The following is a 49654-nucleotide window of genomic DNA, read 5'->3' as shown; positions in this document are numbered from 1 at the left end:
GGGTTGTCCGCCGGCCGTTCGACCTCGGCCGTCAGCTTGGCACGCAGATCCGCTTCCAGCCGCGCCTGCCGATCAGCGTCGCCGGTATGCAGCGCATCGGCATAGAACGACACGAATTCCTCATACGCACCAATCGAATTCAGCGCCCGATCCCGCTCCGCCCACGAACCCTGCACCTGCTCCTGATTGGCCTCCGCGATCTCCTGCATGATCTGCGCGTAGCGTTCGCGAGCGGTTTCCAGCAGGCGCACGGGCATCTTGCCCTTCGCGATCCGCCGGCTCGCCTCCGCATCCAAGCCCTCCGACGCCGACCGCTCGCCCTCCTGCGCCTCGTACTGCGGCGGGGCACCGGTGTCGCCGTCGTTGACCGGCAACGGCGCCTTCTCCGGCGTGGCGGTCGGGTTCGACGTGCTCGGCGCGGACTGGGGCGCCAGGATGCTGGCGATCTCGTCCGCGAGGTCGCTGCGGTTCTCGGATTGCGTTGCCCCGGACGACGTCTGCTGTGTGCTGGACGATGAGCCCGTAGCAGCGTTCTGCTCGGACGAGCCGCGGGAACCGCCTGGCAAGCCCGAGCCTCGCTTCACGGCCAGGGCAGCGCGCAGCTGTGCTTGCAGCGACTCCTGCACCGCCCTGTCGCCGGCATCGAGTGCCCGGGCGTAGGCCTCCCGGAAATTCGCGTACACCCCAACGGAATTCAGTGCTACATCGGCATACGAGACACCCGGAAGGTTCCGCACCTCCGCCTTGAGCATGTCGTAGACCTGCTCCGCCGCCGCCAACGCCTCTCGCGACGGCGGGTTGGCCGCATCGTTCCCGCCCTGTTCCAGGCGCGCCCGCTTGGCGGCGCCCGGGTCACCACCGTCGCCGTTGTTCTGCCGCTGCGGCGGCAATTCCTCGTAGGTGAGGCGAGTGATCGGCCGGCCGTCCACGCCGCGCTGGCCGGTCGTCTCCACCGAGACCAGGCGGAACCTGGTTCCCCAGGCGAATCCGACCAGGACCGAGCCACCCTGCCGGTTCCCCACCGTGTGGGCCGCCGACGCCTGGCCGCGCAGCGGGATGTAGACGATCTCCTCGTTGGCCGGCCGGAGATCCGCGTTGTGCTCCGCCGTTTCGGCGAACACGAACTCCGCTCCCGTGGTGATCGAGCCCGGCTGCGGGTGCTCCTGCCGCGCGGTGCGCCACGCGCGGAGCGGTGCTTCGCCCTGGTAGCCGGCGAAACTGCGCAACCCGAAGTCGACCACGGCCGCGATGATCGCGGCCTGGTGGCGCTGCGTGGCCGTGCCCGTGGTGAGGTTCGGCGGGCTCATCCGGCCGGTCGCCACCTGGTCCACCGTCACCATCATGTCGACGACGTGCGGCGGGAGGTTCGGTTTGTTCGCGGCGACCTGATCGCGGCGCGCGTGGACCGCCATCGATGGCCAGTGGTTCCTGGCCAGCGTGGTGTCCATCGAGTGGATCTGCAGGGTGCCCTCGGCGAACTGCCGCGGGTCCAGCGTCGCCGGCCGGGCGGCCTTCCACTGCTGGTAGTTGCGCAGGACTTCCGCGAGCTGCTGGACGTCGGGCAGGGGCGGCAGCGGCCGCAGCATGAAGTTGGCCATGTCGAGCAGGTCCGCCGTGCCGAAGCCGGTGCCCCGCAGCTGCTCTCCCCGGATGGCGAGGGCGAGCGGCCGGAAGCGGGTGGTGGCGGCCAACTCGTGGAACTGCTCAACGGTGATGCCCAGCGGGCGCCGGCGCGCCTCGGCCCACTCCAGCAGGACGTCCTGCGGCGTCCGGCCCTCCCGCTGCGCGCGGGCGAAGAACCCCGCGGCGTTGTTCGCCCACGGTTCGGGAACGTTGCGCTGCTCGCTTAGGAACGCCATCAGCAGTGGCCGGTGCTGGACGCTCAGGCCGTGGCCGTCGAGCAGATCCAGGAACTCCGCCAACCGGAGCGGATTCCCGAGCACATCGGTGTAGCCCTGGACGAGTTCGTCGAGGCCGAGCCGCAGCCCGAGCCGGTTCATCCGCCACTCGCGGATCACTCGTGCGGTCTCGTCCGGGCGCTGGTTGTGGATGTCCACCAGCGTCTTGCCGCTGGTCTGCAGGTGCGCGCTCAGCTCGCGGAGGTCGCTCAACCGCAACCCGTTCGCACGCAGCTGGTCGATCAGCCTGTTCAGCTGCGGACCGTTGGCCACGAACGGGCCCGGCAGTCCGGATCGCAGCAACTGCGTCTGGACGTCCCGGATCCAGACCTCGATCGGGCGGGCCTGCTGGACGAGTTCGGTCAGTTCTTGCTCGAAGAACGGTAGCTGGAGGACGTCGACCAGCAGGCCCGAAGCGGCGTTGAACAGCACCGCCCCGTCGCCCGCCGGGACCCCGACCGCGTCGGCGAGGCCGAGCAGCGCGGCCGGAATCCGCCGATTGGCCTGGACGTAGCCGAACAGCGCGTGGGACGTGTGCTGGCCCAGCCGCTCCTGCAGCCGCACCAGCTGTTCGAGCGCCTGATCCCAGGGCAGCCCGATGAGCCCGATGTTGAGCTCCCGCGCGCCCAGGTGCTCGATGGCGAGCCGTTGCAGCTCGTTGCGGAACTCGGCGGCGGTCGCCGGATCGTTCGCGTACGGCGAGTCGCCGGCGACGTCCTGCACTTCGCCGAGGGACTCGATGTTCTCGAGGTGCTCCTGGCGCTGGACCCGGTCCGCCCAGTCGAGTTCGCCGTACATGCCGTCGAACTCGGCGACCGGCCGGGACAGCAGGGAGTTGATCACCCGCAGCGGCGTCCGCCTGCCTTCGCCGGGCGCGGTGGCCGCCTCGATGATCCCGAACAGGATCGCCCGGCGCTCGGCGGTGACCGCACCGAGCGCGAGCGTGATCGCCTGCAGGTCGATGGCCATCCGCGATGTGGCAGCGGCGTCCGCGTCGGCCAACGCCGGCAGGAACGCCGTCAGCTGCCGCGGGTCGACACCCACCGCGGTGGCCAGCGCGTGGAGGTTCTCGTGGTTCGGGACGGGTTCCAGGTCGAAGTCGGGCACCCGCCGGTCCGAGCCGGATTCGTGGTACGCGGGCGGCGCGGTATCGGTCGTCGCGGACTGCTCGTCGGGGACGAACTCCGAGGCGAGCACCAGCCGGTCCAGGCCGGACGTCCGGTACGCGGGCGGTGCGGGCTGCTCGTCGGGGCCGGACTCCGGTCGCGGACGGGGCGCGCGCAGGGTCTGTTCCGGCGGCGAGATCTCGAACCAGCTCCGGACGCGTTCCGCGGCGTCCTCGGGGGAGAGCTCGTCGAGGTCGTGGATGTCGCGCTCGGCCAGCTCGGTGTAGAAGCCGTCGAGGTGCTCGCCCAGCGAATCGCCCGCCACCCGGCCCATCTGGCCGAAGATGATCTGCACGGTCTGCCGCAGGCTCGCGGGCCCGGCCAGCACCTCCGGGATCGAGCTGTCGAAGTGGGTCAGCAGCGCGTGCAACCGGTGCAGCACGACCCGTCCCGGAATCGGGCGGCCCAGGTCCACGTCCTTCAGGAACGAGCTCACCGCCGCCCAGTCGGCTGGGCGGAGCAGGCCCGTCGTGCTGCCCAACGCGTTCACGTCGGCGGCGAAGTGGTCGATCAGCAGTGGTAGTGCGTCGTGCTTCCCGGTGGACAACTTGTCGATCCACTGGAGATCGGTGCCGAACAGGCCGGCCAGCCGGACCGGTTCCATGTTCAGGGCTGCCGCGCTGCGCACCAGAGCCTCGGGGCTGATGCCCAGGTTCTGGGACAGCGGCAGGATCTCGACCGGAACCCGCTGCAGCGTCCTGGTCAGCGAGACCAGGGCGCCGCGCTGCCGGTCTTCCGCGTTGTTCACGCCGGAGCCGGCGCGCAGCTCCGCGGGCTCCATGCTCAGGGCGCCGCGCTGGGCGGGCATGGCCGACACCAGCATGCCAAGCCGCCGCACGTCCCGTCCTTCGCGGAACCAGGCCGTGTCGTTGAAGTGCGCACCCCAGAGCTCGGCGGGTAGCGGCTGCATCCGGGTCGCCGCCCAGGCCGAGACCAGCGAGCTCCGCTGGTCGGCGGGGCCGGTCCGCAGCTGGTCCGGGGTCATGCCGCGGATTTCGAGGTAGTGGCGGAACGAGACCAGGTCGCCGGGGTCCAGGTTGCCAACGCCGCGGAACCAGCTCAGGTCGCGCAGGTGCATGCCCAGCGGTGTCAGCCAGGCGGCGATGCGGCGCTGGTGGGCCTCCCGCAACGGCTCGTCGGTCAGGGACGTGGCGATCTGGCGCAGCTGATCCCAGTCGTAGTCGAGTGCGTAGAGGTCGGCGGCGGTGAGGAAGCCGCGTACGGCGGCTTCGTCGCCCCTCGTGGCCAGCAGTGCGCCGAACTCCTCTTGGAGGCTGAAGTTCGAGTTCCGCTTCGCCTCGACCAGTTGCTCCAGCAGCTCGAAGTCGATGCCCACCCGGCCGGCGAGCCGCGCCGGTTCCACCGGGGTTCCGGTGAATTCGTGCAGCGCGACCGACAGGTTCAGCAGCCGGACCGGGTCGATCTGCTTGGCGAGCGCCACGTGCGTGATCTCGGTGGGAACCCGCTCCAGCGCCGCGGCGAGCACCTCGAGCTTCTGCGCGGGCAGCCCGGAGGCGATCAGCCACGCCATCCGGATTTCGTGCTGCTGCTCGGCCGGCAGCTGGCGCAGCGGCTGGCTCGACCACTCCTCGACGAGCTGCTGCCGCAGCCGCGGGACGCCGCGCAGCTCATCGACGGTGTGGCCGCGGCTGTCCAGGAGCGCCCGGAAGTCGGCCACGTCGGTGGCCGTCAGGTCGTCGACGCCGTGGAACCAGCCGAGGTCCTCCGGCCGCATGTCCAGCGGCTGCAACCACAGGTCGAAGTGGTTATCGGTCGCGTCGCCGACCCGGTCCGGCGCCAGGTTCGCGGCCAGGGTGCCGATGCCGTTCCAGTTGGCCGGTCCCAGCCCGTGCAGGTCCTCGCCGCCCTGCTCGTGCCACTGCTCCACGGTGATCTCGCCGCGGGCCAGCGCCGCCAGCTCCGGGGCGAACTCGGCGACCAGCAGGGCCGGTTCCACCCCCAACTCGTTGGCCGCGTTCAGCAGGGTGGCGGCGCCGAAGTCCTGCCCGGCGACGAGATCCGGGATCTCCACCGGCACGCGGCCCAGCGTCCTGCTCAGCGAAGCCACTTGCTCCGGCGGCAGGCCGTGCGCGTTGAGCAGCCAGTCGAGGCGCCGCACCTGGCGGGCGAGGGAGCGCCTGAAGACGAGGGGAAGGTCCCTCGCCACGCCGAACGGCAGCTCGGAGTCCCGGTACTGCTGCCACTGCTGCACGAGCGACCGGCGCAGGTCGGCGTTGGTGCGCAGGTCGGCGACCGAAACACCGGCGGTGGCGCGGAAGTTCTGGAAATCCGCCAGCTCGGTCGGATCGACGATGCCGGTGCCTTCGAACCAGGACAGGTCGGCGAAGTCCAGGCCCAGCGCGGTGGCCGAGGCGGCGATGTGGTCGGCGACGACGCTGTCCGGGTTTTCCGAGAGGCTTCCGGCGAGCCACGACAGGTCCAGCCCGACGCCGCCGGCGAGCCAGGAGGGCGTTACCGCGCCCGTGGGGTCGGTCTGCAGGCTCAGGCGCAGCGCCAGCTGCGGGGTGACGTGCCACTGCTCGGCGCGCTGCCTGACGACCTCCATCCAGTCGGGCCGGTCGTTCCACGCCCATTCGGCGTGCCCGCGATCGTCCGGTTCGAGGCCGAGTTCGTGCATGGCCTCGGCGAGTGCGACGACGTCCGGGACGGAGATCTCGTCGTGCGGGGCGAGGTTGAGGCGCCACCGGGCCACGAGTTCGCGCAGCGGCGGGGCGTCGTCCAGGTCCTGCACCCTCAGGTCGTGCTCGTGGAGGTAGGTGATGAACGTGCCGAGCTCGCCGGACATCAACGCCAGCGACTCGTCCAGATCGCTCCCGTCGAACCAGTCCCCGATGTTGAGCAGCAGCCCCTGGTCGCGGAGCCGGGCAACGACCCCGGCGAGCGCGTCGCCCGGCTGCTCGTTGGCCCAGTTGCGGAGCGCCTCGTCCCCGATCGAGTCGGCGAAGTTCATCCCGTGCCTGCGCAGGATGTCGACGAACGCGCCGCGATCCGCCGGGCTCATCCGGTCCCAAGCGCCCTGCAGCGACTTCAGCGCATCCCCGGCCTGCTGCGGGTCCATCAACGGCCACAGCTCTTGCACGATCAGGTCGTACCGGCCCAAGAGCTCGACGAACGCGCCGATCTCGCCGACGTGCAAGCCCGACACCAGACCGCGGAAGGCCGCCAGGTCGGAAGGCACCATGACGAGGGCGTCCAGCACTCCCCGGACCAGGTGCGCCTGCGGCTCGATCGCGAGCACACCGAGATCGTCGGCGTCCACGCCGAGGTGTTCGGCGGCCCCCGCCCGCCAGTACCGCGTGACGAACGGCTGCCGGTCCGCCTCGGACAGGGCGCTCCAGGCCAGACCCGGTGCGTCGCCGGCGCCCTGGTCGGCCATCTCCAGGTAGTGCTCGGCGATCGCCTGGCGCTGCCCGGCCATTTCCCGGTACGCACCGGACAGGCCGGGATGCTTCTCGGCCAGCGCGAGGTAGTGGTTGGCCGCCGCCTGGTGCTGGTCGGCGAGCATCCGGTACCCGGCGGAGAGGTCCTCCCCGGCGAGGAACTCGCCGAACGCCTGCCAGTCCGGGCGTTCGATCCCGTGCTGCCGGACGGCGTCCAGGTAACCGGCCAGCCCGTGCGCGGGGTTCGGAACGCCGATCCTCCCCAGCTCGCCGGACAGTGAGTTCAGCACGGCGTCCTGGTTCTCGTGCAGCTCCCGCAGCTCCGGCACGAACGGCTGCAGCTGCTCCGGCCGGATGCTCGGCCAGGCGCTCAGGACCGCGACATGGCGACGCGAGACCTGCCACTGCTCGGAGAGTTCGGCGATGTTGCGGGGCACGTGCTCGATCGCGGAGAACCACTGGAGCAGCATTCCCGCTTCTTCGGTGGGCACCTGGAGGGTCTGCGCGGTGAGCTCCCGCAGCACGTTCAGGGCGGCCGACTGGTCGAACCAGGTGTTGCCCGGCGGCACGTGGGTCTGCCAGCCCGGACCGAAGATCACCTCGCGCAGGTGCTGCGGGCCCGGGTTCTGCACGCCGCGAACCAGGTCGATCGCGGTGGGCAACCAGGTGTTACCCAGATCGGCCGGACGCACGCCCACGGCGGCCAGCAACGGCAGGTCGTGCAGCTGGAAACCCGCGTTCGTCAACGCCGACGGCAATCCGGGCCCGGCCGTCTGGAACCAGGTCGCGTCGAGCAGCCCCAGCTGCTCCGGGCGCAGCCCTAGCTCGCGCAACCGCAGCGAGATCGAAAGGCTGGCGGTGCTGGCGGTTTCGCGGCTTCCGTCGCTCATCCGCGCGATCGCCGAGCCGGCCCCGGTCAACGCGGACACCGGTGCCGGCAGCAACATGGCGACCTTCAGCAGATCCCGCTGCGGCAGAGCGGTTTCCGCGGCGACACCGACCAGGTCGCCGGAGAGCCGGTCGACCGGGCCGAAGTTCCGGAGGTACTTCGCCAGCGCCCGCACGTCGGTGTCGGCGAGTTCCAGCTGCTGCGCCAGCGCGAACACGGCCTCCGCCGTGCTCCCCGATGCGACCAGCGCACCGAAGTCCACTTCGGACATTCCCAGCCGCCAGCGCGCGACGGCGTCTCGCGCGGCGGCGGTCCCGCGTTCGCGCAGCTGCTCCGGCGAGATGCCCGCCTCGTGCAGCCAATCGGCGAAGCCCATCAGGTCCCGCGCGCTGAGCGGGTTTCCGAGGCCGGTGAACCAAGCCAGATCGGCCGCTCGCAGACCGGCGCCGGCCAACCGGTACTCGATCGCGATCCGCCGGGCCTGGTCCGCGTCGCGGCCCTGCTCGCGCAGCTGGGCGATGTGCTGCTCCAGCGCGCCGTCGGTGGCGACGAGCGAAAGCAGCTCGGCCCCAGCGGTGCTCTGATCGGCGTTCGGGGCGTACTCGATCCTCGCGACCAGATGACCCGTCGCGGCGGCGTGGGCCGCGCTGATCACATGCGAGTCGACCAGGTAGATGCTGCGCGCGCCGGCTTCCGGATCGCTGATGCGGACCAGCATGCCATCGGCGCTGACGTGCATGATGCTGCCGTCCGGGGTGTTCAGCCGCTGCCAGAACTCCCAGTCCGCCCAGCGCGAATCGCCCGTGGCGACCTGCTGCGCGGCCCCGTCGTCCAGCAGGACCTCGAAACCGCCGTCGCGCGAGATCAGCTGGATCAGGCTGCCGTCCGCGCTGAACCGGGCGGTGCGGCCATCGGGGAACTCGAACGGCGGCTGCCAGGGCACCTGCTGGACCCACGAGTTGTCGCCCGCCTCGCCGCGGAGAACCGCGCCGATCCCGTCGGTGAACCGCACTTCCCCGGTCCGGTAGTCCAGCCGCAGCGCCCCGAACCGCTCGCCGCCCGCGTTCACCAGGCCATGCAGCCGCTGGACGAGGTGTCCGGTGTTCAGGTCGAACTGCCGGAAGTCTCCGGTCTGCTGGTCGACCAGCCGGAACTCGGAACCGGAGACCTCGACGAAGCGCTGCCCGTCCAAGTCGGCGGTGGTCAGGCCGAAATCCGCCAGCCGGTGGCCCAGCGCGGCGGCCCATTCCGGGTTCGCCCCGATGGCGACCAGCGCGTCGTGCTGAGCGGTCCACGCCGACGATGCCCAGTTCGGATTCCCGCCGGACGCCCGCACCTGCTCGTGGGGCGGCAGCTCTTCGAACCGCTGCTGGCGCGGGCCGCTGGGCGTCCCCAGCCCCGCCTTCAGCTCGTCGACCAGCTGCGCCTTCGCGGCTTCGCCCTCGGCGTCCGCGAACTTCGCGAGGAACTCCTTCTTCTGGACGTCGAAGATGCCCAGGCCGAGCTCGCCGGACTCCCGCAACGCGGCCAGGACCTTGGAGTACGCCGCCTCGGCGGGAGAGACCTCCGCCGCGGCCGGGCTCTCGGCCAGGAGCACGTCGCGCAGCTTGGCGCGTAGCGCCGGGACCGGGCTCGCAGAACCGGTGGCCCGCGCCCGACCGACCTTGAGCTTGCCGAGTGCTTCCTGGAACGCGCCGTTGAACCGCGCCAACCGGTCTGCTTCGCCGGTGTCCACGACCTGCTGGTGGTGCTCGTAGAACAGCGCGCGCAGTTCGGCGATCGCCGCCTCGTTCTGCAGAGCGTCGGGGTGACGGGCCAACAGGTCGTCGAACGGCCCACGAACTGGCTGCACCGGACGCTTGCCCAGCGCCTTCTCGCTCGGCTCGGTCGGGCCGTCCTGCTCGGGCGTCTCCGGAATCCCGGTGTCGGACTCCTCGTCCACCTCGACGATCGTGGGAAGCTCGTGCGAGGTGATCGAAAGCTGCTGCTGGGTGCTCTGGTGCAGCAGGTCCGCCGACACGGGCAGCCCGAGTTCCAGTGCTTCTTCCAGGCTGAACGTCAGCGTGATGCCCGCCGGGCGCTTCGCGGTCTGCTCGTGCGGCAGCTTCGCGCCGCTGCCGCGCTCGATGGCCGTGACCTTCGAGGTGTAGAAGACGTCGAAGGCGAACACGACGAGTTTCTTGGGGCCGTCGTCGGTCCGGCTCTGCAGGTCGAGGCCGTCGAGGGTGTCCGTGGTGGCCGTCTCGCTGCTGGACAGGCCGTTGTCGGCGCTGAAGTAGGCGAATTCCTCCGGGTTGTCGCCGCTGAGCAGCGTCGTGTCGCCCAGTCCGAACTGGCGGCCGTTGGTGCGTTCCACGACCGATTCCGACGTGCCGGTGAGGTACCCCTGCATCCGCTCGTTGCGGGCCGTGTCGATCGTCCCGCGGAACTTCGCGTTGTACAGCCCGGCCTTCAGCCCGATGTCGAAGTTGGTGGCGAGGAACTTCTCCCCGTTGGCCCGCTTGAACCCGGTGAAGTCCGACAGGAAGTCCTTGATGTTCGGGCGGAGCAACTGGTCGGAGGTCAGCGTGTCCAGCTCGATCCACAGCGGGCCGAGCTTCCGGCCGAAGCGCTTGGCGATCCGCTGGTCGTGGTTGGTGTTCTCCCCGTCCCGCTCGATGGTTCCGCCGGGGCCGACGGTGATGCTCGCGAGGGACTGCACGATGTTGCCGGCCAGGAAGTCGGCCAGGCCGTCGCGAAGCACCTCGACCGCCACCACCGTCGAGGATTCGAGCACCTTGGCGGTGTGGTCGACGTCCTCGGACGTGGGTTTCACGCCGAACTCCAGGCCGCCGGCACCGACGGGCCGGGACGAGATGCCGAGCAGCTCCTCCGGCATCCGCAGCTTCACCGGCACGTCGAGCTTGCTCAGCTCGTCGGCCAGCTCGACCAGCCCCGCGTCGGGGTCGCGGAACGTCCTGGCCGGCCACGCCCCGTCGCTGATCGTGGTGAAGAAGTACGGGGGCTTGCGGTAGGACAGCACCTCGAACTTCAGCCGCAGGTTCATCGACACCCGGACGTTCGCGGCGTCGAGCTCGCGCCGGTCGCCGCGCTGCACCGCCGTGGACGACGACAGTTCGCTGCCCCGGGTCCGGCCGCTGAAGCCGATGGAGCCCTGCGGACCGGAGGTGGCGTTGTCGCTGCTCGTCTTCAGGAGCATGTTGTAGCTGAGGCCGACGCCCACCGACTTCGTCGAGCCGTACTGCAGCTCGGAGCCGGACGACGCGGAGTGTTCGGCGAAGAAGCGGCGGCCGCCGATCTCTTCGACCCACGCCTTCTGATCCCACTTCGCCGAACCGCCGTCCTGGCCGTGGTTCTCGCCGATGGCCTCCTCGACCGAGATGCGGATGGCGCCGACGCGGTCGCCGAACTTGAGGTTGTGCCCGAACGGGATGATCAGGCCGCCATTGAGGATCTCCCGCTGCACCGCCTTGTGGGACAGGTCGAAGGCGAGCTGCAGGGTCGGCTTCGTGGTGCCCGGCTCGCGGACCGGGGTGCCGCTGGGCAGCACGTCCGGCGCCACGGCGGCGAGGACCTTGAGCACGTGCTCGGTCAGCGCCTTCGAATCGAGTTTCTCCAGGCCGATGTCGGCGTTCAGCGACTCGCCGATGTTCGCCAGCGCCGGCACCGGGCGGAGCTCGCCCTTCGGCTGCGCGTCAAGGGTGTGCAGGCCGCTCTTGAACGCGTCGTAGTCGGCCTGCGACATCACGCCGAGGACGCTGCCGCGCTGCAGGACCAGCTTGGTCTCCGTCGCGCCGCCGACCTGGTAGGGGGCGAGGAACTTGTTGCGCTGCGCGCTCCCCTGGTGGAGCTGGTGGCTGTGCACCGTGATCTTGACGAGCGCGTCGGCGCGCACGTAGACCTGCTCGGTGTCCTCGCTGCCGTAGGTCGCCTTGTGGCCACCGCTGAGGAATCCCTGCTCGCCGGCGTCCCGCCGCGCGGAGAATTCCAGGCTGCCCTCGATGTTGAACAGGCCGCCCTGGAATCCGCCGCCGCCTTCGAGCCCCTTGCCGCCGCCGGCCTGCATGCCCCGGTTGACCGAGGTGCTGTGCTCGAACCGCACCGGGTTGCCGGGATCGACCTTGCCGACCTTCTCGGGGTTGTGCGTCGTGATGTCCACGGTCACGGTGTTCTCCCTGTTGTAGAACAGGAAGCTGCCGCGCTTGATGCCGTTGGCGACCAGTTGGTGGGGCTTCGCGAAGGCCGCCTGGAGCGTGGTGTTCAGCCGCTGGTCGTCGAGGTCGGCCACGAACTTGGGCAGGTGATCGCCCCGCACGTTCTCGACGATCCACCGGTCCAGGCGCGACTTGGCCCCGAGCGAGGCCTGCTGCTGCATCTGGGGCGAGAACTCCCGCAGGAGATCGGCGATCTGCTTGGTGTCGCCCTGCAGGACGTGGATCTGGTCCGGGTCGACCGGGTCGCCGAGGTCCTGCAGCGATTCGCTGTTCGGCGAGAGGATCTCGGTGGTGCCGGGCTGGATGGCCGCGACCAGCCCGGGGTCGGCCAGGGACTTCGGGATGTCGTACTGGGCGACGGTCTCGATGGTCGTGTCGCGGCTGCGCAGCACCTTGCCCTTGCGGCTGATCTCGACCTCGACGTCCAGGTCGAACTGCTGCAGGAGGCGCGTGCCGGGCCCCTTGTAGCCGATCTTCTTGATGTCGGAGTACTCCGCCGAGGCGGTGCTGGAGACGTGGCCGATGCCCTTGGCCTTCTCCGTGAAGTTGAAGCTCGCCCACAGGTTGCCGCCGAGCTTCGAGAAGTCCAGGAACGACTGGAAGCGAACCCGGAGGGTGAGCGCCTCGCTGATGGCGCCCTCGTACTTGGACTTGGTGCCCAGCCCCGCGGTGCTGCGGTGCGTGCCCGCCAGCCGGGCATCGACGTCCTCGGTGCGCAGCACGTCCCCGTGCTTGCCGGTGACGACGACCGAGATCTTGTAGCCGTCGACGAGCTCACCGGACACCCGGTAGGCGGTCTTCGCCTTGTTCCCAGCCCGCTGGCCCGCGCTCTCCTGCAGCTTCTTGAAGATTGCTTCGCCGTCCTCCGGGGAAAGGACGGAGCCGGTGTCGCGCTCGTACATCGCAGCGAACTCCTGCAGCGCCACCAGGGGCTTCTTGTCGCTGTGGAACGCGAACTCCCGGCCGCCGACCTCGAAGGTGGTCGAGATCGGGTTCGATTCGATCTTCGCGAATTCCAGCAACAGCTTGGCCGGGCCGAGCTTGCGCACGAAGTCCTGCAGCTTCTGCAGACCTTCGGCGCGTTGCGCGTCGGACAGCCTGGTGTCGCTCAGCAGGGCCGACGTGCCGGCGCGGAGCACGTGATCGGCGACGTGATGCGAATCGATCAGCTTCGCCATGTCCGACAGCGGCCCGCTGCGAGCCAGCACCGCGAGGTTCTGGAGGTGCTGCTTCTGCTCGGCGCTCGGCGACGGATCGGGCAGCGGGGCCAGCGGCTTCGACGGCACGCCCTGGAAGGCGTCCACCACGATCTGCTTGAAGTCCGGGATGTCGTTCTCGCGCACCGCCAGGACCAGCATGAGCGGGGCGTTGCGCTTGAACTGCTCGACGTCGGCCCCGCGGTTGGTGCTGGTCGACATCGAGAAGCCCATGTCCAGGGTCACGACGAACAGCCCGTGCGGTGCGCCGCTCTGGGCCTTGAGCTTCCAGGCGTTCTGGTACAGCCCGCGCCGGGCCAGCTCGTGGCCCCACTGGGCCTTCACGACCCCCCGCCCGCCGACCTGGACCGGCAGGACCTCCATCAGCATGCTCACCTTGCGCAGGGCGTGGGAGTCGATGCCGATGGCGAAGCCCGAGGTCGCGCTGTCGCTGAAGAAGAGCGCGGCCCCGTCGCGGTGGGTGGTGCCCGAGTGGGTGTAGTCGGTGATGGCGATCTGCTCGACGGCCAGCATCCGCGGCCGGAACTCGACCTTGGCGTCGACCCGCATCGTGTTCGGCAGCAGTGTGTTCCGCAGCAACCGCAGGGCCGGGTCCACCGGCTTCAGCGACTTGGGCAGCACCGGGCTGTTCTGGTCGACCGGCACCACCGCCGGGACGTGGATCTGGTTGTACGGGGAGAACAGGGAGAGGTAGAAGTCCAGCAGGCCATCGCTGGACAGGCGGGCGCCGATCTCGTCGATCAGCTGCTCGGCGTGCGGGAACAGGTCGGCGAGGTGTTCGAGCACGGGCACCCGAAGGTTTCCGCTGCCGCTGACGGCCACGATCCGGGCGGTCAGGTTCTGCAGCTCGAGCGGGATGACCGGCGGCCGCACGCCCGGAGCCGCCTCGAGCACCCAAGGGGCGTCCGTCTGGGTACCGAGCGCTTGCTCCGGGAAACCGAACTCGATGCTCAGCGGCTTGGCGATCCCGGCCGAATCCTCACCTTCCGGGACCGGCACGGTCAGCGTCTCGACGAACTCCGCGCTCGTGGCGCCCTTCTCCGTGACGGTGGCGTGCAGCTCGAATTCGGTCGCGAAGAACTCCGTGATCTTGCCGAGCTTGCGCTCGTGCACCACGCTTTGCGAGCTGGCCACGCCCCTGGTGTTGTTCCCGGTGTGGGTCAGCTGCGCGGTGAACGACACGAGTTCCTGGCCCGGCGCGGCGGCGCTGAGCTCGCCGGCGCTGATCCCGACCGACTGGGTGTGGCTCGTGCTGATGGAGCTCTTGCTGCTCGGGTTGCTCTCGAAGCTGGCGCCCTGCACCGAGACGGCGCCCTCGTAGAGGTTGCCGACCCGGCTGAAGCTGCCCTCCACCGGCCGCAGGGTCAGCCACAGCTTCCGGCCCCCGGACAGCGACACCAGCAGCTTGTCGGTGTGCGAGCCGTCGGTGTGGGAGCGCAGGAATCCGATCACCCCGGTCTTGCGCATGACGCGCGTGAGCGTCTGCGCGATCGCCTCGCCGTCCGCTTCACCGTTGAGGCGGGCGGCCGCACCGGGCAGCGGGGCGTTGAGCAGCTCACTGCCGCGCAGCTTCTCGACGATCGACTTGACCAGCAGGTCCTGGGCGCTCTCGCTGTGCTTCGCGTCGACCGGGAAGTCGCCGACCTTGGTCACGTTCGCCGCTGAGGAGATGAGCTGGTACTTCCTGAACTCGACCGGCTCCGGGGTGCGCTCCTCCTCCGAGGCCGTCTCGGTGTTCTCGGTGTTCGCGACCTCCGATGCCGAGATCTCTCCCTGCGACCCGGAATTGTTCGTCGCCGGTTCGTGCTCGGTGACGGTCGCGGCAGTCTGCTCGGAGTTCTCCGGCATCTCGGAGTTCGCGTCGGTCAGCGGCGCCTGGAGCTGCATCGGACGCTCGCCCGGCGCCTTCTCGCTCGGCTCGCCCGGATTCGGCGGCAGTGGCTTGTTCAGGTCCGGCTCGCCCGGCTTCGGCGGCAACGCCTTGTCCAGGTCGGCGAACAGGTGGGCATCGCGCATGGGCACGTCGAAGAGGTCGCTGCCCTGGTAGAACCAGCTCCGCTGGTAGGGCCCGCTGAACTCCCGCTGCCCGCGCATCCGGTGCCGGACCTGGACGTCCCACTTGGCGTCCGCCAGGAACTCGGCCCACTCGGACTTGGAGATGCCCTCGCCGGCATCCATCTTGACCTTGAACTGGCCGCCGTCCCGCGCGGTCTCCTTCAGGTACAGCAGGTTGGTGCCGGCGATCGAGGCCATCTGCCCGCCCTGCGACGCGTTGCCCAGGCCGGCCTGGAAGCCCAGGCCGTCGATCTCGGCGACGTCCTCGGTCAGGTTCCGCTGCTGCTTGAACTGCGCGCGCGGCACGTCCCAGGACAGCTGGAACTTCGGGCCGAGCAGGTGCTTCTTCAGCCGGATCTCGTACTCCACGGCCCGGCCGCGCCCGTCGGGGACGGTGATGTGGAAGACGTAGCCCCGGCCCAGGAACGACTTCGCCTTGCCCAGCAAGGAGGTCGGGGACACGGCGGTGGTCACCGTGTGCCAGCTCATGCTGCCTTCGCCGACCCAGCGTTGCGTCGGGACGTGGATCCCGTCGCCGTGGGAGAGCGCGCCCTGCATGGTTTCCACGATCTTGTGCGCGATGTCGTTGGGCAGCGCCTTGGCCAGCTGGAACGACGCCAGGTCGTGCGCCAGCTGCGTGACGTCGCGGCCCTCGGGTTCGGTGTTCGCCTGACCGAGCACGACCTCCTGCCCCGCAACGGGCCCGCCGGACTTGCTGTTGCGCAGCGCGGTCGGGAACTCGAAGGTCGCCGTGCCGCCGAGCGTCTCGGTGACCGCCACCTTCCGCGACGGGACGTCCCAGAACGTCTTCGGCAGCAGCTTCTTGAGCAGCTTGGGCCCGTCGTCGAACGTCGAGGTCAGCGCGATCGGCAACGCGGACATCTCGTGGAGCTCCAGCACCACCCGAACGCCCTTGCGCACGGCGGTGTTGGCCCCCGGGCGGGTGCGGTGCTGGGTGACGTCGGAGGTGCCGGTGGTGACTTCGTTGCCGCTGGCGGAGTTCACGCCGAAGGACAGCGTCTGCCGAACGGTGTTCCCGTTGGCGTCCACGGGCAACGCCGGGTTGGGGTTGAACCCGGCGAACGCCTTGGTCTGGTGGGTGCTCTGCTCGTCCTTGGCGGACCCGCCGGAGAGCTCCACCGACCCTCCGGACTTGCCGGACATCTCGACGACCTGGCCGGCCGGGTCCTCCTCAATCTTGAGGGTGACCGAGCGGTACTTGTTGTTGAACCAGCCGGACCGCGGGAACTCCCACCGGTACCCGCCGTTGGCGGCTTCCCGGAGGACACCGAGGTTGTTCGCCTTTTCGAGCTGCTGGACCGCCGGGAACGGCGGTGCTGACCGCCGTTGCGCCGTCGGCTGCCAGTGCGGGACCAGGTCGGGGAACTTCTTCCCCACCTGCTCGATCACCCAGTCCGAGACCTGCTTCCCGGACTCCGGCTCGAAGTCGATGAGCTTGACGTCCTTGTGCAGCGGCGACTTGCCGATGTCGCTGAGCACCGGGATGGGTTCGTGGACCGGGGTCTCGTGGATCCCGTCGGTGTCCGGCACGAGCCAGAGCGCGCTCTGCGGGAACAGAACGGTCTGGCCGGCGTGCCCGGCCCTCGGGTCGTACGGGTCGAACGCGTCGCCCTTGACGTTCGGCTGGCCGAACAGGTGCCGGTACGAGTCGTACTCGGTGCTGCTGACCAGGTCCACCACGTACACCTTGTACCGGGTGTGGATGTCGGGAGCCGTCGACTTCGAGTTGCTGGTCTGCGTGGTCTTGCCGCCGAGCTCGCCCTGGTGGCCGTAGCTGCCGCCCAGCGTGCCGACCCCGACCAGGGCGGTGGCCGCGATCTCCCCGGTGCCGGTACCGGACTTGCCGGAGTGCACCGACTGTTCCGCGGTGGTGGTCGACGTGCTGGTGATCGTGTCGATGGTCTTCACGTAGCGGGCGTTGACCGCCTGGTACCGGCCGGATGCGATCTCGATCTTGTCGTACGCCGCGCCGCGGTTGACCTCGATCAATTCCCGCTGCGTGCCCTTGAACTTGGAATTCGCCGCCAGGTGGTGGAACTCGGGGCTCAACGTCGACGCGTTCTGCGGCGCCTTCGGCGTCCGCCCGAGGCGCTTGAGGAACCGCGCCCCAGACTCGCCGATCACCTTGGCCTGCAACTTCCCGAAGGCCTTGTTCTCCTGCGCGTAGGTGTCGACCGATGCGAGCAGCATGCCCTTCGGCGCCGGTTCCAGCGCGCCCGGGTTCTCCTGCACGTAGGTCTGCACCGCCTCCGCGCCGATCACCGGGTCGCCCGGCTGCATCTGCTGGTAGGCGTCGACCAGCGCCTCCGGCACCGCGTAGTCGGCGCGCGCCTTGACCTGGACCTCGCCGAGGTCGGTCGAAGGCCGCAGGTCGGAGGGCCGGACGGCGGCCTTGATGCGCTGGCCGAGGGACCGGTGCCTGATCTCGGTGACGTCCGCGAAGAAGGTGACTTCGCGCCGCACCTTGGTGGCCGGCCCCTTGATCTGGACCTTGGTCTCGGCCCCGGCCCCGGACAGGTCTCCGCTGATCGCGTTGGCGCTGTAGCCGCCCTGGACCCCGACCGCCGCGCCGCCGTGCATCGTCTTCGGGTAGCCGTCGCCCAGCTTGACGCGGAGGAGCGCAGCCATGGAGAAGGCACCGCCGAGGGTGTTCTTGAGCCTGCGGCGCTGGCTCGTTCCCTCCGACAGGGTCCCGGAGATGATCGACTTGTCGCTCCGCTGCTCGGACACCACCTTGCCGAGCACGGCGTGGACGTCGACCTTGTAGGCCACGCCGTCGGCGACCTCGATGGTCACCGCGTAGGGCTTCTTCGGGGGCTCGCCTTCGCGGTGGGCCATGTTGCCGAACTGCAGCGCCAGGTTCGACCAGTCGAGCTCGCCGAGCTGCCGGTCGATCTTGCGCAGGGTCGCGGCCGTGGGCTCCCCCGGCAGCCGTTTCACGATCGCGTCGCGAACACCGGTGATGAGCCCGTCGGTGTCCTTCAACGAAATCAGGCCGGACAGCAGCCCGTTGCCGGCCACCGCCTTCTCCAGGGCGTTCAACCGGTCCGGGCTGGGCGGCTGGGCCACTTCCGGCGTCTGCTCCGGGCGCGGCACGCGGTCGCGCGCGCTCTGGAGCGCCTGCTCGAACGCCTCGACGTTCTCCTTCGCGACGGCGACGAATTCGGTGCCGTCGACCGACTCCAGGGTCAGCTCGGTGAGGCGCTTGGCGCCGAGCTCGTGGGCCTCCAGGTCGACGATCCGGCGGACGTCGAGCTGGTAGATCGCGAGCTCGGTGTCGATCTCGGCCTTGCTCTTCTCGCCCCACGACGCCTTGTCGGTGATGATCTCGTTGCGCTTGGAGCCGACGGTGATGGCGCTGTCGGGACCGATCTCGCCGCCCAGCGGCATCCCGTCGATGGTCTGCGGGGCGCGAACGCGCAGCCCGCCCTCGGCACTGCTGCCGATGCTGCTCTCGTGCATGGATTCGAACAGCCGCCGGACGTTCACCCCGGCCGGCAGCTTGACCGTGCCGAGGGACTTCCAGCCGAGCACCTCGTTCTTGACGTGCAGCTTGACCGAGGGCGGCTCGGTGGCCGGCCGCAGCGGATTGCGCGGGAGGATCTGCCCGTGCGTGGCGTGGTGGGTGATGGTGCGGCCGTGCACCAGGCCCTTGACGGAGCTGTCCAGGAACGTGGCTTCGGAGAGGCTGTACTCCAGCGCCGCCCGCAGCCGCTTGTTCTCCTTCACCCAGGACGGCAGCTCCGGGCTGGTGAAGACCGTCTTCTGCAGATCGCCGAGCTCGATGCTGAAGATCCCGGTGATCAGCCCCGACAACTCGGTCGGCATCGGCACCGGGTCGCCGGTGCGGGTGTTCGCGGTATCGCCCAGGTCCGCCAGCTGCACGTCCATGAGGAACGCGTCCGAGTACACCGCCCGGAAGGTCCCGAGGTGCTCCGAACCCTTGAAGCCCTGATCGTCCTCCCAGGTCAGATCGGTGCGGACGTCGACGTACTTCTTGGGGGAGCCGAACTTCAGCGTGTTGGCCAGGAATTCGGCGAACCGCTCGCCGTACTTGTGGACGCGGTCCGCACCGAACTTGAACACCGGCAGGATGTGCGCGACGTGGGACGCGATGGACAGTCCCACGCCGACGACGAATCCGGTCGGTGCCTGACGGCCGATCTCGCGGCTGTTCTCGTTCTGGTAGCTCTCCTCCTGCGCGGACTTCTGCGGATCGGTGTCGGGGAGGACCGCGTTGGCGGGTACCTCCAGGACCTCGGTGCGCACCATCTTCAGGTGCAGCCCGCGCCGATCCGCGACGAAGCCGTCCTCGGTCGGGCGCACGGTGTCGAGTTCGAAGTGCCAGCCCTGCGAAAGCCGTTCCAGCACGCCCTTCTCGCCCAGGTTGAAGGCCGCATCCTTCAGCTGCTGGCGCAGCGAATCACGCGCGGTGTCCTCGCCGAGCGGAACCTTCTGCACGATCGTGTCCACGAACTGCTCCACGACCTGCGCTCGGTCGTGCGTGTTCGACGGTCCGGCCGGGACGCCGAAGACGGAGACCAACCGGGAGAACTTCGAAACGATCCCGCGCGTGGCCAGGTCGAACGGCACCTTCGCCGCCGGCTTCGGCTCCGGCGGCAACGGCTTCGTCAGGCGATGGGGTTCCTGGCCTCGCTTCTCGGCGATCTTGTCCACGAGTTCCTGGACGTTCGCGGATTCCTTGGCCTGCTTGACCAACCGGTCCAGCGGGGACAACTCATCCCCCTGCGGCGAGACCTGCACCGGCTTGTGACTGCCGGTGAGATCGCCCGATTTCCCGGCTTCCTCGACCTTCTTCACCAACCGGTCCAGCGGGGACAACTCATCTTCCGGCCGCAGCGAAACCTTCACCGCCGGTTTGGTGGGAGTGGTGACGATCTCGCGCGATTCCGGCTGGGCCGCGTGCCACGGCATCTTCGCCGGCCGGGTGTACTCGGTGAGTTGGTGGGTCCACGGCCCGTCGCCGATCTCCAGGTGGCTCCACGCCTGCGGTGGCAGGTTCACCTGGTACGCGACGTACCCCATCTCGCTGTTCTCGTCCGCCACCGTGAAGACATCCGTGACGGTGTCGACCATCTCCGCCAGTTCGCGACGAGACGCGAGGAAGCCGAGCGCGGCGGTCCAGATGACGTCCGGCTGCTCGTGTTTGGCGACCGCCTCTTCCACCAGCGTCAGGTGCAGGTTGCCCGGCCTGTTGTGCAGCTCGCGCACCAGCGTCTGGACGACCTGGATGGTCAGCTCGACGGTTTTCGCTTCGTCCTGCAGGCCGATCGCCGGCGCCGACCACACCGCGTCGTTCCAGGAGAACCCGGATTCCATGCCGCTGCGGGGGGTCTTGGGGAACTCCGCCCAGTCCTTCAAGCCGATCGCGTCCGCCGCGGCGGGAAGCAGTCCTGCGGGGCCGGTCCGGAACATCACCGACTTCCGATGGGCAAACAGGTTCCCGTCGCCGAAGTACGGATCGGCATCTTGTCCCAGCTTGTCGAAGGAGTACGCCGACTCCATCAAATCCGGCTGTGTCTTGTCGTAGTTCTTGCCGAGCAGATCCAGCCACACGTCCGCGAACGGGTGATCCTTGGGCAGCACGAACTGGTCGTTGCCCGCGGACTTCTTGCTCTCCACGTGCACGCCGTAGGCCTGCGCCGTTTTGAGCAAGTCGACGGCTCCCTCGATGAAGTCCGTGCCAGTCAGGTACTCGCCGTCGCTGTAAACCCCGCCGAAGCGCTTGAGCAGCTCGATCCGCAGGATGTCGCTGGCGGCGGCGTAACCCGCCTTGATCCCCTTCGACAGCTCGACCAGGAACGGCGTCTGCAGCCGCATCGGCGATTGGCTGTTGAACACCTCGTGGACGTTCACCAGGACGATGCCGTGCTGCTTGGCCCAGGCCACCATCTGCTGCGCGGCCGGATCGTCGAGCTCGCTCCGCGACACGTCCGTCCACAGCACGACCCGGCCGCCACGCTCGTTGAGCTCCGCGGCCGACGCCTGGAGGTTCTCCATCATCTGCGCCTGGCCCTCCGAGTCCGCGACGAGCGGACCTCCGAACCAGATCGAATTCCGGACCAAGGGCAATTCGAGCTTGTCCGGCAGCGGGGGCAGTCCGCCGCCGGGCGTCTTGTTGGCCGCCGGGGCCTCCTGATCCGCGGCGTTCTCGTCGGCACCCTTACCGGCAGCCCTGGTCCATGCCGACGGGTCGGCGGGCTCGTGCACCGCCACCTTGACGGAGTTGTCGCCGACGCTGTCGACGATCGCCTGCGGCGTGAAGTTCTCGCTGGTCAGCTCAACGGGCGGGTTGGCCAGATCCAGCATCTCCAGCAGCCGGATCCCCGCCGCAGCGCTCAATTCCGAGTAGTCGTGGCCGGCCATGAAACCGGGGGGCGGCTTGGGCAGCCACGACCCGAAGTAATCCCATTCCGCAACGAAAGCCGAACGCATGGGAACTGGCAGCGTCGCGGCGTTCAACTTCGAAAGCAACCGCTGCGCCTCGGCCTCGACGTCAACCTGCTCGGTGGGAGTGGTGTCGAGCTGATCGGCCTGCTGGGAGCCGAGTTCATCGGTCTCCAGCGGAGATGTTTGATCGACCGCCTCCGGCTCGGCGGCTTCGCTCGTCTCTGTCGTGTTGTCCGGGGCGCGCCGCAGGTTGGCGGCCAGGTCCGTGGCGGTCTGCCCCCGCGGCGGCGCGGGCATCGTCGCCGGCCGGGAGATCGCGCCGTCCGACCACGTCGGCGTCGCGTTGTGGTCGATGTTCAGGTAGCGCAGCGCCTGCTTGGGCAGATGGACCGGGCTCGCGGGGTTCGGCTGCGCATCCGGCTTCCGGAACTCCTTGCGCGGCGGCGGCGTCGTGGTGAGGTCGGTGACCTGCCGCACCAGGCCGCTCAGCTCGGGCCGGACGTGGAGGTAGCCCAGCGCGGCGGCCAAGACGGCGTCGGATTGCCGGTGCCTGGCGACGAGTTCGCGAACGCCCGCCAGATTGAGGTCGCCGCCCCGGTCGTGGAGGTCACGGACCAGCGACTCCACGACCTGCTTGGTGAGTTCGACCGACGCTTCCCAGTTCTCGTGCCCGATGGTCGAAGACTCGGAGGTGGCACGGGCATCGCGGTTCCCGAACAGGCCGAGGTGCGCGGACGGATCGTCCACCGTGTCCGAGCCGAGCTCGGCCAGCAGCAGGTGCGCCAACGCTTCGGTGGCGTGGCCGCCCCCGACCTCCGAGGTGAGGAGCCGCCCACCTGACGTCTCCGGATTCGCCAGCGCGTGGTTGACACCGAGCTGCTCGGCCAGCAGGCCGATCTGGAAGAGGTGCCGCGACTTGAAGCCGTACCGCGTCGTCGGCGGCGAGATGCCCATGATGTCGTCGAGGTCGTGCTGGACGCGATTGAGGTCGCCATCGGCGTTGAACACCGGGGGAGCGATGTCGGTGTGGGAGTACCGGTACTCGTCCACCAGGCCCACCGCGTGCAGGATCTCGTGGACGAAATTCCAGTGGACGTCGCCCTCCGCCACCTCTTCCAGAACCCAGGTGCCCTGGTCGGTGCCCCTGTTGCGCTCCTGCGCCTCCTTCGCCGTGAGCAGGTCGACTTCGTTGTGGGCCTTGGTGGGATCGTCGACGAATTCCACCCTCAGGTGGAACTGCTCGCGCGTGTGCATGCGGTGGCCGGGGTCGTTGACGAGCTGGTTCAGCAGCTTCGTCGTCTGCGCCTGCACGCCGGCTTCCCGACCGGAGCCGCCCTTGAGGTAGATCTTGTGCGTGAACTCCAGGACGGTGCGGTCCGGCTCGCCGTCCTTGCCGGCCACCGTGATCCGCCGCGCGTCGTAGCCGATCTTGCCCACCACGCCCTGCTGCGACTTGAGGTGACCGATCAGCTGCTTCTTCAGCTCGGACTGACGCTCCTCGACCTTCTGCAGCCAGTCCGGCCGGGCCTTCCCGTCCGCGCCCTTCGGGAAGTTCCCGTGCTGGTCCCGCGGAATGCCGAACTTCGGCAGCGGGTGCTTGGTGTACTGCTTCCTGTTGTCGGGCAACACCTTGACGTCGTGCTGAACATCGCGGGCCAGGTGGGCCACGGTCACGTGAGGCGCCGAGTTCCGCTGGTCCGCCCAGTCTTCCGGCTTCAGCGGAGTCCCGTACGGCTCCATCCACTTTCCGTCGGGGTCGCTCAGCGCCGTGCCGTGCCGGCGGCCCAGCTCCTGGTCGAGGCCCTGCTTCTTCGTCTTCGCGTCGAAGTCTCCGGAGTCGTTCGGCGCCCGGCGGTGTTGGGACTCGTCCGGGTATCCGGCGTCCGGGTACAGGTCGCGCAGCAGGCTCCGGGCCTCCGGAGGCAGCTGGTCGAACCCGGTCTTCGGGGCGTTGATCGTGGTCTTCGGCGGCAGCGTCTCGTGGAAGAGTTCCAGAGCGGCCGTCCACGCCGCGGCTCGGTGCTCGACCGGAAGCTTGTCGATGGTGCGCGCCGCCGCCGGCAGGTGCAGGTAGTTGCCTCGGTTGGGCAACTCGCGGTGCAGCGTGATGACGGCCTTGCGGACGGCGGCGACGACTTCCTGCGGCCCGGTCTGGACAGGTTGCGGCTTGCCGGCGGACTCGTCGTGCTCCGACGGGTTCTTCTCCAGCCAGCTGTGCTCAGTCCCGACATCGATGACGTCGGCGTTGACCGCCGGGAAGTTCAGCCACGCATCGTCGCCGTTGTAGTCGGACAGGCCCAACGCGAGCGCTAGCTGGTTGAAGGTGTACGTGTTCGGGCCGGTGCGGCAGATCGTCTCCTTCTTGACGTAATCTTCCGCGGCGTAGTCACCATTCCCCCAGTCGCCCACCTGCCATAGATCGCGCCGGGCGTCGGCGTCGAGGGCTACCGCGGCCTTGAAATAGGACGCGCTCCCGTTCTCCATGGCGAAGATTTCGTGGAGATCCCTGGCGTAGTTGTCGCCGAGGATCTTCAGGTACTCGCTGGTGGCCTGGGTGCCCGCGGCGGCGATCATCGCCGAGTTGTTCAGCGTCTTGCCCGACCTGTGGTCCGTCGACAGCATGAAGCCGAACTTGTGCTTGGCCGCCGCTTCGACAGCCCCGGCGAGGTCGCCCTGCAGCGTGTTGTCACCGTCGTTGTAGACGCCACCGACGCGGTCGAGGATTTCCACGCGGATCATGTCGCTGGCCGACGCGTACGCAGCCCCGGTTCCGCGCGCCCGCTCGGTCCGCACCTCGGCGTCCAGCGTCATCGGGTTGTGCGCGTTGAACAGCTCGTCGACGTTGATCAGCATCACGCCGTTGGCCTGGGCCCAGTCCAGCATCTGCTTGATCTGCGCATCTGCGCCCTGCGGCGACTCCGAGCCCGCGACGCGCTCGAATTCCGAGCGGGGAACATCGGTCCACAGCACGAAACCGAAGTTGGCGAACCGCTTGCCGTCCTTCGCCGCCGCGCCGACCTTGGCCATGAAGTCCGCGCGCGATCCGCCGTCGTCGTGCAGCGGCCCGCCCAGCCAGATGCTGTGCACCAGGTTCGGGATCTTCCGCTGCTTCAGCCCCAGCCCACTGGCGCGCGTCGTGATCGACCCGGTCGTGACCGAATCCGGCCGCGACGCGAGGTTCTCCGGCTGAAGCGAATCCCAGCTCAGCAGCTGACCACCGCCGGCGGCCATGTTCAGCGCCTCGAAGAACGCCGACCGCTTGTCCGCGTGCAGCTTGCCGAAGTCGTAGCCCTTGCCGTCCTGCTGGAGGAAGGACGGTCCAGGAGGAGCCTGACGAACACCGAACGGGTCCAGCCCAAGCTGGTGCGCAACCTTGGAATCGCCCTGGACCTGCGGCCCAGGCAGGATCTCCGGGCGCAGCGCATCCTTGATGCCGTTCGCATCGATCGGCGCGGCGTATCCGTGCACGGGGTCGTCTTCGTCCGGGCCCTGCGGCGCCCGGCGGTACTGAACCTCGTCGTCGGCACCGTCACCATCGAGCTGCGTCATTTCCGGAGTGTGCGTTGCGTCGCCACCGGTCTCGGTCGGCACCGGAGCGGATTCGGTCGTGTACTTGTTGTAATCCTCGAGGGAAACCTTCGGGTCGTCGAGCGCGGACCAGTTCAGTCCAGGGTCGTACCGGCCGTTGGTGAAGTCGCCGCCGGTGGTCTGGACTGGCGTCGGGGGTTCCTGGCCGCCCGTGGCCACCTGCTGCGTCTCAACGGGCTGGGCAACACGGTTCGCGTCAACGCTGGTTCCGGTTGTGGCGCCGGTCTCGGTCTGGATCTGCGTGGGCTGCTGCGCCGACGGGGATTCCGGTTGCGTCGTCTGAGATTCTGGCGGCGCCGTCTGAGACTCGGTGCTCGTGGGGATTTTCGGCGCCGCCTCGGTGACCTGCGAGACCGGGTTCTGCTGACCGGTGTTCCGCTGGCCGGGATTCGGTTGTGCGCCGGGGTTCTGGGGGTTCGCCGGGGTGCTGGTCGACGTCACCGCGGGCGTCGGGCCCGTGCTCGTCGTCATCGAGCTTGGCGAGGTAACGGCGCCACCAGGCGAGAACGCGACCTGGTGGTCGTCGTTCGAGCCGCGCTCGGACAGCTGCTCGCCGGTCACCGGATCGAGATCCGTATCCAGGTCGATCAGGTCCACGTCGTCGAAGTGGGATTCGCCGTAGTCCGAACCGGTGTCCGACATCCAGTCGCCGTAGTCGCCGGTGGCGGGCGGGGGCTGGGTCTCGATGTTCGCGGCACTCTCCAAGGTGTCCAGCGGATCGTAGTCGACCACAGTGGACGAATCGGAGAACGTCGAGCTGCTGTCGCTGAAACTGCTCGACTCGGTGCTGATCGCGCTGCCGGGCCCGGACGAACCGCCGAAGCCGGTATCGGCCGGAGCGGTGAAGGTCGTGCCGCCGGAGTCGAAGAAGTTCTTCATCATCAGCGGGAGGGTCAGGTTGTTCTGGAGCAGCTGCTCCTTGACCTTGTCGGCGACCAGCGTTTCGCCGAGCATCTCGGCGGCACCGGAGATCGCGCCGCCGGTGAAGCTCTCCCAGCTCGGGTCCCACTCCTCGCCGTTGACGGCGCTGCCCGCACCGTCGCCCAGGAATCCCTGGAGACCGAAGATCGGCGAGCCGGCGATCGAGCCCACGATGTGGGACGCCGTGCTCTCCCGGACGTGGTTCAATCCACTGTGGATCGAGTCGGAGTATCCCTTGGTCAGCGCGTTGAACGCATTTTCGCCCAGCTCTTTCCGGTAGGGATGCATCGCGGTGGCCAAGCCGAGCTCGAAGCCGCCCTGACCCGTCTTGCCGGCGTTCTTCGTCACCGCCTCGCCGAAGGCTTCCCCCGCGCTCTTGGCGCCCGCCTTGCCCAGGGCACCCGTCAGGTGCTTCTCGAACGCGGCGCTGACCGCCTCCTTGAACCGGAACCCGGCACTGGCGGTCAGGGACTGGAGCCCGCCCTTGCCGATTCCGTGCGACGCGCCGTTGCCGAACCCGGTCAGGAAGTGGCTGCTGAAGTTCTTCGTCGTCGCTGCCAGGTCGTCGCCCAGCTTCGGGAGCGATCCCGCCAGGTTGTCCGTCGTCGACTTCGACAGGCTGCCCGTCGTCGACGTGCTCGTTTCCGTGAGCGACTTCGACAGGGCAGTGGTCCCGGTGTCGCTCGCCGATTTCCCGAACTGCTTCGTGATGCTGTCGGCGGCGTGGTCGCCGACGTTCAGGAGCTTCTTGCTGAACTCGGAGGTGAGGTCGAACTTGGCGAGCGTCTTGCCGAGGTACTTGGTCGCGGCCTTGCCCAGCGCAGCGGCGCCCATCGAGGCCACGCCGCCGATCGCGCCGGACACCGCGGCGCCCTTGATCGCCCCGGTGGTCAGGTCCTGGTTCCAGCCGTGCTGCAGGCCCTGCTTGATGAGCTCGGACTGGATCGCGAGGTCCAGCAGCCACCCGGCGACCAGCTCGAACGCCAGCGACATGATGGTGGCGACGACCAGCTGCACCAGGAACCGCAGGATCGCGCTGGTGATCGCGCGGATAGTCGGGATCTTCAGCAGCGATAGGCCGCCGGTGGAGAACGCCATCGCGATCGCGGCGGCGATCTCGATCGCCATCAGGATCATCTGGCCGATGGCCTGCGCCTTCATGTACCTGACCTGCGCAGAGGTCTCGAACAGGAAGTCGCCGAACCCCTCGGCGGCCGCCGCCACCTTCTCCAGGGTGCTCAGGCCGCTCTCGTCACCGGTGATGTACTGCCTGGCGTACTGGCCGAATTCCTCGGCCGCGTCGCCCGCGAAACCCGCGTTGATGGCGGCGACGTAGTCGTTCAGGTGGCGTTGCAAAGACCGCAACGCTTCGGCCGCGGCCTTGTACTCCCCGTCGAGGTCCTTGAGCTTGTCCTCGTCGGCCTCCGGCCACTCCGAGCCCGTCAGCCCGGCGAAGACCTTGGCTCCCTCCGGGTCGAGGTACAGCGACATAGCTGACACCCTCCCCGTTCAGCCACCCGCTCCCGCGCCCGGGAGCACCCTGTCGAAAACCCTAAGAAATCGTGCTCAGCGCCGAGCACTAACCCCCGAAGGACTTGTTCGCGTTGTCAACGTTGTCCTGTTCGGTGCGGTCGACCCCGTTGTTGAACTTCTTGCCGTTGTCGCTGGTCTGCTGCAACGCCTCTTTGAAGGTCTTGCTCAGGTCCCGGAAGTTCGCGAACAGGTGCACGCCGTTTTCCTTGACGCTGTCGGTGATGTCGCCCTCACTGCCCGACGCCGCCATCGTCTCGGCTTCCAGGCGGTCCGCGTAGGAGATGAACTTCTCCATGTCGGCGGACGCTTCGCCGAGCATCGGGAAGTCCTTCCTGAGCTGCTCGGTGACGACGAACTTACTTCCCATTTCCGCGCTCCGGGTTCAGCGAGTCGGTGACGTCCTTCTGCATCTTCATCAGCGGCGCCAGGAACTCGCTGAAGGGCGACGCGCCGCCCAGCGATTCGCGCAGGTCGGCGATGTCGCCCAGCTGCGGCGCCATGGTCTCGTTGACCTGGTCGAGCATGTCGGCGCGGGCCTGCTCCACGACCTTCACGAGGGCGTCGGCGAGCTCGGCCCGGGCCATCGTCCGGTACCGGTCGTCGTGGAACTCCAGTTTGGCCAGTTCGCCGCCGGCCTTGACGGTGGCGCTGACCATCCGGTCCTTGGAGCGGGCCGTGGCGGTGCGGCTGAGCAGGTCCTGCTCGACCTTGCGCATCTCCTGCTGCTTCTCGGTGATCTGCGCGAGCGCCTGTTCCATCTGCGCCTGCAGGTTGCCGAAGTTCACGGTATGTCTCCCTTCACGCGTTCAGCGGCCGATGGCGGTGGTGAAACCGCCCTGGCTGCCCCATTTTTCCGGATCCTCGGTCAGCCAGGTGTTGCGCTGCCGCTCCTTCTCCTGACCGCCGGGGGCGCCACCGCCGCCCATCGGTGGCGGCATGACCGGAGACTGACCGTTCGCGCCGCTGCCGCGCCCCTTCGGCCCGGTCTCGGTGACCGGCGTCGACTGCTTGCGCAACGCGTCGTCCAGAGCGGAGCTGTTCGCCGTTGAACGCTTCGTCGGATCGCCGATCTCCGGCGGCCCGGTGGGCCCGACGGTCTTCGTCCCGAACGGGCTGTTCAGCGGGATCTTGTTCTTGAACGGCCCGCCCGACGGATCGACGGCACCCAGGAACTTGCCGTTGGGCCCGAGGACCAGGTTGCCCTTCGGGTCGAGGACCTGGCCGTGCGGGTTGACGGAGGATCCGTACGGGCCGTAGAGCGGCCTGCCGTCCGGGCCGGTGGCGAACGTCCCGTCGGGGTTGCGCAACATCTGGTTCGGCCGGATCGCGGAGTCCGGATCCACCTTGATCGGCTTGCCGTCCGGCCCGGTGAGCAGCGTGCCGTCCGGCTTGGTGATGGTGCCGTTGGCGTTGATCTTCGAGCCGTTCGGCACGGTCAGCGGGGTGCCGTCCGGCCCGCGCGCCACCGAGCCGTCCGGGTTGAAGACGGAGCTCTGCCCACCCGGGTTGTTCGGGTCGTAGGTCGTGCCGCCGAGCGGGTTGTTGTTGCCGAGGCCCAGCGATCCGGATCCGGTGAGGAACGACGGCGGCGGGACGTTCTTGTCCTCGTTCAGCGAGTTGGTGCCGTTGCCGTTGCCCTCGGTCAGGTTCTGGGTGAGCTCCTTGTTCTGGTCCTCGACCTCGTCGAGGTTGTCCAGGTCCGGGGGATCGGTGTCGTCCCCGGGCTTCTTGTCACCGCCCAAGCCGTTCTCGTCCGGCGTGAGGTCGGTCTTGTTCAGCTCGTTCTGCTTCTCGAGCTCGTCCTGCTTCTGCTTGTCGAGGTCTTCCTGCTGCTGCTTGTAGTCGTCCTGCTGCTGCTTCTGGAAGTCGCCCTGCTGCTTCAGGTTGTCCTGCTGCAGCTTCTGGTTCTCCTCCTGCATCTGCTGCAGCTTCTTCTTGAAGTCGTCGTCCGCGCCGCCGCCCGAGGTCGGCTGGTACGTGGCGGTGATCTGGCCCAGGCGGACGTTGGGGAACCCCCGCGGGATGTGCTCGAACTTGCCGTTGGCCGTGCCCATGGCCTGCGCGGCCGGGGCGTCGAGCTTCTGGACGAAATCCGAGTTCCACAGGTCCTTGGCCGCCCGGTCGAGCTTCTTCTTGAACTCCTCCGACTCGACCGACACGTTCGTACCGCCGGCGGTGATCTCCCTGACCTCGCCGACGGAGGAGTAGGTCATCATGAGGTTCATGCTCCGCAGCGCCTCGGCCACTGCCATCCGCGGGCTGCTCAGCGAGAACGCCTCTTTGTTCTCGAGATCCGGGCGCCAGGCGGTGAAGGCGCTGAGCAGCTGGAGAGCGTACTGCGACAGCGCGTCCTTGGCCTTCTGCAGCTCGGCGATCATCCTGGGGTTGGCGACGTCTTCGCCGAATCGCCGCAGCTTCTTGACCGCGTCTTCCAGCTTGCTCTGGTAGGTCTTGGCCGCCTCACCGGAGAAGCCCTGGCCCGAGCCGACCGACTTCGCCTGGGCCTCGAAGTCGGCGGCCCACTGGTTGATCGCGGTCTGGGTGTCCTGCAGCTGCTTGATGTAGAAGTCGACGCTCGGCTGACTGGCGACGACCTGGTTTCCGGCCGTGTTCTCGAACGGGGCGATGGTCGCCACCGGGTCCAGGATTTCCTTGCCCTGAGCGAGGATCTGGCTCCAAGTGCTGCCCGCGCCGAACTGCGAGTAGTCGAGGTTCACCCCGATGTAGAGATAGCCCCAGTTCCACCCCTGTGCACCTTGGTCGGCCCCGACAGTGAGCGCTTTCGACGACTCGTACTTGAACTTCAGGTACACGTCCCAGGTGTTCGCGGGGTCACCCGGCATCTTGTCGCCGAGCAATCTGTTGCCCGCACGAGCCTGCTGCAGGTAGTCGACGGTGGCGATCCAGGACGGCGAGTCGTTGCCGGCGAAGGCGTCGCGGTCGGCGACCTTGAAGTGACTGGGCACGAGGGCCTGGAGCGCTTGTTCCCAAGCAGCTGACATTTCTGCTCACTCTCCTACGACGTGCCCGCGGTCGCCGACCGCGTCCGATTGCCAACCGACCGAACCAGCGGTCAGAAGGAGTTCTCCGATTTCTTGGTGTTCTCGTCCTCGGTCTTGTTGACCGTGGCCTGCAGCTTTTCCAGGTCATCGACCCAGCTCGGCATCCAGTCCTTGACGAGCGTCTGGAGCTGGTTGTCGATGTTTCCGGCGAACTCCCCGGCCCGCTGCGTCAGGGTCTGCGCCTGCGGCAGGAGACCGACCAACAACTTGCTGTAGCCGTTGCCGGTCTTGCCGCCGTCCAGGTCCTTGCTGTTCTGGGCGAACGTCGAGAGGTTCTTCATCGGTTCGGAGTTCATCCACTCCGTGTAGAACTTGTCGAGGAAGGTCTTCTGGCCGCTGATCGCCGCGTCTGTGATCTCGAGCTTGTTGGTGTCGGTTTCAGCCATGGCACATCACCTCGCCGTCGTCACATGAAGTACTGGGCGGCGACCTTGTCGACGTCCTTGTACGCCTCGGTGACGTTGTTGAGGAGCCCCGAGCCCTGGTGGAACTGCTGGATCATGTTCTTCTGCTCGTTGTCGATCATCTGCTGCGCGCCCTGCCACGAGTCCTTCCAGTGACCGGACAGCGCGGGGTCCTGGATGATCTGGTTGACGACCCGCTGGATCTCGTCGATGTGCCCGTTCAGCTTGTCGGTCTGCTTGTACATCATCGCGACCAAGGCTTCGGATTCCGCCTTGTTGACGTCAAGATCGGTCATTTCGGTTCCTCACAAGGTATTCGGGTCGGAGCGGATCAGTTGTGCGGCTTGCTCAGGACGTCGTAGATGCCCTGCCCGAACTGGGCGGCCTTGGTCTGGTTGTCCTCTTCCGCCGCCTGGATCTGCTTCTTGGCCGCGCCGAGGTTGTTGATGACCTCGTCGACCTTCGCCTTGATCTTGTTGTAGCTCTGGGTCCACGCCTCGATCTGCGTGTTGAACGTCCGGCCGGCCCCGGACCGCATGTAGGCCTGCAGCTGCTGGTTCATCTGCTGGACGTTCTTGGCGGCCTGGTCCATCGAGTCGACGTGCTGGACCAGGCTGCTGGTCAGTTGTTGGTGCTTCGCACCTTCGTGAGCAAGGTTGTTGGGCGAGGTGACCACCGATTCCTCCAAGGTTTTCGAAGCCTGTGGCAATCACGAAACTAAGACCGCCGGCCCGCGCCAACCACATCCCAGAACAGGGACGTGGCAGGGGATTCAGCACTGCGGGACGGCCGGGACCTGCGGGGTCTCGGTCACCGGCCGGGCGGCCGCGACCGGATCCAGGGCGGGGCCGGTGGGCAACTGGTCGACGAGCATGGGCGGCATCGCCACCGGGCTCGCCGGGTAGCCGAGCGCGGTCGCCACATCAACCGACGGCACCGGGTATTTGACGCCGTTGTCGGCCACCAGGTACATCGTCGGCGCCTGGGAGCCGCCCGTGGGCGCGGCGGCGGCGAGAACGCCGCTGCCGGGCTGCAGCGCCACCCGGTCCGGCCGGGAGCAGGTCAGCGTGACTCCCGGCTGCGCCAGCACCGGGTTCGCGGCGTCCGTGATGCCCTTGGGCACCAGGGACATGCCCCGCACCACCGGCGGACCGGCTGCGGTGGAGACGCACAGGGCCTGCTTGTCGTCGTCCGGCACCAGCTGCGGCGGCGTCTCGGGGAATGCGCCGTCGCGCGTCAGCACGTCCTTCGCCGCGGCCGGGGCCGAGTGCCCCGTGATGTCGCTCGCGCCGATCCGCCGCGGCTCCACCGGCTGTCCGCCGTAGGCGACCTGCTGCGTCCGCGGGTCGCCCCGGAGCAGCTTGAACAGCGTGTCGGTGAGCGGCACCAGCCCGGCCTGGGTCAGCAGGTAGGGCTTGCTCGCGGCGTCGAGGAACAGCTGTCCGACGACGCTCGGCGCGCCGCTGAGCTGCGGGCCCCCGGCCCCGCGACCGGCCACCTCCGGCGCCACCAGGTCCGGCCCGGACGGCAGCGAGTTGAGGAATCCGGCGGGCACCTTGATCGGGTCGGTGGTGCCGTAGCCGAGCGCGGCGGGTCCGGCGGTCTGGGCGTCCATCCGGAACTTCTGCCACTTCCAGGCGAGGAACACGGTGCCGTCGGGCCCGGCGACCAGGGCACCGTCCTCATCGGTCATCGGCTCGCCGCCGGCCTCGCCGAGGAGCATCGTGAAGTCCCGCTTGCCGCCGCCGACGGGCGCGGCGCAGGTCAGCCACGGATCGGTGCTCAGCGCGGCGGCCGACGGCAGCCCGTCCGGCGCGCCGGGAATCCCGATCGGCGCCCCGCGCGGCGTGCCGAGCAGCGAGTTCTCGGTGACGGTGTGCACCGACAGGTCGGCGCCCGCGATGAGCCGGGCGGACGCCTGGTTGAGCACCGGGTGCAGCTCGCCGTTGAGGAACAGCCAGCGCGCGCCGCTCTCCTTCTCCACGACGAGCGCGCCCGGCACCTTCCAGGCCGTGGCGCCGCCCTTGTTGATCATTCCGAACAGGAAGGTCCCGATTCCGAGCAGAACCGCGACGATGATGCCGATGGCCAGGCCGCGCGACGTCCGCCGCTGCGGCGTATCGGAAATATCCGGATCGGCCCGCAACATCCCCGCGCTGAGCCGCCCCATGACGAACATGTGCGCCTGAACTTGATCCCGTCGCGACTGCACACTCCCACGCCCTCTACACAATCTCGCCCAGTACCAAAAGCCGGCCGCGCACAGCGCCTTTAGCACTTTGTGCTGCTACAGCAGCAAAATCTGCCGCAGTCCCGATACCGACCCAAAACTCACAAACCGCTGCCGCGAAACAGGCGCAAGATGCTCCTGACCGGCCGCAAGCGGCGAAGCCGCTTAGCCCACCCTCGCAACTTGCACCGCCGCGGGTTCTGAGAGGTCTTCTCGCGAGGACAGCCCCGACGCCGCGTATTGGACATACATAAGTCGGGGATCCCGGAGTCGAGATGACCTCTCAGGTTCCGCTACCCGCACCGCCACCCAGAACGAGCCTGGAAACAAGGGAACTAGCCGTTGATGGCGCGGATCAGGCCGAAGACTCCTAGCACCGTCAGCATCAGCGGGAGGAGGCTCACCGCGAGCAGCACGTGCAGGATGTCCGCCGCCCGTCCCCAATACGGGACCATTCGCTTGCCCGGGACGACCCAGCCCGCGACCATCAGCGCCACACCGAGCAGCGCCACGCCGACGAACAGCAGCAGCCGTCCGAAGAGGTCCTGCTGCGCCAGCACCAGGACCAGCACTGTGCCGCCGAAGGCGCCGGGGACGACCACCGAGAGCCGGTGCCAGATCCCGCCCACGTCGCGGCCGTGCAGCAGCAGCACCGCGCTGAGCACGCCGGCCATCGTGTAGGTGGACCAGTCCGGCTCGGTGAGCAGGCCGGTGATGGCCGCCGCGCAGACCAGCCCGACCGCCAGGTACAGGGCGGTCATGTAGTTGTCGGCGACCTCGGTGCGGTCGAGCACGTTCCGGCTCGGGTGCGGCTCGATGCCCTCCTGCAGCTGCTCGGAGTTCGTCGGCAGCGGCGGCATCCGCAGCCCCGCGACGCGGAAGGCCAGCCCCGGGATGAAGGCGCCGAAGATGACCGCGATGACGGCCGTCGCGGCCATCGCCTCCGCGAGCGAGCCGATGAGCAGCATCAACAGCGCGGTCACCACACCGAAAACGCACACCACCAGCACGCCCAGGAACGCGTGCGCGTGCGTGCCGGACGCCGCCAGCGCGAGGACCGCACCACCGGCGGCGGTCGCCGAGGCCGCGAGCAGCGCCGCCATCCCGGAAGCCTCCGGGCCGGGCGCGAGGAAGCCGGCGAGCGCCAGGAACGGCACCGCCGCAATGCCGAAAGCGGTGCCCGCGAAAGCGTCGCCGACGGCCCGGGAAGCCGAACCGGCCGCCGCCAGCAGCAGCAGCGAGACGACGCCCGCGGCCACCGAACGCACCAGCGAGTCGCCGGGCAGCAGCAGCCCTAGCCAGATGATCCCGGCCACTACCAGCGTCAACGCGTGCAGCAGCCGCTTGGTCCCGGTAGCCGTCCAGGAGCCGGCGCGCTCCTGCATCCCGCTCGCGATGCCGTCGACGAGGTCGTCGAAGTGCACCGCGGGCATGGCTTCCTGCCGGGAGCGGAGGTAGAGCGTCTGCCCGTCGTGCAGCCCGAGCGCCTCCGGCGTTGCCTCCTCGTCCAGCGGCTCGCCACCGACCTCCTGCAGCAGCCAGCCGCCGTGGTCCAGGCCGGCTTCCTCCACCTGGGAGCCCGCGTAGCTGATGATGGTCGGCATCAGGTCGATCAGCGGAACGTCGGTCGGTACCGCGAGATCGAAGTGTCGATCAGGTGCCCGGATGGACAAGCGGCACAGTCCCGCAACTGCGCTAGTGCTCACGCCGGTTCACGCTCCCTTTCCGGAGGTTTTCGCCGAACGGCGACGTCGGGCACCGGACCCATGCTTCGATGCCCAACGTCGTCGGTAACCGCCTCGAACACCGGGGGACAGTTGCGCCCGAGACTGGGGCGGCGGCGCCGGCAGGTTCGCGTTGACGATGTGCGTCGCCGTCCTGGCAAAACCATAAAGCGGAATTCGGTAATGGTGCTGTCGCCGATTTACGTGACCTGCGAATCCCGGTCGCCGGTGGAAGTCTTTCCCTGGTCGCAAGTTTTCCCGAGCGGGAAGGGAAATCGCGTGAGCGTCACGCTGTTCCGTCGCCCTGAGCGGCAATCGGGTCCACCGATGCCGACGGGCGAGCTCACCCTCCAAGAACCACCGGAGCTGCCCGAGAAGCAGAGCGGTTTCTCCGGGATGATCACCTATCTGCCGATGGCGCTGAGCTCGCTGGCGATGGTGATGATCTTCCTCCGCCCCGGCATGGGCGGCGGCGGCGAGATCATGTACTTCGCCATGGGCATGATGGTGCTGGCCGCGCTCGGCATGCTCGCGGCGAACTTCCTGCGCTCCGCCTCGGAACGCAAGCAGCAGGTGACCGGCGCCCGCCGCGACTACCTCCGCTACCTGGGCCAGATCCGCCGCCAGGTGCGCAAGACCGTTGTGGAGCAGCGCCACGCGCAGACCTGGCGGCACCCGGATCCGACCGCCGCGTGGTCGCTGGTCGGCACCACCCGGTTGTGGGAGGTGCGCCCCGAGCACCCGGACTTCGGCGAGGTCCGCATCGCGGTCGGCGAGCAGCAGCTCGGCACCCGGATCACGGAGATCAACACCAAGCCGATCGAAGACCTCGAACCGCTGTCCGCGCACGCGCTGCGCCGGTTCATCCGCGCTTACGGCACGGTGCCCGACCAGCCGGTGCCGCTCTACCTGCGCGCCTACGCCCGGGTGTTGCTGCGCGGCGATGCCGACGTCGCTCGCGCGATGGTCCGGTCGATGATCGCGCAGCTGGCGGTGCTGCACGCGCCGCAGGACCTGCGGATCGTGATCCTCGGCCGGGAGCTGGACCACTGGCAGTGGACGAAGTGGCTGCCGCACTGCCTGCACCCGACCGAGACCGACGGCGCGGGCCCGGTCCGGCTGGTCGCCGAAACCGCCGGCGAGCTGGAAGGCCTGCTCGGCGAGGAGATCGCCGGGCGGCCGTACTTCGAGCGCGACGCCCAGGTCGGGCAGGGCGAGCCGTACGTGCTGGTCGTCCTGGACGGCGCGCACACCGCGCCCAACAGCCGGCTGGCGACCAGCGGCTACCGCAACGTCACCGTCCTCGACCTCGGTGCCGCTCTGGACTGGCAGACCGATCCCCGCACCCTGCTCATGCACGTTTCCCCCGACAACGCCGAGCTGGTGCGAATCGGGCGGGCGGGCAAGGAAGACCACTCCCCGATCGGCCGACCGGATGCGCTCAGCACCCTCCGCGCCGAGTCCCTTGCCCGCCTGCTCTCCCCCTACCGGCTGGCCATCTCCACCGACACCACCGAGCCGCTGACCTCCGACTTCGAGCTGACCACCCTGCTCAACATCAGCGACCTGCACGGCTTCGACGTGGCCAAGCTGCAGGCCCAGCGGAAGTCGGGCAACGCCCGGCTGCGGGTGCCGATCGGCGTCACCGGCGACGGCACGCCGATCGAGCTGGACATCAAGGAGTCCGCGCAGGGCGGCCAGGGCCCGCACGGCATGCTCATCGGCGCCACCGGTTCCGGCAAGTCCGAGCTGCTGCGCACCCTCGTGCTGGCGCTCGCGCTGACGCACTCGTCGGAAACCCTGAACTTCGTGCTCGTCGACTTCAAGGGTGGCGCGACGTTCCTCGGCCTGGACGAGCTGCCGCACACCTCCGCGGTCATCACCAACCTCGCCGACGAGGCGGCGCTGGTGGAGCGCATGAAGGACGCCCTGCACGGCGAGCTGATCCGCCGCCAGGAGCTGCTGCGCAAGGCCGGGAACTTCAGCTCCGCCACCGAATACGAGAAGGCCCGTGCCGACGGCGCCGACCTGGATCCGCTGCCGACGCTGTTCGTGGTGGTCGACGAGTTCAGCGAGCTGCTGGCCGCGCACCGCGAGTTCATGGACCTGTTCGTGATGATCGGCAGACTCGGCCGAAGCCTCTCCGTGCACCTGCTGCTGGCCTCGCAGCGCCTCGACGAGGGCCGCATGCACCAGCTCGAATCGCACCTCTCCTACCGGATCGGTCTGCGGACCTTCTCGGCGATGGAAAGCCGTGGCGTGCTTGGTGTTCCGGACGCGCACCAACTGCCGTCGCAGCCCGGCGCCGGCTACCTGAAGACCGGTGTGGACAGTCTGACCCGGTTCAAGGCCGCCTACGTGTCGGGCACCTACCGGCAGGCCCGGCGGGAGGTCCGGCAGTCCGTGGTGGAGCGGCAGATCGTCCCGTTCAGCACCTCCTACATCCCGCCGCGCGAACTGCCGGTCGCCCACGAGCCCGAGGAGCAGAAGGACGAGGGCGGCGCATCGCTGCTGGAAACCGCCGTGCAGCGGCTGGCCGACGAGGGCGGCCGGCCCGCGCACACCGTGTGGCTGCCGCCGCTGGACGCGTCGCCGACGCTGGAGGAGATGCTGCCGCAGCTGACGATCGACCCGGCCCGCGGGCTGAACACGATCGACGCCGCGCAGCGCAACCTGCAGGTGCAGGTCGGCGTGATCGACCGCCCCTTCGAGCAGCGGCGCGAACCGCTGCTGGCCGACCTGTCCGCCGCGGGCGGGCACGTGTTCATCGCAGGCGGCCCGCAGAGCGGCAAGTCCACCCTGCTGGCCACCCTGATCACCGGGCTCGCGCTCACCCGCACCCCGCGCGAGGTGCAGTTCTACGGCCTGGACTTCGGCGGCGGCACGCTGTCGTCGCTGAGCGGGCTGCCGCACGTCGGCGGCGTCACCGGCCGGCTCGACACCGAGCGCATGATGCGCACCATCAACCAGGTCACCGCCGTGCTGGAGGACCGCGAACAGCGGTTCGCCCAGCTCGGCGTGGACTCGATGGCCACCTACCGGCGGCGGCGCGCGGCGGGCGAGCTCGCCGACGAGGAGTACGGCGACGTGTTCCTGGTGGTGGACGGCTGGGGCACGATCCGCCAGGACTTCATGGACCTGGTGCCGCAGTTCGCCCTGCTCGCCTCGCGCGGCCTGAACTACGGCATCCACCTGATCATCACCGCGACCCGCGCCGGCGAGGTCACCGGCGGCCTGCGCGACCAGCTCGGCACCCGGTTCGAGCTGCGGCTGGGCGACCCGGTGGAGTCGACGATCAACATGCGGGCCGCGGCGACGGTGCCGAAGATCCCCGGTCGCGGCCTGACCGAGGACCGGGCGCACTTCCTGGCCGGCCTGCCGCGCCTGGACGGCGCCGGCGACACCTCCGAGGGCACCCAGGAGCTGATCTCGACGATCGCATCGTCCTGGAACGGCCAGGCCGCGCCGCGGGTGAAGATGCTGCCGCCGGTCCTCGACGTCGCCGAACTCCCGGCGCCGCGCGGTCGGCTGCAGATCCCGCTGGGCCTGTCCGGCGACGACATCGAGCCGCTGTGGCACGACTTCACCGAGCACCCGCACCTGATCATCGCCGGTGACGACTCGACGGGTAAGACGAACCTGCTGCAGCACATCGCCCGCTCGATCACCGGGCAGTACACCCCGGACCAGGCCCGGATCACGCTGGTGGACTTCCGTCGCGAGCTGTTCGACACGGTGCCGGAGGAGTACCGGCTCGGCTATGCGGTGTCGAAGGACATCGTGCGGGAGGCGGTGGCGGGTTCGTCGCGGGCCATGCGGGAACGCGTGCCCGGCCCGGAGATCAGCCCGGCCCGGCTGAGCAAGCGGGACTGGTGGCACGGCCCGGAGCTGTTCTTCATCGTCGACGACTACGACATGGTGAGCACGGACCCGCACGACAACCCGTTCGTCCCGATCCTGGATTGCCTGGCGCAGGGGCACGAGATCGGCCTGCACGTGATCGTCGCGCGCAGCGCCAACGGCCTGGCCCGCACCTCCTACGACCCGCTGCTGCGCCGGATGCAGGAGGTGAACACGCCGGCGGTGCTGCTGTCCTGCCCGCCGTCGGAAGGCCCGGTCTTCCACGACGTGCGGCCGCAGAAGCTCCCGACGGGGCGGGCGCAATACATCACCCGCCGCAAGACGTCCCTGTTGCAGACGCCGCACCTGAAGAACCCGGCGCAAGGGCGGTGATTCGTGGGGCTCCCGATATCAGGGGTCGTTTCAGAATGGCGCCGCCCGGCTCACTGCGGGCGCCGGGGTCAGCGGAACAGCGGAAGCGCTCCGACCATCTTGTTGACGGGTTTGCGCGGGCCGTGCAGCCCGACGCCCACGCTGTTGAGGTCGGCGGTCGGGGTGGCAGACATCTTGTCGATGTACTCCTCGTAGGTCCGGCACCCCTGGGCCAGCGAGCTGAAGCTGACGAAGAACACGTCGTCGTGCGCCGCGGCGGCCTGCACGATGGCGTCGACCTGGTCCTGCGTGCCCTTCAGGATCGGCACGGGCACGTAGGCGATGCCGGGGTGGATCACCCCGGTGGCGTCCTTGACGTCCGAGCCGACCAGGCCGTCCACGCGGTGGCCCAGGGTCAGCGACAGCACGGCGGCAGCGTTGGCCCCCAGCCCGGTCGGCAGCTGGTCGCTGACCACGATCGCGCACTTGTAATCGGCTTTCTCAGCCATCTATCGCCCTTCCACCGGGGTTTCTTCCCGTTCCGTCCCGGCCTCCGCGCCGTCGCGCGAGTCGCGGTACAGCCCCAGCACGACGCCGAGGATGACCACCGCGCCGCCGACGACCTGGGTGCCGGCCAGGGTCTCGTCGGCCAGCAGCACCGCCCACCCCAGGCCTGCGACCGGGACGATGTTGAGCAGGTTGACCGCCACGCTGGGCACCAGCCCGCGCAGGCCGTAGTTGTACAGCAGGAACGCCACCACCGAGCACACGATCGCCAGGAACGCGATGCGCAGGGCGCCGCCGGGCGAGGGCACGGACCACCGGTCGATCTCGAACAGCGACAACACGACGAAGCCGCCCGCACCCGCCACCGTCTGGTAGTAGGTGACGACGATCGGCGAGGCCCCCGACTTGTTCCGCTGGGCGACCAGGTTGTACGCGGCCCACACGACACCGCCCAGGATCAGGATGACGTCGCCGAGCAGATGATCGGCCCCATGGTCGGTCGCGCCGTCGCGCACCACCAGCCACACGCCGCCGATGGCGACCAGCATGCCGACCAGTCGCACGACGGAGAAGCCGGCCCGACCGAGCAGCAGTTCCAGCACCAGCGTGATGATCGGGTAGGACGCCACGATCAGCGTGGCGTCGGTCGCGGAGGCCAAGTCGACACCGACGTTCTCCAGGGCGAAGTAGAGCGAAATGCCCAACAGCCCGGCGATCCCGATCGTGATCCGCTGGCGCGCGGTGGGCAGGCGCTTGTCCTGCTTGGCGTGCACCAGCACACCGAGTACCAAGGCCGCGAGGACGAACCGGAGCGCGCCGATGGTCATCGGCGGGATCTCGGCGAGGGCCACCTTGGTGACCGCGAACGAGCTGCTCCAGATCAGCGCCGCCGCGAGCACCGCCGCCACGGACAGGCCGAGGGCGCGCGACGGAACCCGGCGCGCGCCCGCAGAGGTGCCGGTGACGACTTCCACGGCAGTGTCGTCACGGAGAGTCATGGCGGCGACGGTAGCAGTATCTACGGCTTAAATATCCCAAATATGTGTTAGATTCATAGGTCGAGACGATTTACCGAATTTTGCTCGACTTATGGCTTTGAACGGTGACCATGGACGAACTTGATACGGCCTTGCTCACGCTCCTGCAGGAGGATGCGGGCCTGACGAACAAGGAGCTGGCCACGCGGCTGAACACCGCGCAGTCCACCTGTCTGGAACGGGTCCGCCGGCTGACCCGGCAGGGAGTCCTGCGCGGCCGGCGCGCGGAGGTCGACCTGCGCCGGATCGGTCGCCCGGTGCAGGCGATGGTCGCGGTGCGGCTGCGCCCCCCGAACCGCTCGGTGATCGAGTCGTTCACCAAGTTCGTGGAGACCTTGCCGGAGGTGTTGTCGGTGTTCGTCATGTCCGGTGACGACGACTTCCTGCTGCACATCGCCGTCACGGACAACGACCACCTCAACTCCTTCGTGCTCGACCGCCTCACCGAGCGGCGGGAGATCGTCAACGTGCGGACGTCCATCATCTTCAGCCACACCCAACGCACCGTCGTCCTGCCGTTCCCGCAAGACCCGTCATGAGTGGTCCGCAATCCGCCGCCGAGCAAGACCACCCGGACCCGCGCGCGCCTGGGTAAAACCGGAAATCTCCGGCCCGCTCGTACCAACGTCTCGGCATGGCGAAGATCGGGGGGCGATTCGGTTGCCCGTTCGGGCAGCGACGCTGGCCGCGCCGCGGACCGGATAGTCTTCGGCTCTGTCGGGATTGAGCGGAGGCGAGCGGTGAACAGCGGACCTTCCAGCGCGAGCCCGGGCGGAATGCGTCGGCACCGGGTGCTCGTGGTCGAGGACGATCCGATGATGGCCGAGGTCATCGCCAGCTACCTCAACCACGCCGGGATGCTGGTCGCGGTGGCCAGCGACGGCGTCATGGCGCTCGACGGCTTCGCCGCCTTCAACCCGGACCTGGTGATCCTGGACCGGATGCTGCCGCGCCTGGACGGCACGCACGTGTGCCGCAAGCTCCGCGAGCAGAGCTCGGTGCCGATCATCCTGGTCACGGCGCTCGGCGAGCAGGACGACCGGATCCACGGCCTCGAACTCGGCGCGGACGACTACGTCACCAAGCCCTTCAGCCCCCGCGAGCTGGTGCTGCGCGCCCAGGCGCTGCTGCGCCGCTCAGCGCCCGCGCAGCAGCAGCCGCCGGAACCGCCGTCCCACCTCCAGCGGATCGAGGACCTGACGTTCGACCCGACGACCCGCCAGGTCACCAAGGCGGGCAAACCACTGCGCTTCACCGGCCGGGAACGCGACCTGCTGGAGTTCTTCTTCGCGAACCCCGGAACGACGTTCCGCAAGGACGAGCTGATGCAGCGAGTCTGGCAATGGCAGGTGGGCGACTCGTCGATGGTGAGCGTCTACGTCCGCCGACTGCGCGAGAAGATCGAAACGGACCCGGCGAACCCAACGGTCCTGATCACGGTCTGGGGAGTCGGCTACCGCTTCGGCCCAACCCAGCCGTAGGGCGATCTACCGGCGACGAAGCCCGCCGACGAAAGCAGCCCACTGAGCCCGGGAGAACACCAGGGTGCCCCCGTCGCGGTCCTTCGTATCCCGAACCCCAACCAGGCCGGGGCCCGCCCCCACCTCGACGCAGTTGCCTTCGCCACCGCTGTAAGAAGACTTCCGCCAGCCAACCTCGACGCAGTTGCCCTGCGGGCCGCTGTAGCTGGACTTCGACCAGCCCACCTCCACGCAGTCCGCCTCGGCACCGCTGTAGCTGGACTTGCGCCAACCGCATAACTCGGTCGTCATGTCGCCTCGCTCTCGTACTGGTGCACGTACTTCCTCAGTATCTCGCGCGAGGTGCTCGGATCGGATGCCTGCTTTTCGAGTAATTGCACTGCTTCCGAGAAAAGTGCCACGTCGGTTGGCTCGTCGATGAACGCGCCCGAGCGGCGCGCCTCCAAGAAGATGACAGGGCGAGACTTGACGAAGTCGAAGCGTACGAACGTCCCGCTCAGGCCGGCATGCGCGCCGAGCACACAGGGGAGGCCGCGGACCGTCACGTTGGCCATCTCGCTAGCCGAGATGACCTGTCGAAGCTGCTCTGCCATGACATGGGGACCACCGATGGGCCTGAGGAACACTGTCTCGTCGATATAGGCGCACAGCTCGACAGGGTCCCGCTTGCTCAGAATTCCCTGGCGCATTTGACGAATCGACACCCGCTCTTCAAGCCCACTGTCACCGAGGCCGGAGGATTCCATGATTTGTCGGGTGTAAGCGCGAGTCTGCAACAAACCTGGGACCAGGTTTAGCGACACGTGTGTGATGCGCTTGGCTCGCTGCTCCGCGTCGATGAGCGCCGTGAGTTGTTGCGGCAGGTCCCTGCCGAGCTCCCACCAGGCCGGTTCGCGGATGTCGCGGGCCATCTTCAGCAGGCGTTCGCGGTCTTCGCCCTTCATCCCGAGGACGTCGAGCATCGCTTCGACGTTCTGCACCAGGATTCCGCGTCGCGCGGTTTCGATCCGGCTGATCTTCGCCTCGGACCAGCCCAGCACGCGAGCTAACTCCCGCGCGGTCAAGCCCGCAGCGTTGCGAGCGGCCCGAAGTTCCTTCGCCAGAGCGCGTGCCCGTGGGGTGTCCGACATGGGCACAGCTTACGAGCGCCCCACCACCCGTTTGATCTCGCTCTTTCGTGTAATTGATCACCTTGCCTGACATCAGGCAAACTTGCCTAAACCGTTCAAGAAAGCGAGGTCTTGATGTCCGACTACTTGACCTACGTCTGGCGCCCGGTCACGGGAGGCCGCCACGCTTTCCCCATCACAGCAACGAAAACCCCTGCCGGGAAGCCGGTGGTGGCGTTCTGCGGGGCAGAAGCGGACGCAGCGGAGCTGCACGATCGCTCCGAAGTGGACTGGATCCGCGAGGACACCTGCATGGACTGCTGGCGGCGGATCACCGCCGGGTGGTCGTGAGTGGTTGTGGCCGCTAGAGCAGCCACAACCACTCACGACCACTGACCAGCGGAAACATCAACAATAGGGAGAAACCATGTTCTGGATTCAGCTCAGCACGTTCGTCCTGTTCAACCTGCTGATCCTCGCCATGCTCACCACCCAGATCCCCGCACGAGCCATCGCCTTCGCGACAACGGGGCAGCACGCCGGAGGCGGCGAAGGCGCTTACACGGTCTGGCACCTCATAGCCGACATCGAATCCGAAACCCGAGAAGAACACGGCTCGGAATACGAACATCCCCGCATACCACCGGAATTCCCCACTACTGACCCAGACGAACCCACCGGGCGCCACCACTTGCGCCCGTAAAAGCTCGTGAGCGCTCACTCCGGTTCTTACCGGAGCCAGCACTCACGACACCCGAGCAGGGCCGGTGCGGTGACCTCCCCCAAACCCCACCCGCACCGGCCCACCCCGGTGACCGGGCGCGATGCCCCGACCCACGCGCCCGGTCACCGTTGACCTGACTTCGCGGGTCGTCGAGCACGCCCGGTCGCCCGCCGCTACATCACGAAATGCCCGCCGGGACGCGGGCGATGAAGCGGCAGCCGTCGGTGACCTGGTCGATCCGGACGTCTCCGCCGTGCGCCCGGATCAGGCCGCGGGTGATCGCCAGGCCGGCGTCGCCGGGGTCGACGGAACCTCCTAAGTCGGCGAGCCCTCCGCAGCCGTCGACCACGATCACCTCGATCTCGTCGCCCGACACCACCGCCGTCACCGTCACCGGCTCGCCCGGCGCCGTGTGCCGCACCGCGTGCATCACCAGGTTCGTCAGGGCCCGCGTCGTCACCGCGATGTCGACCAGCACCGGATCGATCGCGCTGTCCAGGCCGACGCCGTGCAGCCGCACTCCGCGCTCCAAGGCGACCGGCAGCGCCGTCGCCAGCGCCGAATCCAGCAGATCCGCCAGCCGCGTCGGCATCCGGTCCACCGGTGCCGCCTGGATCCGGGCCAGCTCGAAGAGGTCGCCGGTCACCCGGTTCAGCCGCTGCGCGCCGCCGACCAGGCTTTCCAGGTATCGCTCGGGTTCCTGCGCCACGCCGTCCTGCAGCGCTTCCGCCGCGGCGCGGATGGTGGCCAGCGGGGTGCGCAGCTCGTGGGAGATGGCGGTGATCAGCTCGCGCTGCGAGCGCCGCAGGTCGGCCCGGCCCTGCTCCGCTTCGATCAGCGCGTTGCTCGCGTCCGTGAGTTCTTGCCGCAGCCAGCGGAGTTCCGTCTGCGGGTAGCGGCGGGTCCAGCGGCCGAGCGCCCACCCGGCCGCACTCGACGCGAGGCACATCGCGACCAGCGCCTTGCTCACCCTGGCCACGTCTGGTCACCCCTGAGATCTGTTCCATCGGCGGCGGTGGCCGCTCGCGGTGCGGGTCGCGGCGTTCGCCGCTGCGGGTTCTCGTGGACCTGCCCGCGGGGTTCTCCGCGAGCGCGGTCCGTGCTGCTGTCGGGGTTTCCATGCCGGGTTCCCGCCACCCGCACCGCTGCGCAAGCCACTCTCGAAACAGTCCTTAAGTGCGTTCGCCCGGTCCGGGTGGGACGGCCGGCTCTCCGAATCGTCCGTTCCATTTAACCTCCCGGCAACCACGCTCCGGGAGTCCCATGAAAAGGGGTCGGCGGGCGACGTTGTTGGGACTAACGCTCGCGCACCGCGCAAGGCAGGCTGGGAACACCGTTTCAACGCAAAGCGGATTTAGCGGTCGTTGGATCCGCGCGGTCGATGGAGGAGAGTGGCGTGGCACGGCCTGTGCTTTCGGTCCGCCCGGAGGGGCCCGACGGTCATCGGACCATCACGGCGGCATTGGAGCAGGCCCGCCCGGGAGCGGTCATCTCGGTGCACCCCGGCCGCTACCAGGAGAACCTGGTGATCACCAAGGTCGTCACCATCACGGCCGCCGAGGGCTCGCGCACCGTGGAGCTGGCCCCGGTCCGCGGCAGCGCGGTGCGGGTGGTCTCCGAGGCCGTGCAGCTCAGCGGCCTGGTGCTACGCGGCCGCGACCCCGAACTGCCCACTGTGGACGTTCCGCGCGGCCAGGCCGCGATGGACGACTGCGAGGTCACCGGCTCGGCCTGGACCGCCGTGCTGGCCAGGGAATCCGGCTCGCTGGCGATGCGAGACTGCCGCGTCACCAACTCCTCCGGCGCCGGCATCGTCGACACCTCCGAGGCCGGCAGCGTCGTCGAGGACAGCGTGATCGAGCACCTCGGCAGCTCGGCGATCGTGATCAGCGATCGCGCCGCGCCGACGATCCGCCGCTGCGTGCTCCGCGACAGCCGCGGCAACGGGATCTGCGCGAACGCCGAATCCCGCGGCACCGTCGAGGACTGCCAGATCTCCCGCACCGACAAGCCCGCCATCGCGCTGGAAGGCGCCAGCAGCACCGCCATCAGCAACACCTCCGTCAAGGACGTGGCGATCGGCGCCTACCTGAACAGCACGGGCCGCCCGACGCTGCGGGACTGCTCGATCACCGGCACCCGGGAGCACGGCGTCGTGGTGCTCGGCGGCAGCGAACCGGTGCTGACCGGCTGCCGCGTCGGCCGCAGCAAGGCGCACGGCCTGCTGATCACCGACAAGGCCAAGGGCAGCTACGAACAACTGCGGGTGTTCGGCACCAAGCAGGCCGCCATCCACGTCGGCGAGTTAGCCGGGCCGGTCTTCCGCGAGACCACCGTGCACGACAGCGCGAAGGAAGGCGTGGTGCTCACCGACGAGTCGGTCGCGGAGTTCGACCGGCTCGAAGTGCGCGACGTCGAGGGCACCGGGATCAGCGTGGGCGCCGGGGCGAACCCGATGCTGCGCCGGGTCACCGTGCAGGAGGTCCGCGGCGACGGGATCTCGGTGTTCGGCGGCGGGCACGGCCGGATCGAGGAGTCCGAGATCGGCGACGTCGCCAAGGTCGGCCTGCGGATCGGCGAGGACGCCGACCCGTACGTCAGCGGCACCGTGATCCGGGCCGCCACCGGCGTGGCCGTGGAACCCGGCGGCACCGGCATGTTCCGGGACTGCGAGGTGCAGGACTGCACCGGCGACGGCGTGACGGTCGCCGACCACGCGGAACTGACCATGCTGCGCAGCAAGATCCGCAAGAACGACGGCCACGGCGTGCTGGTGAGCAACGGCGGCCGCGCCACGCTCGACGAGTGCGAGCTGGTCGACAACACCCGCGACGGCGTCCGCGTCGAGACGACCGAACCGGTCTCGGTGACCAACTGCACGGCCACCGGCAACGGCGGCTCGGGCGTCAACACCCCGAACAGCCCCGGCAGCAGCGGCGGCGGCGACCGGCTGGAGATCGAGAACCTGGACAGCCGCGACAACGCCAACACCACCGACACCGAGGCCGGGCCGCTGGTCGAGCTGGCCGCGCTCGTCGGCCTGGACGGGGTGAAGGAGCAGGTCACGACGCTGGTGAACCTGACGGAGATGGCCAAGCGCCGCGAGGCGGCCGGGCTGCCCGCGCTACCGATGAGCCGGCACCTGATCTTCGCCGGGCCGCCCGGCACCGGCAAGACGACCGTCGCCCGCCTCTACGGCGAGGTGCTCGCCTCGCTCGGCGCGCTGCGCAGCGGCCACCTGGTGGAGGTCGCGCGCGCCGACCTGGTCGCGCAGATCGTCGGCGGCACCGCGATCAAGACCACCGAGGCGTTCAACAAGGCGCTCGGCGGCGTGCTGTTCATCGACGAGGCGTACACGCTGAACGCGCAGGAGGGCGGCGGTGTCGACTTCGGCCGCGAGGCGGTCGACACGCTGGTGAAGCTGATGGAGGACCACCGCGACGACGTGGTGGTCATCGCGGCCGGATATTCCGAGCAGATGCAGGGATTCCTGGCCTCCAACCCGGGCCTGGCGTCGCGCTTCAACCGCACCATCGAGTTCGAGAACTACTCGGTGCCCGAGCTGGTGACCATCGTCGAGCGGATGTGCGGGGCGCACAGCTACAAGCTCGGCGAAGGCGCCCGCGAAGCCCTCGAACAGCACTTCGGGCGGATGCACCGCGGCGCCGACTTCGGCAACGGCCGCGCCGCCCGCAAGCTCTTCGAGGAGATGATCGACCGGCAGGCCGTCCGGCTGGCTGCGCTGCCGGACGCCGGCGGCCCGGAGCTGTCCCGAATGCTGCCCGAAGACGTGGGCGTCGAGCCGGAACCCCCGGCGGATGACAAGCCGTCGGCGCTGACCAGGCTGCGCGAGATGATCGGCATCGGCTCGGTGAAGTCGGCGGTGGAAGACCTGGTCAACCTGCTGGAGGCGAACAAGCGGCGGGCCGCGGCGGGCCTACCGACGCCGAAGATCAGCAACCACCTGGTTTTCGCCGGGCCGCCCGGCACCGGCAAGACCACGGTGGCCCGGCTCTACGGCGAGGTGCTGGCCGGGCTGGACGTGCTGCCGACCGGCCAGCTGGTGGAGGTCGCGCGAGCCGACCTGGTCGGCAAGTACATCGGGCACACCGCCCAGCTCACCCGCGAGGCGTTCGAGCGGGCGCGCGGCGGCGTGCTGTTCATCGACGAGGCGTACACGCTGACGTCCTCGGGCGGCAACGACTTCGGCCGCGAAGCGATCGACACGCTGGTGAAGCTGATGGAGGACCACCGCGACGAGGTGGTGGTGATCGTCGCGGGCTACCCGGCGGAGATGCAGGACTTCCTGGACTCGAACCCGGGCCTGGGCTCGCGGTTCTCCCGCCACGTGCAGTTCGAGGACTACACGGCATCGGAGCTGGTCAGCATCTTCGAGCGCACGGCGGAGACCAACGGCTACGAGTGCGACGAAGTCGTCCGAGCGGCGCTGCTCGACCACTTCGAGCAGGTGCCGCGAGACCGGAACTTCGGCAACGCCCGCTACGCCCGCCAGCTCCTGGAGTCGACGATGACCCGCCAAGCGGGCCGCATCAGCAGCCTGCAGTCGCCGACCCTCGAAGACCTCCGGAACCTCCAACCCTCCGACCTCCCCCTATAACCCACGCAGGGGCGAGACAACGCGCCAGGCCTACATTTCCGCAGGTGGAGACCCGTGAGTGTTTTGTGCTGCCATAGCAACACAAAACACTCACGGGCCCCAACCAGGCAAAACGCAATTCACCGCACGGCCGGTCGAGCTTCAGGCCCCAGTGCTGAAGAGAGCGGCCCGTTCACTCACCGCTCGCTTCGGGGCGATCCCCTTTTCGGGACGTGTCGCCCTCGGGCTCCAGGGCTTAGCTTCGGGGCGTGCGAACTTGTGCCAAGTGGGCGGCCGTTTTCGGGGTCATCTCGGTGCTTTCCGCGCCGGCGGCGAGCGCCGCGCCGGACCTGCCACCGATCACCCCGGTCCTGTCGAGCTACCAGGGCTGCCGCACTGCGTCCACAGTGGACACCAACGACATCCCGTGGGCGCAGGCGATGCTCCGCCCCGACCGCGCCTGGCAGCACGCGAACGGCGCGGGCGTGACGGTCGCGGTCGTCGACACCGGCGTGGACGCGACGTCCCCGGCCCTTGCCGGGCGCGTCGCCAACGCCGGGGAGGACTGCGTCGGCCACGGCACCTTCGTCGCGGGCCTGATCGCCGCCACACCCCGCCAGGACGGCGGATTCACCGGCATCGCACCCGGCGCGCGCATCGTGGCCGTCCGCGCCACCGACCATGCGGGCAACGCCACGGCGGACGTCGTGGCCAACGGCATCCGCTCGGCCGTCGCGGGTGGTGCCCGGGTCGTCCAGGTCTCGGCCGCGGTCACCGAAGGAAACGGCGCCCTCGCCGCCGCCGTCCGGGACGCCACGGCGGCCGGAGCGGTCGTCATCGCACCCGCTTCGACCGGCGACCCGGACAAGGCGGTCCCGTCGTTCCCGGGCGCATATCCCGAGGCCATCGCGGTCTCGGCGATCGCCCCGAACGGCGCCCCGGTCCGCACCTCGGCGCCCCAGATCAAGGTCGACCTCGCGGCCCCGGGCGCGATGATGACGGGCATCGGCCCGCGCGGCAACGGCCTGTTCGTCTCGGGCGGCGACGCGGTGGCGGCCGCGCAGGTCTCGGGCACGGCAGCACTCGTCCTGTCGTACCGCCCGGCGCTGTCCCCGCAGGAGATCGTCCGCCGGCTGCGCGACACCGCCTACCCGCCGCCGGGCAACGCCCCGGACCCGCTGCTCGGCAGCGGTGTCATCGACCCGGAGGCGGCGCTGACGGCGGAATTCCCCGCCGCAGGAGGAAAGCCGCCC

21 protein-coding genes (1 of these 21 cut by a window edge) are annotated in these 49654 nt (G+C 68.9%); 7 read left to right on the top strand and 14 right to left on the bottom strand.

Features of this window, described 5'->3' with window-relative positions:
* The 9 genes from BLW84_RS10610 to eccD all read right to left on the bottom strand — a co-directional run.
* Positions 1 to 27272 (bottom strand): WXG100-like domain-containing protein (locus BLW84_RS10610; protein ID WP_143060916.1); only part of this gene is annotated, 27272 nt, incomplete at its 3' end.
* Between the two features lie 88 nt (positions 27273 to 27360).
* The gene (locus BLW84_RS10605; RefSeq protein WP_093264290.1) at positions 27361 to 27681 is read right to left on the bottom strand and encodes a hypothetical protein; all 321 of its coding nucleotides are present in this window, start codon (positions 27679 to 27681) and stop codon (positions 27361 to 27363) included.
* Positions 27671 to 28099 (bottom strand): YbaB/EbfC family nucleoid-associated protein, encoded by a 429-nt coding sequence (locus BLW84_RS10600; protein ID WP_093264289.1) that lies wholly within the window; start codon positions 28097 to 28099, stop codon positions 27671 to 27673. Before BLW84_RS10600 ends, BLW84_RS10605 begins: the two co-directional genes overlap by 11 nt.
* Before the next feature lie 21 nt (positions 28100 to 28120).
* The gene (locus BLW84_RS10595; RefSeq protein WP_143060915.1) at positions 28121 to 30316 is read right to left on the bottom strand and encodes a hypothetical protein; all 2196 of its coding nucleotides are present in this window, start codon (positions 30314 to 30316) and stop codon (positions 28121 to 28123) included.
* 71 nt (positions 30317 to 30387) lie between these two features.
* The gene (locus tag BLW84_RS10590; RefSeq protein WP_093264284.1) at positions 30388 to 30762 is read right to left on the bottom strand and encodes a hypothetical protein; all 375 of its coding nucleotides are present in this window, start codon (positions 30760 to 30762) and stop codon (positions 30388 to 30390) included.
* 20 nt (positions 30763 to 30782) lie between these two features.
* Positions 30783 to 31076 carry a hypothetical protein gene (locus tag BLW84_RS10585; RefSeq protein ID WP_093264282.1) on the bottom strand — a complete coding sequence of 98 codons (294 nt, stop codon included), beginning with the start codon at positions 31074 to 31076 and terminating at the stop codon, positions 30783 to 30785.
* A gap of 35 nt (positions 31077 to 31111) precedes the next feature.
* A complete protein-coding gene (locus tag BLW84_RS10580) occupies positions 31112 to 31456 on the bottom strand; it encodes a hypothetical protein (protein ID WP_143060914.1) in 345 nt (114 codons plus the stop codon).
* Between the two features lie 96 nt (positions 31457 to 31552).
* Entirely contained in the window at positions 31553 to 32992 is a 1440-nt protein-coding gene (eccB, locus tag BLW84_RS10575; RefSeq protein ID WP_143060913.1) for a type VII secretion protein EccB, read from the bottom strand.
* A 353-nt stretch (positions 32993 to 33345) separates the two neighbouring features.
* On the bottom strand, positions 33346 to 34716 hold the full coding sequence (gene eccD / locus BLW84_RS10570; protein WP_093264275.1) for a type VII secretion integral membrane protein EccD: 1371 nt from the start codon (positions 34714 to 34716) through the stop codon (positions 33346 to 33348).
* Positions 34717 to 35061: 345 nt separating this feature from the next.
* On the opposite strand from eccD, the gene eccCa reads away from it, so the two are divergent.
* Positions 35062 to 38967 carry a type VII secretion protein EccCa gene (gene eccCa / locus BLW84_RS10565; RefSeq protein WP_218157270.1) on the top strand — a complete coding sequence of 1302 codons (3906 nt, stop codon included), beginning with the start codon at positions 35062 to 35064 and terminating at the stop codon, positions 38965 to 38967.
* 68 nt (positions 38968 to 39035) lie between these two features.
* On the opposite strand, the gene BLW84_RS10560 is transcribed toward eccCa, so the two are convergent.
* Positions 39036 to 39455, bottom strand: a complete 420-nt coding sequence (locus tag BLW84_RS10560) for a DUF2000 domain-containing protein (RefSeq protein WP_093264272.1) — start codon at positions 39453 to 39455, stop codon at positions 39036 to 39038.
* Positions 39456 to 40451 (bottom strand): DMT family transporter, encoded by a 996-nt coding sequence (locus tag BLW84_RS10555; protein ID WP_093264270.1) that lies wholly within the window; start codon positions 40449 to 40451, stop codon positions 39456 to 39458. It lies immediately after the preceding gene.
* 110 nt (positions 40452 to 40561) lie between these two features.
* On the opposite strand from BLW84_RS10555, the gene BLW84_RS10550 reads away from it, so the two are divergent.
* Together BLW84_RS10550 and BLW84_RS10545 are read left to right on the top strand one after the other, a co-directional pair.
* On the top strand, positions 40562 to 41029 hold the full coding sequence (locus BLW84_RS10550; RefSeq protein WP_093264378.1) for an Lrp/AsnC family transcriptional regulator: 468 nt from the start codon (positions 40562 to 40564) through the stop codon (positions 41027 to 41029).
* Positions 41030 to 41230: 201 nt separating this feature from the next.
* Positions 41231 to 41971: a response regulator transcription factor gene (locus BLW84_RS10545; protein WP_342743134.1), complete on the top strand. Its 741-nt coding sequence runs from the start codon at positions 41231 to 41233 to the stop codon at positions 41969 to 41971.
* A gap of 6 nt (positions 41972 to 41977) precedes the next feature.
* On the opposite strand, the gene BLW84_RS10540 is transcribed toward BLW84_RS10545, so the two are convergent.
* Positions 41978 to 42262, bottom strand: a complete 285-nt coding sequence (locus tag BLW84_RS10540; RefSeq protein WP_093264264.1) for a DUF397 domain-containing protein — start codon at positions 42260 to 42262, stop codon at positions 41978 to 41980.
* The gene (locus tag BLW84_RS10535; RefSeq protein ID WP_143060912.1) at positions 42259 to 43101 is read right to left on the bottom strand and encodes a helix-turn-helix domain-containing protein; all 843 of its coding nucleotides are present in this window, start codon (positions 43099 to 43101) and stop codon (positions 42259 to 42261) included. The genes BLW84_RS10540 and BLW84_RS10535 overlap by 4 nt, the downstream gene beginning before the upstream one ends.
* A 114-nt stretch (positions 43102 to 43215) precedes the next feature.
* Between BLW84_RS10535 and BLW84_RS10530 the strand changes: the two genes are divergently transcribed.
* Complete coding sequence (locus tag BLW84_RS10530; RefSeq protein ID WP_093264259.1) at positions 43216 to 43431, top strand: HC3 family zinc finger protein; 216 nt, start codon at positions 43216 to 43218, stop codon at positions 43429 to 43431.
* Between the two features lie 76 nt (positions 43432 to 43507).
* Positions 43508 to 43783, top strand: a complete 276-nt coding sequence (locus BLW84_RS10525) for a hypothetical protein (protein ID WP_093264256.1) — start codon at positions 43508 to 43510, stop codon at positions 43781 to 43783.
* Between the two features lie 199 nt (positions 43784 to 43982).
* On the opposite strand, the gene BLW84_RS10520 is transcribed toward BLW84_RS10525, so the two are convergent.
* Positions 43983 to 44783, bottom strand: a complete 801-nt coding sequence (locus BLW84_RS10520; protein WP_093264253.1) for a sensor histidine kinase — start codon at positions 44781 to 44783, stop codon at positions 43983 to 43985.
* 417 nt (positions 44784 to 45200) lie between these two features.
* On the opposite strand from BLW84_RS10520, the gene BLW84_RS10515 reads away from it, so the two are divergent.
* Both BLW84_RS10515 and BLW84_RS10510 read left to right on the top strand, forming a co-directional pair.
* Positions 45201 to 48422, top strand: a complete 3222-nt coding sequence (locus tag BLW84_RS10515) for a right-handed parallel beta-helix repeat-containing protein (RefSeq protein ID WP_093264251.1) — start codon at positions 45201 to 45203, stop codon at positions 48420 to 48422.
* Between the two features lie 248 nt (positions 48423 to 48670).
* On the top strand, positions 48671 to 49654 hold the 5' portion of the coding sequence (locus BLW84_RS10510) for a S8 family serine peptidase (protein ID WP_093264248.1). It continues 162 nt past the right edge of the window; only the first 984 of its 1146 coding nucleotides appear in the window; the start codon lies at positions 48671 to 48673; its stop codon lies off the right edge, out of view.

Origin of the sequence: Saccharopolyspora shandongensis, from assembly GCF_900106995.1 — a bacterium.
Taxonomy (GTDB): domain Bacteria; phylum Actinomycetota; class Actinomycetes; order Mycobacteriales; family Pseudonocardiaceae; genus Saccharopolyspora; species Saccharopolyspora shandongensis.
This window is presented reverse-complemented; position numbering and strand designations above follow the sequence as displayed.

Excerpts from the sequence above, each read along its gene's own strand:
- BLW84_RS10540 (WP_093264264.1), bottom strand. The coding sequence starts at position 42,262 with ATGACGACCGAGTTATGCGGTTGGCGCAAGTCCAGCTACAGCGGTGCC.
- BLW84_RS10605 (WP_093264290.1), bottom strand. The coding sequence starts at position 27,681 with ATGGGAAGTAAGTTCGTCGTCACCGAGCAGCTCAGGAAGGACTTCCCG.
- BLW84_RS10525 (WP_093264256.1), top strand. The coding sequence starts at position 43,508 with ATGTTCTGGATTCAGCTCAGCACGTTCGTCCTGTTCAACCTGCTGATC.
- BLW84_RS10560 (WP_093264272.1), bottom strand. The coding sequence starts at position 39,455 with ATGGCTGAGAAAGCCGATTACAAGTGCGCGATCGTGGTCAGCGACCAG.
- BLW84_RS10530 (WP_093264259.1), top strand. The coding sequence starts at position 43,216 with ATGTCCGACTACTTGACCTACGTCTGGCGCCCGGTCACGGGAGGCCGC.
- BLW84_RS10595 (WP_143060915.1), bottom strand. The coding sequence starts at position 30,316 with ATGTCAGCTGCTTGGGAACAAGCGCTCCAGGCCCTCGTGCCCAGTCAC.
- BLW84_RS10550 (WP_093264378.1), top strand. The coding sequence starts at position 40,562 with ATGGACGAACTTGATACGGCCTTGCTCACGCTCCTGCAGGAGGATGCG.
- BLW84_RS10585 (WP_093264282.1), bottom strand. The coding sequence starts at position 31,076 with ATGACCGATCTTGACGTCAACAAGGCGGAATCCGAAGCCTTGGTCGCG.
- BLW84_RS10555 (WP_093264270.1), bottom strand. The coding sequence starts at position 40,451 with ATGACTCTCCGTGACGACACTGCCGTGGAAGTCGTCACCGGCACCTCT.
- BLW84_RS10590 (WP_093264284.1), bottom strand. The coding sequence starts at position 30,762 with ATGGCTGAAACCGACACCAACAAGCTCGAGATCACAGACGCGGCGATC.
- eccCa (WP_218157270.1), top strand. The coding sequence starts at position 35,062 with ATGCCGACGGGCGAGCTCACCCTCCAAGAACCACCGGAGCTGCCCGAG.
- BLW84_RS10535 (WP_143060912.1), bottom strand. The coding sequence starts at position 43,101 with ATGTCGGACACCCCACGGGCACGCGCTCTGGCGAAGGAACTTCGGGCC.